Genomic DNA, 54,954 nt, shown 5'->3' with positions numbered 1-54,954 from the left:
GTGGCGCGCACATCGTAGACGCTGTCGAGACCATTGATGCGGCGGATGAATTCGGTATTGGACGGCAGCCAGGGCGCGCGCGGCGCGCCCGGGGTTTCGACCCGGGGGGGCCGGCGCGGGTTTACCCAACCGCCCCGTAATCTCGACACTTGTGCCGCACACGTCAGCCGATACCGAGGATCAGCAACCAGGCGACCCGAACTACCTGGTCGGGCTCGATCTGAACGGGCGAAGGGTCGTCGTCGTCGGTGGCGGGACGGTCGCCCAGCGCAGGCTCGGTCTGCTCATCGCCTCGGGCGCCGATGTACACGTCATCAGTCGTGAGGCCACTCCGGCCGTGGAGGGTATGGCCACCTCCGGTCAGCTGACGCTCACGCTGCGCGCCTACGCCGACGGTGATCTCGACGGCGCCTGGTACGCCATCGCCTGCACCGACGAACCCGCCACCAATGCCGCCGTCGTCGCCGAGGCCGAACGGCGGCGCGTCTTCTGTGTGCGCGCCGACAACGCCAGACTCGGCACCGCCGTCACCCCCGCCACCGCCCGCTACGACGGCCTCACCCTCGGTGTGCTCGCCGGTGGCAGGCACAAACGGTCGGCCGCGGTACGCAATGCGCTGCTGGAGGCCCTGCAATCGGGTGTGGTGACCGATGATTCGACCCCGGTGGCTCCTGGCGTCGCGCTGGTCGGCGGTGGGCCGGGCGATCCGGATCTGATCACCGTGCGCGGTCGCCGGCTGCTCGCGCGCGCCGACCTGGTCGTCGCCGACCGGCTCGCACCGCCGGAGCTGCTGGCCGAACTCGGCCCGGAGGTCGAGGTCGTCGACGCCGCGAAGATCCCCTACGGGCGGGCGATGGCGCAGGAGGCCATCAACACCACGCTCGTGGAGGGCGCCAAGGCGGGCAAGTTCGTGGTGCGGCTCAAGGGCGGCGACCCGTATGTGTTCGGGCGCGGGTTCGAAGAAGTCGAAGCATGCGTGGCGGCCGGTGTGCCGGTCACGGTCGTGCCGGGTATCACCAGCCCGATCTCGGTGCCCGCGGCCGCTGGCATCCCGGTCACTCATCGCGGTGTCACCCACGAGTTCGTGGTGGTCAGCGGGCATGTCGCGCCCGATCATCCGGATTCGCTGGTGGACTGGCCCGCGCTGGCGCGGTTGCGCGGCACCCTGGTGCTGATGATGGCGGTCGAGCGCATCGAACAGTTCGCCGAGGCGCTGCTGGCCGGTGGGCGGCCCGCCGATTCCCCGGCCACGGTGATCCAGGAGGGCACGCTGCGCACCCAGCGGGTGGTGCGCGCCGACCTCGCGACAGTGGCCGAGCGGGTGCGCGCCGAAGGCATCCGTCCGCCCGCCATCGTGGTGATCGGACCGACCGCCGCGTTCTCCGCGGAGGCGGACGCGGGTCCGCGCGACTGAACGGGACGACGATGCTCTCCGAGCCGAGGTCCGGCCGCGGCCGGGCGCCCGAACGGATCGGCATCGCGGGCTCGTCCGGCATGAGCCCCTACGTACCGGCCGGTGTGCTTGTGACGGTCGATTACAGTGACTCCCTGTGCTCGACAAAGCCGCTGCGACGATGCAGTACCCCGTGACGCGGCGGGCCTTCGGGCTCGCGATCCTCGTCCTGAGCGGACTCCAGCTCATGGTGGTGCTCGATGGCACCGTGGTGATCCTGGCGCTGCCCCGGCTGCAAGAAGAGATGGGTCTGTCCAGTTCCGGCAGCGCCTGGATGGTCACCGCCTATGGTCTGCCGTTCGCCGGTCTGATGCTGCTCGGCGGCCGGATCGGCGATTCCTACGGTCGCCGCCGCATGTTCCTGCTCGGTGTCTCGCTGTTCACGCTGGCCTCGCTGTTGTGTGGGCTCGCGCAGAACGAAGGCATGCTCATCGCGGCCCGCGCCTTCCAGGGCACCGGCGCCGCCCTCGCGGCGCCGACCGCGTTCGCGCTGGTCGCCAGCACCTTCGCTCCCGGACCGGTCCGTAATCAGGCATTCGCCATCTTCGGTTCGATGGCGGCGCTCGGTTCGGTGGGCGGACTGGTGATCGGTGGTGCGCTCACCGAGGTCAGCTGGCGGTGGATCTTCCTGATCAACGTGCCCATCGGCGCGCTCATCATCGTGGGTGCGGTCATCGCATTGCGCGACACCACCCATCACCGACTCACCCTCGATGTGCGCGGGGCGATCCTCGGCACGCTGGCCTGTGCGCTGATCGTGTTCGGCGCCACCGAAGGACCGGAGTTCGGCTGGGACAGTCCGGCCGTCATCGGCGCGCTGGTGGGCGGTGTGGTGCTGCTGGTGGTCTTCGTGCTGGCCGAACGTTCGGTGACCAACCCGCTGCTGCCGTGGTCGCTGTTCGATCACCGCGACCGCAACGCCACCTTCGTCATCATCCTGCTCGCCAGCGGTGTGCTCGGTGCGACGACCTACTTCGCCGGGCTGTTCGTGCAGAACGTGGTCGGCTACAGCCCGCTGATCGCGGGCGTGTCGTTCATCCCGTTCACCGTCGGTATCGGTATCGGCGGTGCGCTGTCGTCGAAACTGGCCATGATGGTCGCGCCGCGCTGGCTGCTCAGCGGCGCCGCGGTGGTGCTCGTGGCGGGACTGGTGTTCGGTTCGACCCTCGACGGCGATGTGCGGTACGTGCCGACGCTGCTCGGGCTGTTCCTGGTGATCGGTTTCGGCATGGGTCTGGCGATCGTGCTGATCCCACTGTGCGTACTGGTCGGCGTCCCGCAGGACGAGATCGGTCCGCTCTCGGCCATCGGCCAGATGTTCCTGAGCCTCGGCACCCCCATCGCGATCGGACTGCTCACCCCGCTGGCGGCCTCGCGCACCCTGTCGGAGGGCGGTCGCACCGGCAAACCCGCGGATATGACACCGGCCGAGCTGGTGGCGCTCGGCAGTGGATACACCCTGGTGTTGTTCGTCGCCGCGATCGGTGCGCTGCTGGTCGGCATCCTCGCGCTCACCCTGCGCTACACGCCGCAGGAGGTCGCGCAGGCCCAGCACGCACAGGAAGAAGCCCAGCAGGCCTGAACGCGGTGCGGAACTGGCCGTCGCGGACAACCTGGCTGTCGTGGTGGTCTCGCCGACCAGCACCCTCCGAGCGATACCGGTGCCCGACCTTTACGGCGGCCGCAGGCGCTGACGGAGCCGAACGATGCCGGGTGCCTGCGAATCCGGCAGCAGCAGCGGTTCGGGCCACGCGGTCCCCGGAGGCCGCTCGCCCGAGGTGGACTCCAGGAAATCGGCCGTGGTGTCGGTCAGGCGGTAGGGATTGGCGGTGAGCCGGTAGCCGAGCAGGGAGCGCAGCCGGGTGAGTTCGGCGCGGATGGTGCCTGGCTTTCCGGCGCCGCCGTAGACCGCGCCGGCCAGTTCGTTGGCGCTGAGCCCATGCGGATGGGCCAGCAGCAGTATCACGATCTCGCTGTGCCGCAGCCCGAGTCGCCTGCTCACCCCATCGACACTGATCCGGGCGAATCGCCGACCCAGCACAGTGACCCGTGCCAGCGGATCGCCACCGCGTACCGCATACACCGCGAACGGTCCCGCCGGGGCCAATCGTTCGAGGACGACATGGCGTCGGTCCGGCAGGGTCATCGGGCCTTCCGCGGGTATTTCCGGCCAGATCCGCGGCAGCCAACCCGGTGGCTCGGCGTGCACGACGCGCCCATCGGGAGTCAGCAGGCCGACCTGCGCGCCCGATCGACGCACCACCTGCTCCAGGTAGCGGGTACGGATCCGGGCGTCACGTCGCGCGCCGAGTTCGGCCAGCCGGGCCTCGGCGAGCCGCGCCGCGGCGGTGACCAGCGGTAGCGCCAGTGCGCGTGCGTCACGGCTGCGGCAGGTCACATCCACCACGCCGACGACGGCGCCGGTGGTCGGGTCACGGATCGGCGCGGCCGAACACGTGTAGTCGGCGGCGATCGACAGGTAGTGCTCGGCGCCGCGCACCTGGAACGGTTTGCCCAGTGCCAGCGCGGTGCCGACGCCATTGGTGCCCGCGGCGTCTTCGTGCCAGTCCGCGCCAGCGACCAGATGTGCGCGCTCGGCGACACGCCGTGCGGCGGCGTCGCCGAGCACCCACAGCAGGTGGCCCTCGGCGTCACCGGCGAACAGCAGATGGCCGGGCTCCTCGGCCGCGCTGCCGAGCGTCGACAGCAGAACCGGCCATACCGCGGCCAGTCCGCCCTGATCGCGGCGCTGCGCGAGTTCGGCGTCGCCCACGACGATCTGTGGCAGATGCCGGTCCGGACGGAGTCCGCGCCGTTGCGCGCGATCCCATGACGCGCGCACGTCGCCGCGCAACTGTGGTCCCCGCCCGCCGGATCGCCGGTCGGCGCGGGGCGTATCCCGTACGCCATCCGCATCGTTCATCGCGGCAACCGAACCTACGAGGCCGGGTCGCATCGTGCAACACGAAGGATGCAGCACCTGTGCAACCCCGCCCGACGCCATTGCCCGTGCCCGCTCTACCGGTGGACAGTTCCGGAGAATGTCCACCTTGAACTGGAGGTCGTATGCCCTATTTCGAACTGCCCGACGGTGTTCCGATGTTCTACGAGGACCAGGGCACGGGCCGAGCGGTGGTGCTGCTGCACGGATGGACGATGAACAGCACCTTCTGGCAGGCAAATGTTGCGGCGCTCGCCGCAGGGAACCGGGTCATCGCGCCGGACTTCCGTGGACACGGTTCTTCGGGCAAGACTGATGCCGGACATACGCTCGATCAGTACGCGCGCGATGTGCGCAGCCTGCTCGATCACCTCGGCCTCGACGAGGTCTGTCTGGTCGGGTGGTCGATGGGGACCGCGGTGATCCTGTCCTACGTCAGTCAATTCGGTTGTGCCGGACTGCGTTCGGTGGCTTTCGTGGATCAGTCCCCGCGCTTCCTCGACGGCGAGGACTGGGACTTCCCGTTGATGGGCGGCTACTCCCAGGCCGATCTGTCGGTGTTCGTCCAGGCACTCGAGCATGCCAGGCCCTCGGTGATCAAACCGTTCATCGCCGCCTGCTTCGCCGATACGCCACCGGCCGAGGTGGTCGACGCCGCCTATGCCGAGACCACCAAAACGCCGACCTCGATCGCACGGGCCATCTGGTACGACCTGGCCTTCGCCGATTTCCGGTCGATCCTGCCGCGGGTCGAGGTGCCGGCCCTGCTGATCTACGGTGCGCGCAGCCAGATCTTCCCCGGCCCGATCGACGACTGGCTGGCCGCACGGCTGCCCGAGGCGAAGACGGTGCGTTTCGACAACAGCGGGCATGTGCCGTTCGCCGATGAGGCCGAGAAATTCAACGAGGTCCTCGGCCAGTTCCTCTGAGGTGTTGTCGGCGGCCCCGTGCGCGACGGGGCCGCCGGAGCATCACCGGGTGATCAGGAGAAGTTCGGTGGGGGAGGCGATTTCGGTGTGCAGGCCCGCTTTGGTCGCGATCCGCGCGACGGCGCGGACATCGGTGGGTTCGGCGCGGGTGAGGACCAGCGCGCGGGCGAGCAGGCCCTTGTGGTGCTTGTTGAAATGGGAGACGACGGTGCGCGAACCGTCCGGGTGTTCGGTGAGCACCGTGGCGGTGACGGCGCCGGGGACGCGGCCGAGCTGCTGGTAGGTGCCCGAACGCAGGTCGATCACCAACTCATCGCCCGCCTCGGCGCGCAACGCCGCGGGCAGCTGATCGCGCCACAGCGCCGACAGTGTGGGCAGGCCGGGCAGCTTGGAACCGCCGGAGAGTCGATAGGCCGGGATCGGATCGCCCGCCCGCACCGCACCGAACAGCGCCGACCCGATGCCGAGCCGGGCGTAGGCCTTGGCGCGCTGGACCTTGGTGAAGGATCGGGCGTCGAGCGCGTCGTAGAGGACACCGGTGTAGCGCTCGAGCGCGGGCCGGGTGGGGGAGGTGCGCACGGTGGCGTTGCGGGCGATCTCGGTGTCCGCGCCCTTGCCGAGTCCGAGCGCCGCACGGGAGGCGTCCACGTCACCGGCCAACCGAACCACTTCATCGAGCAGGGTGTCGCGCACCCCGGTCAGCTGTGGCATGGCCAGCTCACCGAGATCGAGCGGCGCCCCGGTCCCGCCGTCGGATTTGGTTTCGGAAGGAGGCAGCAGCACCAGCACGAGCGACTACGGTAATCGGCCCGCCGCCCGTGCGCGGCGACCACCCCGGGACCGGAGCGTCGATGTGTCGTGCCGGAGACCGCGGTCTGCTCGGTTGCCGTACCTCAGCGCACCGCCCGCAGGAACGCCTTGGTCCGCTCGCTGTGCGGGTCCTCGAACAGTTGCCGCGGCGGCCCCTGCTCCACGACCCGACCGCCGTCGAACATCATCACGCGATCCGAGACGTCGCGGGCGAAACGCATCTCATGGGTGACTATCAGCATGGTGATATCGGTGGTCTCGGCGATATCGCGCAGCACATCGAGCACATCGCCGACCAGTTCCGGATCCAGCGCGGAGGTCACCTCGTCGAGCAGCATGACCTTCGGGTCCATGGCCAGACACCGGGCGATCGCGACGCGCTGCTGCTGACCGCCGGAGAGCCGGGACGGATGCGCATGCGCCTTATCGGCCAACCCGATCATCTCCAGCAGACCGATCGCCCGCTCACGCGCCTCGTCCTCGGACTGCCCGAGCACGTGCACGGGCGCCTCGGTGATGTTGTCCAGCACGTTCATGTTCGGGAACAGGTTGAACTGCTGGAACACCATGCCGATCTTCTTGCGCACCGCCCGCAGATGTTTCTCCTTGGCGGGCACCAGCTTCGTGCCGCGCCGCTGATGGGTCAACGGTTCGCCGTCGACCCAGATCACCCCGCCGCTGACCCGCTCGAGCGTCATCAGCAGCCGCAGGATCGTGGTCTTACCCGAACCCGATGGGCCGATGAGTGTGACCTTCTCGCCGCGCCCCACCGTGAAATCGAGATCGTCGAGCACCACGAGCTTGCCGAACCGTTTGACGACCTTGTCGAAGCGGATCATCGGGTCCTTGTCCAGGCGGACCGCGTCGTCAGTAGTAGGCAAGGCGCTTCTCCAGTCTTCTGATCAGCACAGACGTCGGATAGCTCGCGAGGAGGAAGAAGACGCCCGCCAGGGTCAGCGGTTCCAGATATTGGAAGTTGCGCGCCCCGAACTGCTGGGCGGCGGTGACGAGTTCGACCACCGAGATGGCGAACAGGAACGGGGTGTCCTTGAACATCGACACCGCGTTGGTGCCGAGCGCGGGCAGACTGGCGCGGACGGCTTGTGGCAGGACCACCGCCAGCCAGGTGCGGTACTGCGGTAGCGACAGTGCCCGCGCGGCCTCCCACTGTCCCGTCGGCACGGCCTCGATCCCGGCCCGATAGACCTCGGCCAGATAGCTCGAATAATGGATACCGAGGACGGTGATGCCGATCTGTAGCGCCGAGAACTGCGGTAGCAGGTTGTAGGCGAACAGCAACTGCACCACCAGCGGCGTCAGCCGGACGAATTCGGCCACCGCGTGCACCGGCGCCGCCACCCAGCGCGGGAACGAGCGGCGCACCACCGCGATGGCCAGTCCGAGCACCGCCGCGATCGCGAAACCGAGGACCGTGGCCAGCAGCGTGATCTCGAACCCGTCCCACAGCACGGGCAGCGATTCCCTGGCGCGCTCCCAACTCCATTCGACGGTCATCGCGCCACCGCCTCGACCGGTTCGTCCGGTGCGAGCCGCAGCATTTCCTTCAGGGTCGGGCCGCGGCCGAGCCTGCTCTTGGCGCGGGTCTCGACCAGATTCATCACCACCGTCAGGACATAGGCGAGGACGAAGTAGATCACCAGGCCGACACCGAAGGCGAACAGGGTGTCACCGGTCGACTGCCGCAGCTTGTTGATCTCGAATGTCAGGTCCTGCAAGGTGATGTAGGAGGCCACCGCCGTGCCCTTGAGCAGATGGATCAGCAGATTGGTCAGCGGCGGCACCATCAGCGCCCAGGCCTGCGGGAACAGCACTCGATGCAGGCGCTGCCACGGGCCGAAGTTCACTGCGACCGCCGCCTCCCACTGGGTGCGCGGCACCGCGTTCAGCGCGCCGCGCACCACCTCCGCCCCGTAGGCGCCGTAATTGAGGCCGAGCGCAAGGATCCCGCAGAACACCGGCTCGAGCTGATAACCGAACAGCGGCAGCACATAGAACAGCCAGAAGATCTGCACCAGCAGGGAAGTGCCGCGGAAGAATTCGATCAGAACCCGCGAGGTGCCGCGCACCGCGAGATTGCGCACCCGCACCACGGTCCCGAGCACCAGCGCGATCAGAAATGCCAGCAGCGCACCGCCGAGTGTGAGCTGCAAGGTGACGACGATGCCGTCCCAGATGCCGGGGAGGGCCTCGCGCAACGAATCCCAGTTGCTCATATCGCCTCCCCTCGGCACGAGCGGGCGCCCTCCGTGGGCGTGTGCGCCACCGTGTCCGGGCGCTGACCGCTCATCCCGGCACCGCTCGATCAGACCTCGCCCCGACACAGTTGTGCGGTGGTCATATTCGGGTCGGGCAGCTCGCGTTCGGTGAATCCGAACGGGCCCACGAGCGCCAGGTACTTCTCCTTGTCCGAGGTGATCTTCTTCAACTCGGCGTTATAGGCGGCGAGCAGGTCCTGGTCGGTGGTGCGGAAGACGGTGCCGCCCGCGCCGATCTGGGGTTTGCCATCGATGACCGCCACGAACGACGGCGTCACCTCCACATCGGCGCCGGGGGAGTGGTTCTTCAGCCAGTTCAGTGAGATCGCGGTCAGCGCGAACACATCGGCGCGGCCGGAGGTGACCGCGTCCAGTCCGTCCTGCGGGGTGCCGACCAGGGTGGCGTCGATCCCGAGCGAAGCCGCGTAATCGGATTCGATGGCGCCGGTCATCGCCGTCATACGGGCGCCGCTGTCCTTGATCGACTGCATATCCGACAGGTTCATCGGATTACCGGATTTCACCATCAAGGCGGTGGTGTACATGAATTCGGGTTCACTGAACGCGGCCTGTTCGCAGCGTTTGGGCAGGATCGACATTCCGGCGCTGACGGCATCGAAACGCTGGGCCTGGAGGCCGGGAATGAGGGCGCCGAACTCGGTCTGCACACCGTCGACGGTGTCGATACCCAGGTTCTCGAAGATCTCCCGGTGCAGGGCGACGGTCGCGCCGGTCAGTTGGCCGTCCTGTTCGAAGGAGTACGGCGCCTCCCCGGCGAAGCCGACGGTGACGGTGCCGCTGTCCTGCAACGATTGCAGGAGGTTGCCCTCGGTGGAGGTGTCGGTCCTGGTGCATCCGACCAGCGTCGCCGCGAACATCGCCGCTCCGGCGAGCGCCGCGGCGTAGCGCACCGATCTCCCGTGTGTGTCGACCACTGCCTCACCTTTCGACAGGGGTGGCTGGCCATGGTGTCGCGGAGGCGATCCGGTGGCCCGATTCATCGACACCCCGCAGGTCAGCGGCCCGTTATGGGATTGTTCGCGCCGGTAATTCGACTCTCCAACAATATTCAGTCCACATTCAGGAATCAGGCGAAGTTATATTCTTGTGATCCAATGCTTCAGGTTTGTGCATAGTGGGTAATTCATTTTCCTGTTGTTCTGTCGAGATCGTTCGGTGGCCCGCCGACGGATGCCGTCCCGGTGCGAATCCCTTATCCGGTGTCATCGGCCCCGGACCAGCGACTACCCTGTGCATCCGTGATCACCCGCCTCTCCCGCCTGTTCCTGCGCACCCTGCGAGACGATCCCGCCGACGCCGAGGTGCCGAGCCACAAGCTACTGGTGCGCGCCGGATACGTGCGCCGCGTCGCCCCCGGCGTCTACTCGTGGCTGCCGCTGGGCCTGCGGGTGCTGCGCAAGGTCGAGCAGGTGGTGCGCGAAGAGATGGACGCCATCGGCGCCCAGGAGATCTCACTGCCCGCGCTGCTGCCGCGCGAGGCCTATGAGACCACCAACCGGTGGACCGAATACGGCGACGCGCTGTTCCGCCTGAAGGACCGCAAGGGCGCCGATTACCTGCTCGGCCCCACCCATGAGGAGCTGTTCGCGCTCACCGTCAAGGGTGAATACAACTCCTACAAGGACCTGCCGGTCACGCTGTACCAGATCCAGGACAAATACCGCGACGAGGAACGGCCGCGGGCGGGCATCCTGCGCGGGCGCGAGTTCGTCATGAAGGACTCCTATTCCTTCGACCTCGACGAAGACGGCCTGAAAGCCAGCTACAACGCCCACCGCGAGGCCTACCAGCGGATCTTCGCCCGGCTCGGCGTCAAGTACGTCATCGTCGCCGCCACCTCCGGCGCCATGGGCGGCAGCGCGTCCGAGGAGTTCCTCGCCGAGAGCCCCGTCGGTGAGGACACCTACGTGCGCTGCCCCGAATCCGGGTACGCCGCCAATGTGGAGGCCGTGGTCACCCCCGCCCCCGAACCGCTGCCCATCGAGGGACAGCCGGAGGCCGTCGTCCACGACACCCCCGACACCCCGACCATCGCCACTCTGGTCGACTGGGCCAACGGCGCCGGTCTCGCCGAGCGCTACGGGCGTCCGGTCACCGCGGCCGACACGCTGAAGAACGTCATGGTCAAGCTGCGCCACCCGGACGGCAAGACCGAGATCCTCGGCATCGGCATCCCGGGTGACCGCGAGGTCGACGACAAGCGCCTCGGCGCCTCGGTCGAGCCCGCCGAGGTCGAACTGCTCACCGATGCCGACTTCGCCGCCAACCCCTTCCTGGTCAAGGGCTACATCGGGCCGAAGGCCCTGCAAGCGAACGGTGTCCGCTATCTGGTCGACCCGCGCGTGGTGAGCGGCACCGCGTGGATCACCGGCGCCGACGAGGCGGGCAAGCATGTGGTCGGCCTGGTCGCCGGACGTGACTTCACCCCCGACGGCACCATCGAGGCCGCCGAGGTCCGCGACGGCGACCCCTCGCCCGACGGCCGCGGCACCCTGGTGTCGGCGCGCGGCATCGAGATCGGCCACATCTTCCAGCTCGGCTACAAATACACCGACGCCTTCGAGGTCGATGTGCTCGGCGAGAACGGTAAGCCGGTGCGCCTGGTCATGGGTTCCTACGGGGTGGGCGTCTCCCGCATGGTCGCCGTGATCGCCGAACAGCAGCACGACGAGAAGGGCCTGCGCTGGCCCGATGCCGCCGCACCGTTCGACATCCACGTCGTCATCGCGAACAAGGACGCCGCCGCCCGCGACGGCGCCGAGCACGTCGTGGCCGGTCTGGACGCCCATGGCCTCGACGTCCTCTTCGACGACCGCACCGCATCGCCCGGTGTCAAGTTCAAGGACGCCGAACTCCTCGGCATGCCGTGGGTGCTGGTCATCGGCCGCGGCTGGGCCGACGGCAAGGTCGAACTGCGCAACCGGTTCACCGGGGAAGCCGAGGACCTGCCCGCCGAATCCGCCGTCGACGCGGTGATCGCCAAGATCCGCGCCTGATCCGATGCGATGTGCGCCCCGGTCCGTAGCGGACCGGGGCGCACATCTGTGCGGGTCGAATTGCTTCCAACGGTGGCGATAGGCAATTGTTCGGGCGTGGAAATTTGGACGGACGGCACCCGGCGCTTCGAGGTGAACTCTTATTACTGCCTGCCCGACAACGCATGGACCTGGGAGCTGATCGAACTCTCCGATTCCTACGACGCCACACCCCGCCTGTCGGTCTCCATCCCGGACGCGACACCCGAGGACGGGCAGTTCGTCCCCGAGGACGTCGAGCGGGTCGACGTCCTGTGCAACAACGGCCGAGTGCCCTGGCGGATCGTGCGCCGCTTCATCGGCCTGATCGAAGAATCCGGCGACATCCGCGACACCACCGACGAACACTGAACCGCGCGCACTTGCTCCCGCTGAGAGGGACGTTCGCTTGGGGCGCCGCCGGTGTGCCCGCCACCATGGGCGTGGGCTCCGCGTTGAGACCACCGTCTGCGGGAAGGAACCGGAATGGCTGCCGAACGATTCGACGAGGACTGCGATGTCGTGGTCGTCGGGGTGGGAGCGGCCGGGGCCGCCGCGGCGTTGAGCGCGCAGGCGGCGGGGGCGCGAGTCGTGGTGTTGGAGAAGGCGGATGCGGCGACCGCGGGCGGCAATACCAGGGTGTCCGGGTCGGGATGGTTCATCAACCGTGATCCCGAGCGCGCGGCGCAGTTCCTGCGTTCGCTGTGCGGTCCCTATCCGGTCGCCGATGACGTCGTGCAGACCTGGGCGCGCGAAACAGCGCTCAACTCGGCGTGGTTGCGCGATCTCGGGGCCGAGGTGGGTGCGAGTTCGCAGTACCACACCGAAGCCGAATACCTGACGCTCGACGGCAGCGATTGCTACGGGGGCATGGACACCGTCGGCGCGCAGATGGGCAACTTCCTGCTCTACGAGTTCCTACTCGGCGCCCTCACCGACCGCGGCATCGAGATCCGCTTCTCGACCCCGGCCGCGGAGTTGATCACCGAGGACGGGGCCGTGGTCGGCGTGGAAACCGCCGCCGGGCAACGGATCGGCGCACGTGGCGGGGTGGTCCTGGCGACCGGCGGATTCGCCGCGAATCCGCGGATGGTGCGCGACTATCTGCGGCTGACCGACGCACCGATCTGGGGATCACCGCATTCCACCGGCGACGGACACCGGATGGCGCAGCGCATCGGCGCCGACCTGTGGCATATGGACAACATGATGACCATTACCGGTGTCCGCGTCGACGACGGGCCGGGCGCGTTCCTTGCCCTGTGGGCGGCCGACCACTACCTGTTCGTCGGCCCGGACGGCCGGCGATTCGTCGACGAGACCGCGGAGAACCGGCACGGCCACATCTATCGCAACGGCGATCTCGAACTGTTCCCACTGCGCCCGTTCCACCTGATCTTCGATGAGCGGATGCGCACCGCCGGCCCGCTCAGCCCCACCAGACAGGTGCTGCCCGTCGGCTGGAAGCTGCTGATGGAGAACTTCGTCTGGAGCGCCGACAACAGCACCGAGATCGCTCGCGGAACGATCCGGCGTGCGGACACCATCGCCGAACTCGCCGAGTACATCGACGTGGACCCGGCGACACTGGAACGCACCGTCGCTGGCTACAACAAAGCCTGCGAATACGGCCGCGATGACAGCTTCGGGCGGGCGCCGCATACGCTCGCTCCGGTATCGCAACCACCGTTCTACGTCCTCGAGGTCGCGCCGCTGCTCGGGTGGAGCAACGGCGGCCCGCGCCGTGACGGCCGGGCGCGGGTGATCGACGTCGATTCCGCGGTCATCGCCGGCCTGTATGCCGCCGGTGAGGTGAGTTCCACCTACAGCTGGGCCAAGGACGGCGGTTTCCATATCGCCGACGCGCTGGCCTTCGGCCGGGTGGCCGGTCGTGAGGCCGCCGAGCGCGCATCCGGCCACGGAGCGGGCGAGCGCGCCCGCCACATGGAACCTACGGTTACGTAGGGGGAATCGCAGGTCAGGCCGGTGAATCGGCGCTACCCACTGGTAGGTTGGCGCGCATGACGAGCTCCGATGCGTTGCTGTTCAATCCGGCCTCCTACGATCCGCAGCATTTCGATGCCGAGACGCGGCGGCTGCTGCGGGCGACGATCGAATGGTTCGAGACGCGGGGTAAGCAACAACTCCTCGCCGATGACGACGACGCGGTGTTCACGGCGGACTTCCTGGAGTTCGTGAAACGGGAGAAGCTGTTCGCCACCTTCCTCACCCCATCCGCCTACGCCGACGGTGACGCCGACCGGCGCTGGGATGCCGCACGCAATGCCGCGCTGTCGGAGATCTTCGGTTTCTACGGACTCGCCTACTGGTACGCCGAACAGGTCACCATCCTCGGTCTCGGCCCCATCTGGCAGAGCGATAACGAGGCCGCCAAGCAGCGGGCGGCCCGTGATCTGGCCGCCGGTGAGGTGATGGCGTTCGGGCTGTCCGAACGGGAGCACGGCGCCGATATCTACAACACCGATCTGGTGCTCACCCCGACCGAACCGGGCAGCGCCGACGCCGAGGCCGGAATCCTGTTCCGCGCCAACGGCGAGAAGTACTACATCGGCAACGGCAATGTCGCGAGCATGGTGTCGGTGTTCTCCCGCCGCGCCGATGTGGACGGCGCCGAGGGCTATGTCTGGTTCGCCGCCGACAGCAGGCATGAGAACTACCACCTGCTCGGCAATGTGGTGCGTCAGCAGATGTATGTGAGCACCTTCCGGCTGGAGAACTATCCGGTCCGTGCCGAGGACATCCTGCACACCGGTCCCGAGGCGTTCAGCGCGGCGCTCAACACCGTCAACGTCGGCAAGTTCAACCTGTGCCACGGCGGCATCGGCATGGTCGAGCATTCGTTCTACGAGGCCATCACCCACGCGAACAACCGGATCCTCTACGGCAACCCGGTCACCGACTTCCCGCATGTGCGCACCAATTTCGTCGACGCCTACGCCCGCATCGTCGCGATGAAACTGTTCAGCGACCGCGCCGTCGACTACTTCCGCAGCGCGAGCCTGGAAGACCGCCGCTATCTGCTGTTCAACCCGATGACCAAGTCGAAGGTGACCTCCGAGGGCGAGGTCGTGATGACCCTGCTGCTGGATGTGCTGGCCGCCAAGGGTTTCGAGAAGAACACCTACTTCGCGCAGGTCGCCCGGCTGATCAACACACTGCCCCGGCTCGAGGGCACCGTGCACGTCAATGTCGGCCAGATCCTGAAGTTCATGCCGAACTACCTGTTCAACCCGAAGGACTACCCCGAGATCGGCACCCGTCTCGATGCCGCCGACGACGAGTTCTTCTGGCGGCAGGGCCCCGCACGCGGCGCGGGCAAGGTGCAGTTCGCGGACTGGACCCAGGTCTACGACAAGCACACCGACATCCCGAACGTCGCCCGCTTCTACGAGCAGGCCCAGGCCCTGCGCACCCTGCTCGCCACCGCGGCGCCCGATGCCGACCAGCAGCGCGACCTGGACTTCATGCTGACCATCGGCCACCTGTTCTCCCTGGTCGTCTACGGTCAGCTGATCCTGGAACAGGCCGCGATCACCGGCCTGGACCCCGATCTGCTCGCCCAGATCTTCGACTTCCAGATCCGCGACTTCAACACCTACGCCACCACCCTCTACGGCAAGCCCTCCGCCAGCGAGGCCCAGCAGCAGTGGGCTCTCGGCGCCCTGCGCACCCCCGCCGCCGACCGTGAGCGCTTCGACCGGGTGTGGGGCGAGGTCGCCTCCTACGACGGGGCTTACGAAATGCGCCCCTGATTCCGCATCCGGCTTCGTGCCGGTCCGAGAGTCGGGAGCCGATCCGGACCGGCCACGTGACGGAGACGAGCGCGGCCGTAGGCAACCGCAGTAGCCGTCGGCACCCCCGTCGAGTCGTACTCGACGGGGGTGCCTCGTCTCGCCTCGAAAAATTGGCATATGCGCGCGCCGGTGAACCCTGGCAAGAATGGCGGAGCAGGCTCATTCGATCAGGGAGGACATACGGTGACGATCTTGGTGACCGGCGCGACCGGCAACATCGGCCGGAAGGTAGTGGATCATCTCTTGGCGCGTGGTGCGACGGGAGTGCGCGCCCTGACCAACGATCCGGTCAAGGCGGCCCTGCCCGCGGAAGTCGAAGTGGCCGAAGGATATCTGCGGCGTGTGGACACACTCCCCGCCGCTCTGGACGGTGTGGATCGCCTGTATCTCGCGCCGACACCGGACACCGTGGGCGAGGTCCTGGAGCTGGCGCGTGCGGCCGGTGTACGGCATGTGGTGGACCTTTCCGGCGAACCGGAGAGTTGGTGGGGGAGTGTGACCCGCGCGGTCGAGGACAGCGGTCTGGCATGGACGCATCTGTGGCCCGGCGACTTCATGGAGAACACCCAGACCTGGGCTCAGCAGATCCGCGATACCGGCGCCGTCCGGGAGCCGTACCCCGAGATCGCCAGCGCGCCGATCGCCATGGACGATATCGCCGCTGTCGCCGCGGTCGCGCTGCTCGACGGTGATGCGCACACCGGAAAGGCCCATTGGCTCGCGGGGCCGGAAATCCTGACCCGTCGGGAGCTGGTGCGCCAGCTCGGTGCGTCGCTGGGCCGCGATATCGAGTTCCTCCGTGTCTCCCGCGAGGAGGCGGTGACGGCATTGACGCCGAGCATGGGCGAGAACGCCGAATGGTATGTCGACAATGTGCTCGGCGGCGGCGAGGAGAACCCGACCGCCCCGACCGGAAGCGTCGAACAGCTCACCGGCCGCCCCGCCCGCACCTTCGCCCAGTGGGCGCGCGAACACACCGCCCTGTTCGACGCATAGCCGCCGACGATTCGCGCGGCGGTTACCGGACGCCGGTCGTGGGGCAGGGGCCGCCGATACGGTGGAGCAACCGTGCACATCGATGCCGCGGTCTCCTTCGTCCGTCCGCCGCGCGTCCGGGGCCGCAGGTCCGGCTGTAGCGCGCCAGGTTGTGTGAGCTCGCCGCCGGTCGGCGCTGCGTGACGCTACCGCCGGGCGAGCGGCGGGGTTACGGCTGGCCGGGGAACGGTGTCGTCGGTGGCGCCACGCCGAGCACCGACTGCCAGACCGCAAGGCGGACGGCGCATTCGGTGAGCGCATCGACACTGGTGCGGCGCGTGGTCTCCGACCGGCCCTGTTCGACCACCGAACGCCAGGCCACCGCGGTATCGGATTCGACGGCCGCGGCCAGCTGGGCGGCGGCCACGGGATCGGCTACCGGGAACGGCATCGTGTAAGCGGCATCGGGCGGCGGCACGGTGACGCCTTCGGCCTCGATGAGGCCGATGGTGGTGTCGCGGCGGGCCCGGTGAGCGGCGGTGTTCTCGGCCACCAGCTGATCGCGCTCGGGGGAGGCATGGGCCGCGATCACGCCGTAGGCGTACACGGCCGCGTGCTCGGCGGCGAGTGCGTCGAGCAGGGCGCGGCGTTCGGACTCGGTCATACGGTGTCCTCCGTCGCGTGGGATCTCGGCTCGGTCATGGCAGCAACACCCCCGCGTGCACCGCGCAGGCGGCGCTGATCGAAGCGAGCAGGCCCGCGCGGTAACCGGACAGCGTGGGCGCGAGGTCGGCGGCCGCGCGCTGGGAACCGCCGAGCTGATCACGCAGGGTGGCGATATCGACCGGTGCTGCGGGAGCGACGGTCACCTGCGGCTGCCGTCGGCTCGGTAGGGTGCCGTCGCCGTACACCCCGACCAGACGGTCGATCTCGGTGCGCAATGCCTCGGCGTGCGCGGTGCGTTCGGCGGCGATCAGCGTCAGCGCGCCGTGGCGCTGCGGATCGAGCGCGATGGCCGCGGTGGCCGCCGCCGCATCGGTCCGCGCCAGAAGCTCTTGTGCGGTCAGCGGATCGGGTTCGAGCGCCGATTCCTCCGCACAACCGGCGAGGGCGGCGAGCGCGGCGACACCGACCGCGCCACCACCGGCCAGCCGCAATGCGGTGCGGCGGTTCACCGGACGGAAGCGGAGATCGTGCCGATCGATCGGTATGCCGGAAGTACACCCGGCCTCGGACCGGATGGGATGGCGGTTGGGCACCGCACTATCGTGCCAGACGCGCGCCCCACGCCTGCCCGAGGTCCGCGCCGCGCCCGCCGCCCGGATCGGTCCCGCCACGACACCGTCCGTCCGTGGCGCCACGCGCTGGGGAAACTTGCTTGTAGCCGATCGTCCTTTACACTCTCCGGGCGCGTTACGCTAGACCTTCGGTACAGATAATTTCCGCTCGCGCCACAACTGAACCAGGAGCCGCCCCACATGCCGATGCCGACCGAGGAAAGGGTGAGCCAGCTCGTTGCTGGACTCGTCGAACGCCGGGGATTCGATCTCGAGGGCGTCGAGATCTCGACGGCCGGACGGCATGCCGATGCCCAGGCTCGGGTTCGGGTGATCGTGGACAGCGACGACCCCGCCGACCTCGACTCCATCGCCGACCTCAGCAACGAGGTCTCGACCCGGCTCGACGACGCCGGTGATTTCGGTGAATCGCCCTATCTGCTCGAGGTGTCCACCCCTGGCGTCGACCGCCCGCTGAGCACCGAACGGCAGTGGCGGCGAGCGCAGGGCCGCAAGGTGCGCATAACGCTGCGTCCCGGCGCGGAGCCCCCCGACCCCGGCGGATCGGCGACCTTCGACGCCAGGGTGGGCAAGCTCGCCGACGACACCATCGCACTGGTGCTCGGCGGTAAGGCCAAGCCGCACCGGGTGAATGTGGCGCTGGCCGATATCGCCACCGCCGTCGTCCAGGTGGAGTTCTCCCCGCCGAGCCCCCGCGAACTCGAACTCGCGGGCGGCGTCGCACCGGGTAGGCCCGCCCCCGGCAGCGAACCGACCACAGCCGTTCCCGCGGACCAGGACGCCGCGGACACCGGAGGAACCACCGGGGCGCCGCCCCAGCCTGTTGCAGCGTCCGATTCGACCGAAGGGACCGTGGAATGAACATCGAAATCGAAGCCTTGCGCGCGATCGTCGCCGACAAGGGGATCTCGATCGAGACCGTGATCTCCGCGATCGAGTCCGCGCTGCTGACCGCCTACCGGCATACCGAGGGCCACCAACCCAACGCGCGCATCGACATCAACCAGAAGACCGGTGTGGTGCGGGTGATGGCGCGTGAACTCGACGCCGACGGCAACGTCATCTCCGAATGGGACGACACCCCTGAGGGTTTCGGCCGCATCGCCGCCACCACCGCCCGCCAGGTCGTACTGCAACGGCTGCGCGACGCCGAGAACGAGAAGTCCTTCGGCGAATTCTCCACCCATGAGGGCGATATCGTCGGCGGCGTCGTCCAGCGCGACGCCCGCGCCAATGCCCGCGGGACCATCGTGGTGCGCATCGGCAGTGAACTGCACGGCGCCGAGGGCCTGATCCCGCCCGCCGAGCAGGTGCCCGGTGAAAGTTACGAGCACGGCGACCGCATCAAGTGTTATGTCGTCGGTGTCTCGCGCGGTCCACGCGGTCCGCAGATCACGCTGTCGCGTACCCATCCGAATCTGGTGCGTCGGCTGTTCGCGCTCGAGGTCCCCGAGATCGCCGACGGTTCGGTGGAGATCGTCGCCGTCGCCCGTGAGGCCGGGCACCGCTCCAAGATCGCGGTGCGCTCCACGGTGTCGGGCGTCAACGCCAAGGGCGCGTGTATCGGCCCGATGGGCCAGCGCGTGCGCAATGTGATGAGCGAACTGGCGGGCGAGAAGATCGACATCATCGATTACGCCGAGGATCCGGCCGCCTTCGTCGGCAATGCACTGTCCCCCTCGAAGGTGGTCTCGGTCACAATCGTCGATCCCGAGGCGCGGGCCGCGCGGGTCGTCGTCCCCGATTTCCAGCTCTCGCTGGCCATCGGCAAGGAGGGGCAGAACGCGCGCCTGGCCGCCCGGCTGACCGGCTGGCGCATCGATATCCGCAGCGACGCCGCACCTGACGCCGGTGACGGGGTGCGCACGGAGGCCCGGCACAGTTGACCCATGCTCGACGAGTGCGGCCCGGCGCCGTGGCCAGCGGAACAACCGGCCGGGATGACATGTTGGTAACTTCGGCGGGGGCGGGGTTCGGTGATCGGACCGTGGCAGCGGTAGAGTGGTCCAAGGTTCAGCACGAGCCGTCGGTTTTCCCGCCCGAACGCACCACCGAGCATCCATCGGCGCCCCAGCGCCCGGCCGCTCCGGTGCGAACGTGTATCGGATGCCGAGAGCGCGCGCTGGCCGCCGACCTGTTGCGGATCGTGGCACGAGAAGCAGGCGACGGTGACGTCGTCGTGATCGTTCCCGATCCGCGGCGCAGACTTCCCGGAAGGGGTGCCTGGTTGCACCCCCTTTCCGCCTGTCTGAGCACTGCGGTTCGGCGCCGAGCGATCGGCAGAGCACTACGAGTGTCCGGACATCTGGATATCTCAGCCCTGGAGCATTACCTCGAGAACAGGCACGAGCACTCATGAGCACACCGTGAAGTACCAACGATGAACGTCCATCGGAGATAACCCGAGGTCGTGCGGGCCCCGTCCCTGAACAACGGTGGCGCTGCTCGACCTCTCAGTGAGGAGAGCAGTGGCAGGCAAGGCCCGCGTGCACGAGTTGGCCAAGGAACTCGGTGTCACAAGTAAGGAACTACTCGCAAAGCTCAAGGAGCAGGGCGAGTTCGTGAAATCGGCGTCGTCGACGGTGGAAGCACCCGTCGCGCGCCGTCTGCGTGAATCGGTCGCATCCAAATCCGCACCCGCTGACGGTGCCACGGCAGGCGCGAAGCCCGGTCCGTCGACCGCGGCCCGTCCGGCCGCCAAACCCGCCGCGGGTGGTCCGCGTCCGGGCCCGCGTACCCCGGCGCCCGCTCAGGCCGCCGCCCCCGCGGCGCCCGCGACCCCGGCTCCGCGTCCCGGCCCCGCGGTGAAGCCCGGCCCGGCCCCCGCGCCCGCTCAGGAAGCGGCGCAGGCGCCGAGCCCCGCTCCGGCGGCCAAGGCCGCGCAGGCCCAGCCCGGTACCCGGCCCACACCGGGTGCCCCGCGTCCCGGTCAGCAGCGTCCCGGCGCGCCCGCGCAGGCCGCTCCGCGTCCGGCCGGTCCCAAGCCCGGCCCGAAGACCCCGCGTGTCGGCAACAACCCGTTCTCGTCCGCGCCCGAACGTGAGCGCGAGCGTCCGGCCCCGCGTCCGAGTCCCGGCCAGGCCGGTGGTCGTCCGGCGCCCGGTCAGGGTGGTCCGCGTCCCGGCCCGGCTCAGGGCGGTCCCCGTCCCGGTCCGGCCCAGGGTGGCCCCCGTCCGGCCGCCGCGCAGGGTAGTGGCCCGCGTCCCGGCGGTCCGCGTCCGAGCCCCGGCTCCATGCCCCCGCGCCCCAGCCCCGGTGCCATGCCCGCGCGTTCGGCGCGTCCAGGCCCCGGTGGCGGCGCCGGACGTCCCGGCGGCGGCGGTCGTCCGGGCGGTCCCGGCGGTCGTCCCGGTGGTGGCGGCGGCGGTGGCGGCTACCGCGGTGGCGGTGGCGGTGCCCCCGGCGCCGGTGCCGGTGCACCCGCAGCCGGTGGTTTCCGTGGTCGTCCCGGTGGCGGCGGCGGTCGTCCGGGTGGACCCGGCGGTCGCGGTGGTGCGGCCGGTGCGTTCGGTCGTCCCGGTGGCGCGCCGCGTCGCGGTCGCAAGTCGAAGCGGGCCAAACGCGCCGAATACGAGAACATGCAGGCGCCCGCCGTCGGCGGCGTGCGGCTGCCCCGCGGCAACGGCGAGATCATCCGGCTCGCCCGCGGCGCCTCGCTGTCGGACTTCGCCGAGAAGATCGACGCGAACCCGGCCTCGCTGGTGCAGGCCCTGTTCAACCTCGGTGAGATGGTCACCGCGACCCAGTCGGTGAACGACGAGACCCTCGAGCTGCTCGGCAGCGAGATGAACTACGTCGTGCATGTGGTCAGCCCCGAGGACGAGGACCGCGAGCTGCTGGAATCGTTCGACCTCACCTACGGCGAGGACGAAGGCGGCGAAGACGATCTCGAGCAGCGTCCGCCGGTGGTGACCGTCATGGGTCACGTCGACCACGGTAAGACCCGACTGCTGGACACCATCCGTAAAGCCAACGTCCGCGAGGGCGAGGCCGGTGGCATCACCCAGCACATCGGCGCCTACCAGGTCCTCACCCACCTCGGTGCCGACGATCGCCTGATCACCTTCATCGACACCCCCGGTCACGAGGCGTTCACCGCCATGCGTGCCCGCGGTGCGAAGGCCACCGATATCGCGATCCTTGTGGTCGCCGCCGACGACGGCGTCATGCCGCAGACGGTGGAGGCCATCAACCACGCGCAGGCGGCCGATGTGCCGATCGTGGTGGCGGTCAACAAGATCGACAAGGAAGGCGCGAACCCGGAGAAGATCCGGCAGCAGCTGACCGAATACAACCTGGTGGCCGAGGAGTACGGCGGCGACACCATGTTCGTCGACATCTCCGCCAAACAGGGCACCAATATCGACGCCCTGCTCGAAGCGGTGCTGCTCACCGCGGACGCCTCGCTGGACCTGCGGGCCAACCCGGATATGGACGCCCAGGGTGTCGCCATCGAAGCGCATCTGGACCGCGGTCGCGGCCCGGTCGCCACGGTGCTGATCCAGCGCGGCACGCTGCGCGTCGGCGATTCGATCGTGGCCGGTGACGCCTACGGTCGCGTGCGCCGCATGGTGGACGAACACGGCGAGGACGTCGAGGCGGCGCTGCCGTCGCGGCCGGTCCAGGTCGTCGGCTTCACCTCGGTGCCCGGCGCCGGTGACAACCTGCTGGTCGTCGACGAGGACCGCATCGCCCGTCAGATCGCCGACCGGCGCAACGCACGCAAGCGCAACGCGCTGGCCGCACGCAGCCGCAAGCGGATCAGCCTGGAAGATCTGGATGCCGCGCTGAAGGAGACTTCGGAGCTGAACCTGATCCTCAAGGGCGACAACTCCGGTACCGTCGAGGCCCTCGAAGAGGCCCTGCTCGGTATCGAGGTCGACGACGAGGTGCGTCTGCGGGTCATCGACCGCGGTGTCGGTGGTGTCACCGAGACCAACGTCAACCTGGCCTCGGCGTCGAACGCGATCATCATCGGGTTCAACGTCCGGGCCGAGGGCAAGGCCACCGAACTGGCCAACCGCGAGGGTGTCGACATCCGGTACTACTCGGTGATCTACCAGGCCATCGACGAGATCGAGAAGGCCCTCAAGGGCATGCTCAAGCCGATCTACGAAGAGGTCGAGCTGGGTCGGGCCGAGATCCGGGCGATCTTCCGTTCGTCGAAGGTCGGCAATATCGCCGGTTGCATGGTCACCTCGGGTTCGGTCAAGCGCAACGCCAAGGCGCGCCTGCTGCGCGACAACGTGGTGGTCGCCGAGACCGTCACCATCTCCTCGCTCAAGCGGGAGAAGGACGATGCCACCGAGGTCCGCGAGGGCTTCGAATGCGGTATGACGCTCACCTACTCCGATATCAAGGAAGGCGACGTCATCGAGGCATACGAGTTGCGCGAGAAGCCGCGCGACTGATCGTGACCGATATCGGGTGACCGGCGGGTTTCCTCTCCGCCGGTCACCCGGTCGCGTCGCTCGGAACTGGAGGTTGTGTGTACCTCGGTGCACTCGAGTTCGACATCCTGCTCGGAGATGTGCATTCGCTGAAAGAGAAGCGTTCGGTGATCCGGCCGATCCTGGCCGAACTGCAACGCTTCGGGGTGAGTGCCGCCGAGGGCGGGGACCATGACCGCTACCGCCGCACACTGCTGGGAGTGGCCATGGTCAGTGCCGGAATGGACCACCTCAGCGAGGTCCTCGACAAATGTGAACGGCATGTCGCGGCACGTCCGGAGTTACAGTTGCTGGCGGTACGCCGCCGGGTCTTCGGACCTGAAGATTAGCGGTGGCAGCGACGGGCCCGAAGGAGGCGGCTTGCGTGACCACGTAGGGCCCCACTGCCACCGCAATTGGATACAGATCTCATAACGTGAGGAAGGAGCGGCCATGGCGGATCAAGCCAGGGCACGCCGACTCGCCAAGCGGATCTCGGCGATCGTGGCTACCGCGATCGAATACGAGGTGAAGGATCCGCGGCTGCGGTTCGTGACCATTACCGACGCGAAGGTCACCGGCGACCTACGTGATGCCACCGTGTACTACACGGTGATGGGTGAAACCATCGACGCCGAACCGGATTACACCGCTGCGGCGGCGGGTCTGGAGAAGGCCAAGGGCGTGCTGCGCTCGAAGGTCGGCGAGGGGACCGGCGTCAAGTTCACCCCGACGCTGTCGTTCGTCCTCGACACCGTGCCGGATGCGGCGCGGCAGATGGAGGATCTCCTGGCCAAGGCCAGGGCCCTCGACGACGAGGTGGCGAAGGTGGCGGCCAATGCCACCCACGCCGGAGAAACCGACCCGTACAAGGTCGAGCGTGACGAGGACTAGGCATCGCCGATGGTCATGACTCGACCATCGGCAGTGCTCCCCGTGTACGCGGGGACGATCCGAGTTCGCGGTGGGCGATGACGACAACTGGACAGACCGCGGACGGCGCGGAGACGGCACGGCCGGGCGCCGAGGAATTCGCCGCGGCGGTACAGGCGTTGACGGCCGCCGCATCGGTCACCGTGCTGTGCCACGTCCAGCCCGACGCCGACACCATCGGCAGCGGGCTGGCATTGGCTCAGGTCCTGCATCGACGCGGAATCGCGGTGCGGGTGTCCTTCGCCGAACCCGCGCAGCTACCGGTTTCGATGAGTTCACTACCCGGCGCGCACCATCTGGTGTCGCCCGCCGAGGTACCGGACGAGGTGGATCTGCTGGTGGCCGTGGACTGCGGCAGCGCCGCGCGGCTCGGCGCACTGGCCGATCGGCTCACCGGCGCGGCCGAGACCCTGGTCATCGACCATCACCGGTCCAACACCCGTTTCGGGACGATCAATCTCATCGACCCGTGGGCGGAATCGACCACGAGCGTGCTCACCCGGCTGTTCGACGCCTGGGGTGAGCCGATCGACCGGTCCGTCGCGCACTGTCTCTACGCCGGTCTGGTGACCGATACCGGATCGTTCCGCTGGGTGCGCCCCGGCACCCATGAGCTGGCCGAACGGCTGCTCGCCACCGGTATCGACGGTGCCGAGATCGCGCAGACCCTGCTCGACACCCATCCCTTCGGCTGGCTGCCGATGCTGTCGCGGGTGCTCGGCACCGCGCGCCTGGAGCCGGACGCACATGGTGGCGTCGGGCTCGTGTACGTCCTGGTGCGCCGCGCCGACCTGGACGGTGTCACCCAGGAGGAAGCCGAAAGCGTCGTCGATATCGTGCGCACCACGGCCGAAGCCGGGGTCGCCGCGGTGTTCAAGGAATCGCCCGATCCCGGCCGCTGGACGGTGTCGTTGCGCTCCAAGGACAGCGGACCCGACCGTCACGACGGACTCGACGTCTCCGCCGTCGCCACCGCCCTCGGCGGGGGCGGGCACCGATACGCCGCGGGCTACACCGCGCATGGCACCCCGGAGGAGATCGTCGCCGAACTGCTGGCCGGACTCGGATGAGCGCGCAGGCCGAACCGCCACCAGCCTCGCGTTCGTCTGCCCGCCCTGCGGTCCCCAGCACCGAACCCGGCATGCAGACCGCCCCCCGACCGGCGCCTGATCCGCCCGGACCGGAGACGACCCGAAGCGTGTCCGCTGACGATCTCGGCGCGGGCGCGCGTGGGGACGACTCCGTCGAGGCAGGTCCGCGGCGGATTCTCGGACTGGCGTTGCCGACGCTCGGGGTCTTGGTCGCCGAACCCGTCTACCTGCTGTTCGATCTCGCCGTCGTCGGACGTCTCGGTGCGCTGGCACTGGCCGGACTCGCCGTCGGTGGATTGATTCTGGCGCAGGTGAGTTCGCAGCTGACCTTCCTCGCCTACGGCACCACGGCGCGGGCCGCGCGCCGACACGGCGCCGGTGACGAGCGCGGTGCCGTGGCCGAAGGGGTGCAGGCGAGTTGGCTGGCGGCTGGGATCGGGCTGGTGATCGTCGCGGTCGTGCAGATCTTCGCGAGGCCGATCGTCGGGGCCATCTCGGGTGGTGGCGATATCGCGGCCGAGGCGCTGGACTGGGTGCGGATCGCGCTGTTCGGGGTGCCGCTGATCCTGTTGTCCATGGCGGGCAACGGCTGGATGCGCGGTGTGCAACAGACCCGGCGGCCGTTGACGTATGTCGTTGCCGGACTGGCCTTGTCGGCGGTGCTGTGCCCGATCCTGGTGCACGGTCTGCTGGGTGCGCCGCGATTGGAGCTGCCCGGATCGGCGGTGGCCAATGCCATCGGCCAGGCGGTGACGGCCACACTGTTCGTCGCGGCCCTCATGCGCGAACGCGTCGCGCTGATGCCGCAGCCTTCGGTCATGCGGGCACAACTGGTGCTCGGCCGTGATCTGATCGCGCGCAGCCTCGCCTTCCAAGCGTGTTTCGTCTCGGCGGCCGCGGTGGCCTCGCGGTTCGGTGCGGCGTCGGTGGCGACGCATCAGCTGGTGCTGCAATTGTGGAATTTCCTTGCGTTGACCCTGGATTCGCTGGCCATCGCGGCGCAGACCCTGGTCGGTGCGGCGCTCGGTGCGGGCAATGCGCCCGGCGCCCGCCACCTCGCCCGCCGGATCACCGGATGGTCGGAGGTCTTCGCGCTGGTACTGGCCGCGATCTTCGCCGCGGCAGCGGCGGTGATCCCGCCACTGTTCACCGACGACGCCGCGGTACTGGATCGCACCGGGGTGGTGTGGTGGTTCTTCGTCGCGCTGATCCCGGTGGCCGGCATCGTCTTCGCGCTCGATGGCGTGCTGCTCGGCGCCGGTGACGCCGCCTATCTGCGCACTACCACGCTCGGTGCGGCGCTGATCGGTTTCCTGCCCGCCATCTGGCTGTCGCTGGTGTTCGACTGGGGGATCGCGGGGATCTGGTCCGGTCTGGTCGCGTTCATGGTGTTGCGGATGGCGGCCGTCGTGTGGCGGGCGGCGTCGGGGCGGTGGGCCACCGTGGGCGCCGAGATTCCGCGCAGTCGCGTATGAGCCAGCGGGCGTGCGCGTCGCGGGCGTGGTCACTGCGGTCCGACCTGTGCGGCGCGACGCCTCGTGCTCGGTCGGGACGGGCCTCCGGTCTCGCAGTGGTGGTGTGGTCGATCCTTCGGTGAGTCGGATGCCGTCTGCGCTACCGGTGACGTGCGGCTGTCCGGCCGGGTCCGTGCGGTGTTCGTGACCCGTCGTCGGGTGGTGCCGCAACCGCGCGCTCGCGCTTATGCCAAGGTGGGTGTGGTGATACCCAAGTTGATGGCGGTGAGCGACATTCATGTCGGGCACCAGGGCAATCGTCCCGTCGTCGAGCAGATCCAACCCGATTCGCCGGAGGACTGGCTGATCGTGGCCGGTGATGTCGCGGAGAAGTCCGATGACATCCGGTGGTCGTTGGAGCTGCTGCGCAGCCGCTTCAAGACCGTGATCTGGGTGCCGGGCAACCATGAGCTGTGGACGACGGCCAAGGATCCGGTGCAGATGAACGGTGTGGCCCGGTACGAGTATCTGGTGTCGATCTGCCGGGATCTGGATGTGCTCACCCCCGAGGACCCGTTCCCGGTGTGGCGCGGCGCGGGTGCGGAGGCCTACGGCGGTGCGGTGACGCTGGCGCCGATGTTCTTGCTCTACGACTACTCGTTCCTGCCGGAGGGCACCACGACCAAGGCCGAGGGTCTGGCCGTGGCCAGGGAACGCAATGTCGTGGCCACCGACGAATTCCTGCTCTCACCCGATCCGTACCTCACCCGCGACGCCTGGTGCCATGCGCGGGTCCAGGTGACCCAGCGCAAGCTCGACGCCTTGCCCGAGGGCACGCCGTTGGTGCTGATCAACCATTTCCCGCTGGTCCGCGAACCCACCGATGTGCTGTTCTATCCGGAATTCGCGCTGTGGTGCGGCACCGACCTCACCGCCGACTGGCATATCCGCTACAACGTGGTCTGCTCGGTCTACGGCCATCTGCACATCCCGCGTACCACCTATTACGAGGGTGTCCGCTTCGAAGAGGTGTCGCTCGGCTATCCACGCGAATGGCAGCGTCGCGGTCTGCCAGACAAGCTGCTGCGCCAGATCCTGCCCGTGCCCGAGTATCCGCCCGGCACCCTGAACTCGTGGGGCGGCCATTTCAAGGTCACTCCCGAGATGGAGGCGGCCGCGGCCGAGATGCGGAGCAAGGCGCAGCGTCGCCGCGGACAGTAGCGTTCCCGGTGCGATGTCGGTCGGGTGGGTCTTCGGTCCGCTCGGCACGGGGCTGCGGGCGATCACCTACCGACGCACCCATTAGGCTCGGTCGCGATGATCGAGAACATTCTGCCCGCCGGGGTCGCGTCGGCCGAGTTGCTGGTGTACCCGGAGGGACTGCGGGCGCATCCGGCCGAGGAACATCTGATCGCGAAGTCGGTGGAGAAGCGGCGGCGCGATTTCATCGGCGCGCGCCACTGCGCCCGGCAGGCATTGGCGCAGCTGGGGGAGCCGGAGGTCGCGATCGGCAAGGGCGAGCGTGGCGCGCCGGTATGGCCGCGCGGGATCGTCGGCAGCCTCACCCACTGCGACGGGTATCGGGCGGCGGCGCTGGCCCACAAGCTGCGGTTCCGCTCCGTCGGCATCGACGCCGAACCGCATGAGACCCTGCCCGACGGTGTGCTCGATTCGGTGAGCCTGCCCGCGGAACGCGAATGGCTGCGCGCCACCGGGTCCGATCTGCACCTGGACCGGTTGCTGTTCTGCGCGAAGGAAGCCACCTACAAGGCGTGGTGGCCACTCACCGCGCGCTGGCTCGGTTTCGAGGACGCGCACATCACCTTCACCATCGATGACGCCTCCGACAAGGCCTCGGGCACCTTCCACAGCGACCTGCTGATCCCCGGTCAGGTGACCGACGGCGGCGTACCGCTCACTTCGTTCGACGGCCGCTGGCAGATCGCCGACGGTTTCATCCTCACCGCGATCGTGCACACCTGATGGCCGCCGATAAACCGGTGCTCGGACCGGACGGGCTCGGCGGTCTGCTGATCGTCGACAAAGACGGCGCAATGACCAGCCACGATGTGGTCGCTCGCTGCCGGAAACTGTTGCGCACCAAGAAGGTCGGTCATGCGGGCACGCTCGACCCGATGGCGACGGGCGTACTCGTGCTCGGCATCGAACGCGCCACCAAACTGCTCGGACTGCTCACCCTGACCACCAAGGCCTACACCGCGACCATCCGGCTCGGTCAGGCGCGGACCACCGACGACGCCGAAGGCGAGATCGTCTCCACCACGCCCGCGACCGCCGTCACCGATACCGCCATCACGGCCGGGATCAGCGCATTGACCGGTGAGATCCAGCAGGTCCCCGCCACCGTGAGCGCCATCAAGATCGACGGCGAACGCGCCTACGCCCGCCACCGCGCCGGTGAGGAGGTGCGGTTGGCCGCCCGGCCGGTCACCGTCGACCGCTTCGAGGTGCTCGCACGCCGCGATATCGACGAATTCGTGGACCTGGATGTCGTCGTCGAGTGCTCCTCGGGCACCTATGTGCGTGCACTGGCCCGCGACCTCGGCGTCGCGCTCGGCGTCGGTGGGCATCTGACCGCCCTGCGCCGCACCAGGGTCGGGCCGTTCACCCTCGACCATGCCCGCACCCTCGACCAGCTCGCCGACGGCCCCGATCTGAGTCTCGATATCGACGCCGCCGTCCGTACCGCGTTCGCGCACCGGGTGATCGACCCCGCCCAGTCCGAATCGTTGCGCGACGGTCGCTGGCTCGACCCGGTCGGCATACCGGGGGTGTACGCGGCGCTGACCGAGGACGGGACCGCCATCGCCCTGCTGGAGGAGAAGGGCAAGCGGGCCGCACCGGTCATGGTGATCCGACCGCGCGGCCTGGTCTGACCTACGGTTCGTCGGTCGCGGTCAGCGGGTGGTTCGCCAGATCCAGCAGTGGATCGAGCGCACCGAGCAGTGCGCCGACACTGACCTGATGCAGCTGCTGTCTGGTGAGGCTGCGGTTGGTCAGCCATTCGATCGTCAGTACGCGCACGAAGGTCAGCCATGACATCAGCACCGCCGACGTGGCCTCGCGCAGCTGCCCGCGCACACCGAGGATGTCGAGCAGCCGCATCCGCAATTCGCCCAGTTCACCGGAGATGATCGCCTGGATCGTCGGATCGGTCGCGAGCACCTGGTTGGCGGCGATCACCGAATGCGCGTTGGCTTCGAAATAGTCGAAGTGGGCGTCCAATCCGGCGGCGAGCTGCTCGGCGAGGGGAGTGGTGGTGTCGAACTCGGTGGCGACCAGCAGATCGGCGGCGGCGCGCTCGTACACGGCGGCGAAGAGATCGCGTTTGTTCGGGAAATGTCGGTAGAGCAGGGCGCGGGAGACACCGGCCGCGGTGGCGACGTCCTCCATCAGCACCGCGTCATAGGGCCGTTCGGCGAACAGCCGCGCACCGGCGTCCAGCAGCAGTCGGCGGCGTTCCTCCGGGGCGAGTCGGCGGCGGGTACTCATCCGCACAGCTTAGTTGACGCGTGTCTACCAACGATCGTATGGTCTTTGTAGACGCACGTCTACTAAGGCGCCGGTGGGGAGCACACGGCGCGGCGATCGAATTCGTCCCGACCGAATTCCTGCTGATCGGAGGGTCATCATGACTCGCGCACTCACCTGGCTGACCTGGACGATGGGCGTGTCCTGCGTCGCGATCGGCTGCTATCACCTTGCCCTCGGCATCGATTCCGTTCCCGATATGGAATGGAGCGGGGTGACCGCCGACAGTCAGAGCCGATTCTTCGGTGCGATCTTCGTCGGCTACGGCCTGGCCTGGATCTGGGCGGTGCGGCAGAACCCGATCAGTCTGTGGGCGGTGCGCTGGCTCGCCGCGATCTTCGCCCTCGGTGCGATCGGGCGGGTGATCTCGCTGGCGGTGCACGGTTGGCCGCATTGGTTCCAGATCGTGCTGACCGTCATCGAGATCGTGCTTCCGCCAGTGTTCTTCGCGCTGGCGGCGGCGGTCGAGTCCAGGAACCGCCCGGTGGCCGTACCCGCGTGACCGGCGGAGTCGGCGCGGCTCGCCCGCTCGATTCCGGGCGCGCCCGTTGTGCGTCTCGGCATGGCCGGAACCCGGACGCGACGGGCAGGGGTCCGAGTGCGCGATCTGCTGTTGTGCGGCGGTTCACCCGAGCAGGATGATGGAGCCATCGCGCGCGCCCCATTCCGCCGGGCATCGATGACACCCGGTGCACGGCGGTAACTCTGGGCGATATGCGCGCGATACGCGGATAACATCCGGTCAACCCGAGGGGTGACGGCCATGCGCAGGAGTGTGCACACGGTATTCGGCCTCGTCGCGGCGGCAACGCTGCTGACGTCCTGCGGCGATGACGGCGGTTCCACCACGTCCGACCCGGGGACGGCCTCGGTGCTCGGCGCCGGGACCACGTACCCGACCGTATCGAGCGATATGCGCGACGCCACCGGCCGCGGCCCGTCCATCGCCACACCCCCGGCCCAGGGCCAGCACCCGGCCGCCCCTGCGCCCGCGTCGGCGCAACAACCACCCGGTGCTCCACCGGTGGCCGAGCCGCCGCCGGTGTACGGCACCGCGGTCATCCGCACCCAGACGCTGTCGGGTAACGGTGTCCCCGACGTCCCGGTCAACGTGCGCCTGATCCAGCCCTGCGATCCGGCCACCCGCGACATTCCGCTCGGTCAAACCACCGAGGTGCTGCGCCGCGACGGCATCACCGACGCGACCGGTGTGACGAGCTTCCAGGTGCCCGTCGGCTGCTACTACTTCGGCATGGACCCACCACCCGGCACCACACCCGTACCGGAGGGCATGCACAGCCTGTTCATCACCCACGCCGGTGAAACCGTCGCCGGGACCTTACGTTTCGAGGAATCCGGCGCACCGTCACCGTGCGCCGCCGACACCATCGAGCACGATCTCCAGGTGGGCCCCGAACTGGCGGACGCCTCGGCCACGGTCACCGAATGCGACGGCCGATGGGCCATCATCGCCTGGGACGTCCCCGGCGACAGCCAACGCCTGGTCCGCCGCGACGGCGGCGCATGGTCCACGTATGTGGCATTCCCCCATGAGACCTGCTGGTCTCGGGCCGGTGCGGACGGTGTACCGGCACGTTTCGAACGTCATTTCCCGGACTGCTGACCAAGGCTCGAGTGCCACTCGTCATCGATACGGTCTCGAACCTGTATGTGGACGGGCAGACTTCACGCGTCGGCTCCATCGACTCCGGTTCGACTCCGCGCGGCGGTGGCGAGTTCGCGGAGGGCGAGGATGCGGGCGGCCGCGACCACCGCACCGACAGCCGCGGTGGCACCGACTGCGGCAAGGAACGTCGGCCAGACGTGGGACAGGAGGAGGAACGTCACCGTGCGCCCTCCGGTGACCAGCTCGAGGATGTGCGGTAGGAACACGAAGACCGGCAGTGGTACGAGGCAGGTGGCGAGACCGAGGACCACCCGAGGTCGCGATGCCGCGGCCTTACGCCGCGCCGCCCAATCGCGGGCCCTTCTGGCCTTTCGACCCCCGCCGACAACGATCGATACGGCCGCGGCCAGGACGCTCAGTTCGGCGATGAATGCCAGCGGGAGGCGGTAACCCTCGGGGGAAACGCCTCGTGTCAACGCGATGAGGTCCTCCATGATCGCCTCTGCGTCGGCTTCGAGCGGCATCCGGCTGTTGGACAGCAACCCGATCCCGTACCCGCTGCCCGGAAGCAGAACCATGTTCGCCGTGGAGGTGAACGATGATCCGCTGTGCGATACCTGGCGTTGGCCGGTGGAGGTGTCGGGGTTGTCCCATCCGAGCGCGTAGTGCCCGTCGGGTGCGCTGGGGCGGTGGAGTTCGTCGATCCCGCTCGCGGACAATACGGTGCTCGTCGTTCGTGCCGTGTGCAGCATGAGCCAACGAGCGAGGTCATCGGCGGTGGTGACGATCCCGGCCGATCCGGCGACGAATCGCTCGGGCTCTCGGCGCGGCCAGGTGATTCCCAGGAAACGGTTGTGCCCGTCGCTCAGGCGGGGCACCGGGTCGTGCGAATTATCTACTGTCACCGTCGAATCCATATGTAGTGGAGTGAAGACATGGCGGTCGAGATATTCGGCGAATTGCTGCCCGCTGACCGCCTCAACCAATCGCGCAGCGACCCAATAGTTGGGGTTGTGGTAAGCGTGTCGCTCTCCGGGTGCGGCATCGAGTCGGGCGTGACGCAGATCGGCGACCGCCTCGCGCAGCGAGTCCGGCTGGGGCAGTGCCGATTCGGGGTAGGAGCTGTCCGACATACCCGAACTGTGATCGAGGAGGTGGCGAATGGTGATCCGGTCGGCTCTGGGATCTGCCATCGAGAATTCCGGCAGATACCGCATGACGGGGTCGTCCAGTCCGATCGTGCCCGCCTCGGCCAATTGCATCACCGCCAGCGCGGTGAACGACTTCGACAGGGACGCGATGCGCATCGGAGTCGCGCTGGTGATCGGCTCGCCGTGGGAGTCCCGGCCGTACCCGCCGGTATGGACCAGTTCCCCGTTCTCGACGACCACCACGGCAACGCCTGGCAGTCTGATCGGGCCGAGGTTGGCTTCCACGACGGCGGCGATCGCGGCGCTACTGGGCCGCTCGGGTACCGCCGAGGCGGGTACGGCGAATGCGGTGAGGCCGAGCAGCGCTGTGGCTGCACCGGCAACCAGGCGCATGGTGGTCTCGTTCATATCGAATCCTTCGCAATGTCGGGATACAGAAGAAAAGGCGGAGCGACCGCGCGACAGCCTGGCCGCGCGGCAGGATCGGACGGTGAGGGGTTACTCGCTGAGGTAGCGCACGATGGCCAGGACTCGGCGGTTGTAGCCGTCGGCATGCGCGACGCCCAGCTTGTCGAAGATCGCGTTGGCGTGTTTCTCCACCGAGCTGCGGGACAGATACAGCCGCCCGGCGATCGACTCGTTGGTATACCCCTGCGCCATGAGACCGAGCACTTCGTGCTCGCGTACGCTGAGCCGTCCCAGCGACTCGGTGTGGCCGGTGCGATTGAGCAACCGCCGGACGACTTCGGGATCGAACGCGGTACCTCCGGTGCCGACGCGATGCACCGCCTCGAGAAAATCGTCGACGTCGACCACTCGATCCTTCAGCAGATAGCCGATCCCTGTCGCGTCACCATCGATGAGCTGTTCGGCATAGCGCTTCTCGATGTACTGGGACAGCACGAGGAGCCCGGTCCGCGGATGCTGCTGCCGCACGGTCAGTCCGGCGCGCAGTCCTTCGCTGGTGAATGTGGGCGGCATCCGCACATCCGCGATGACAACGTCCGGCCGATGTTCATCGCAGGCCGCCACCAACTCGACCCCGTCGCCGACCGCGGCGACTACGTGATGGCGGGCCTCTTCGAGCAGTCGAGTGAGGCCCTCCCGCAACAGGGTGCTGTCTTCGGCCACGACTACGCGCATGGGATCTCCACACTGAGCATCGTCGGGCCGCCCGGCGGGCTGTGGATCTCGAAGCGGCCGTCCACCGCGGCCACCCGGCGAGCAAGACCGGACAGACCGCGTCCGTCGGCCCGCGCGCCGCCGACCCCGCTGTCGGTGACTCGGACCGTCAATGTGGTGCCGACCTGGTGCACCGCGACCTCGATGCGCTGGGATCCACTGTGTTTGAGTGCGTTCGTCACCGCCTCGCATACCGTGAAATAGGCAACTGTCTCCTGCACCTGGCTCGGCCGCGTGTCCAGGCCATAGTCGAGAACCACCGGCGTGGCGGAGCGTTCGACAAGCGACTCCAGCGCGGCGCCCAGGCCGCCGTCATCCAGAATGACCGGGTAGATGCGCCAGGCCACCTCGCGCAACTCTGTCAATGCGTGACGAGCTTCCTCGTGCGCCTGCACGAACAATTCCGTCGCCACGCCCGGATCCCGTGTGCGGTGGGCTCGCCCGAGCAGCATGCCCAGCGCCACCAAGCGCTGCTGCACACCGTCGTGCAGGTCCCGCTCGATGCGGCGGCGCTCATCGTAAACCGCCTCCAGTACCTGCACTCGTGTCCTCGACAACTGGTCGACCCGGTGCCGCAGCACGTCCTTGTCGCTGGGTGCCAGCCCCCACATGGCCAGTCGCCGCTCCAGTGCGGCCAGGCCCAGCAGTAGCTGTGCACCCAAGAAGACGATCAGCATCACGAACACCGTCCAGGTGATCGGGTCGTACCAGCTCATCTCGGCACTGCTTCCGGCGTCGCCGGACAGGGCTCGTGAACTCAGCGCAGCCCAGACAACGACCAGTACGAACACGCAGCCCCCGAGTCCACTCACCACGGCGCGCGCCGCCAGGTATGCCACCGTGCGGCTACTCACCGGGGAGGGGGCGACAGCACATCCGAGGTACCGACCGACGCGTGCCCGCTCCCATTGCGCGAGCCTGCGGGTTCCGCTGACCGATAGTCGCCGGGTCGGCCCCGCGGCCGCCATCGGCATCGCGACGACGACCCACACCGCCTCCACGACTGCCAGCACTGCGCCGAGTAGTAGCCCGGCGATGCCACGTAGATGAGCCCTCGTCACGACCACGGCTACGAATCTAAGGCCGGTTCCATGGTCGCGCATCGAAGGTTTCCGTAATGATCGCCCGGCTGCCCCACATCCGGTCCCGGCCGCCGTCGACCTCGTGTTCAGCGTGCCGGGCCGACCGTTCGCGCCGCCCTGTCACTCGGCGTAGCGGTCCCGCAGTCTGCGCACGGCGTCGTCCATGTGTTCGGCGAGCAATGTGTGTGCCGTGGCGGCGGGTCCCGCACCGATGGCCTCGCGCAACGCGATGTGTTCGCTGGCCTGTTCGCGCAGGTCGGGGTAGGTGGTCTGGAGGGCGCCGAGGCACATGCGGGTCTCGATGAGCAGGGTGCGGGCCGCGCGGACGAGTCGTGGGCTGCCCGCGCTCTCGACGAGCGCTTCGTGGAAGGCCTGATCGGCGTCGGAGACGGCGGTGGCCTCGCCCTGTTCGGCGTGCGCGAGCATGGCGGTGACGCTCGGTTCCAGTGCCTTGTAGGCGATTTCGCGGCGTCGGTCGAGGATCAGGGTGAGCGCGCCGCCCTCGAGCGCGGATCTGGCGCGGTAGATATCGATGAGATCGTCGAGGGTGAGATCGATGACGAAGATCCCGCGATTGCGGATGCTGGTGAGCAAGCCCTCCGAGACGAGCCGCTGCATGGCCTCGCGCACCGGACCGCGCGATACCCCGAAGCGGGTGGCGAGTTCGGTTTCGCCCAGCTGATCGCCGGGTGCCAGACCGCCACGCATGATGGCCTCGCGCAGCCGGTCGGCGATCATCTCGGCGGTCGACTGCCGGTTCACCGGTTCGAAATCAACGAGGGACATGGTGTGACGACCTTTCGGTATCGGATCCGGTGCGACCCGAGGTCCGGTGGTTACGCATGCCGACTCCTCCTGGAGCCGCCGCCGAAGAGTGCGCCGAACTCGATGCTCTCGCGCTGGACGGCGCCCAGCCGGAGTCCTTCCCAGACGCTGACCTGGTTCGCGGTGAGTACCGGCTTCCCCAGCGCCGCCTCCAGTCGGGGCAGCACCGCGAGGGTGTGCATGGCGGTGTCGGGGATCAGCAGCGCCTGCGCATCGGGATGATCATTGCCGATGGCCAGGTCGAGCACCTGATCGGGGGTGAGGGTGCCGACCTCGGCGGCGGTGTCGATACCAGCGCTCGACAGGGCGGTCACCGTGATGTCGGCGTCGGCCAGGAATTCCACGAACAAGCGCGCCACCTCGTCGGGATAGCTGGCCGCGACGGCGACCCGGCGCACCGACAGTGCCCGCGCCGCCTCGACGAACGCGATGCTGGTGCTCGACGCGGGGACACCGGCGTCGGCGGACAACTGCCGCACCTGCTCGCGCGCGCCTTCGGGACCGTAGACGAAACTGCCCGAGGTGCAGGCCCACACCACCGCCGCCGGGCGGTGCGGGGCGAGCAGCCGCGCGCCGTGGCGCAGTTTGTCGGGGCTGCCCAGATCCAGCAGTTCCGGTACGGCGTGCAGGTCGGTGCCGTAGATGTGCGCGACCTCGAGCCGGGCGCCGAGTTCGGCCGCGGCCAGGGGGTAGTCGTCCTCGGCCGCGTGGTCGGGGTAGATGAAACCGACGGTCGGCGTCCGCAGACCGTCACGTCCTGGAGATGCGGTGTCAGAACACATCCAGCAGCCACTTTCCCGGACCCATCATCGGCAGTTTCATTCGGCCGAGGCAGGCCCACATGGTGAGTTGATTCGCGGTCAGCACCGGTTTCCCGAGCGCCATCTCCAGCGGTTCGATGATGTCGTAGGTGGGCAGATTGGTACAGCTGACGAAGATGGCCTCGGCATCGGGATGGTCGGCACCGACGATGCGCTCGGCGATGGTGCGGTAGTTGACCTTCCAGATCCCGCCGCCGAGCCCGAGATGATCCGAGCGCACCACCGCGCAGCCCGCTTCACCGAGGAATTCGTGCAGCCGATCGGTCAGGATCTCGTCATAGGGGGTGATCACCGAGATCCGGGAGACGCCGAGATGGCCGATCGCCTCGACCAGTGCGCCCGAGGTGGTGACCGCGTCCTGCGCTCCGGCCCGGCAGATGGTCTCCCGCAGTGATCGCTCATGGGCGAGGCCCTTGATGAAACTGCCCGAAGTACACAGGTAGGCAACGACTTCGGGTTCCACATGCAGGACGTCGCGGGTGGCGGTGGTCAGATGCGCCGGGTTGGACACCAATTCGGCCATGGCCAGTGAGACCGGAACCGGTTCATAGGGGGTGCGGGCCAGATGCAAGCTGACCTCGAGGGGCGCCCAGCGCCAGAGTTCCCGTTCGAGCGCGAGGTCGAACGGCGCGATGATCCCGATCCCACGCTGCGCGACGGGGCCCTCGATCTCGGGGAAACTGAATTCCACTTCGGCCCCTCTCGCGCTCAGCCGGAAGACCTCCGAACACGATCGGATTGTTGACAATCATACGATGTGATCTTACTGTGTCAATGTGAAAGAGGGCCCAGTTGTCGCCGTCCTGCACAGTGACAGTGTGCCCGACTCGGAACTGATGGCCCGGGTGAGCGCCCGGGCCACCGTGCGTTATACGGAGGAATCCGGGCTGGCCGAGGCATTGCGTGGGGCAGATGCGCTGTTCGTCTACGACTTCCTGACCCGCGCGCTACCCGGCGCATGGCATGCGGCCGACCGGCTGCGCTGGCTGCATATGGGCGCGACCGGCGTGGACCCGGTGATGTTCCCCGAGCTGAGAGCGAGCGAGGTGGTGGTCACCAATACCCGTGGCGTCTTCGACGCGGCCATCGCGGAATACGTCCTCGGTCAGATCCTTGCCTTCGCGAAGGATCTGCCGGAATCGGTCCGGTTGCAACAGCGCCACCACTGGCATCATCGGGAATCCGAGCGCCTCGCGGGAACCGCCGTGCTGATCGTCGGCACCGGCGCCATCGGCCGCACCATCGCGCGCATGCTGCGGGCGGTGGGTATGCGGGTCCGCGGGGTCGGTCGGCGCGCCCGCGACGACGATGCGGATTTCGGTACCGTCGGATCGGATCTGCACGCCGAACTGCCATGGGCCGATTACGTCGTCGCAATCGCGCCGCTGACCGAGCAGACCCGGAAGATGTTCGACGCCAGAGCTTTCGCCGCGATGAAACCGCACGCCAGGTTTGTCAACGTCGGACGCGGGGAACTCGTGGTCACCGACGATCTGGTGGCCGCGCTCGGTGACGGAACCATCGCCGGTGCCGCGCTGGACGTGGTGGATCCGGAGCCGCTGCCGCCGGGGCATCCGCTGTGGGATATGCCGAATGTACAGATCACCCCGCACAATTCGGGCGACGTCGCCGGTTGGCGCACCGAGGTCGTCCGGGTGTTCACCGACAACTTCGATCGGTGGATGGATGGTCGTCCGTTGGACAACGTGGTCGACAAGACGCTGGGGTACGTGCCCGGCTGAAGGAGGGCCCAAGCCATGAGCTACCCCGACATCAACAGTCCCACCGACCCCGCCGCGATGACGGCGGTCGAACTGGCCTCCGCCTATACGGCGGGCGCATTGTCGCCGGTGGAAGCGACCGAGGCGATTCTGGCCGCCATCGCCGAGCGCGACGGCGCCCTCAACGCCTACTGCCTGGTCGATCCGGACCGAGCGCTGGTGCAGGCCAAGGAATCGGAGGGCCGCTGGCAGGCGGGCCATGCCCGCGGACTGCTCGACGGCGTGCCCATCTCCATCAAGGACGTCTTCCTCACCGAGGGCTGGCCGACCCGGCGCGGCTCCACCTGCATCGACGCGGCCGGTCCATGGCCGGTGGACAGTCCGGTGGCCGCCCGGGTACGTGAGGACGGGATGGTGCTGCTCGGTAAGACCACCACACCCGAAATCGCCTGGAAGGCGGTGACCGACAGCCCGCTCACCGGTATCACCCGCAATCCGATCGATCCTGCGCTCACCGCGGGCGGTTCGTCCGGTGGTAGTGCCGCGGCGGTGGCGGCAGGGATGGGCCCGGTCTCGGTGGGCACCGACGGCGGCGGCAGTATCCGCATCCCGGCGGCGTTCTGCGGCATCGTCGGATTCAAACCGACCCACGGGCGTATCCCGCTGTACCCGGCCAGCCCGTTCGGGCCGCTCGCCCACGCCGGTCCGATGGCGCGCACGGTGGAGGACATCGCGCTGCTGATGGACATCCTGTCACTGCCCGACCCCCGCGATCCCACCGCGCTCGCGCCGACACCGACCACCTTCCGCAGCCAGATCCAGCGTGACGTGCGCGGCATCACCGTGGCCTGGTCGCCGACGCTCGGATTCGCCGAGGTCGACCCGGAGGTGGCGGCGATCGTCGAGCGGGCGGTGCTGCGCCTCGGCGAGGCCCACTTGCGGGTGACGCCCGCCGATCCCGGCTTCGGTGATCCGCGCGCGGCCTTCGAGCTGCTGTGGGCGGTCGGGGCGGCGGCCATGCTCGCGGCGTTCCCGCCGGGCGCCCGCGAGCGGGTCGACCCCGGATTGCGGCAGGTGTGGGAGCGCGGTGAATCCGTCAGCGGTGTCGACTATCTCGCCGCACGTGAGGTCGCCGCGAGCATCGGCATCGCCATGGGACTGTTCCACACCGCCTACGACGTGTTGATCACCCCGACGATGCCGATAACCGCTTTCCCCGCGGGCCACGACGTGCCGCCCGGCAGCGGCCTGACCAGCTGGCCGCAGTGGACGCCGTTCACCTATCCGTTCAACCTCAGCCAGCAGCCCGCCATCAGCATCCCCGTGGGTACCACCTCCGCCGGTCTGCCGGTCGGCTTGCAGATCGTGGGGCCACGGCATTCCGATGATCTGGTGCTGGCCGTTGCCCGGTACGCCGAGCACGTACTCGGTTCCTGACTCGGGCGGTCACTTGTTCGGGGTGCCGATGTGGAAGGCGTGGCCCCGCCCCGCCGGCGGTGTCCGGCGGGGCGCATGCCTGGTCCTGATCGGTCGGCGCGGGCGGTGAGCTACCCGCTGTCCCGGTCGAACGCGAGGGTCTCGCCCTCGACCCCGTAGCGCCACAGATCGTTGCAGGCCGCGGCCATGTCGGTGAGACCGTCCTCGATGGTGGCGAAGACGCTGCCCGGTACCCAGCCGAGGTCGCCGTTGATCAGCAGATTGTTGCGCCCGTAGAAGATCGCCAGATCGGTGGCGCCCTGGCCGTGGTGGGCGGCGGAGCCGGGCTCGTAGCCGTAGGCGGGGTTGCCGATCTCCCACGGCTCGAAATCGAACAGACACACATCGCCCGGGATCGGGGTGACGGTCGGGTTCTCCCGATGCGGCGCCGCCGTGATGCGCGGTACCAGGGTGTAGACCTCGTTGCGGGCGTATTTGGCGTGGTAGGCATCGCCGGATTGCGGCAGTGCGTCCCAGACCGCCGCACAGGTGTGTGGGGCCTCGGCATCGAGGAGTCGAGCCCGGCAGGACACGCCTGCCTTGGTGAGGGTGATACGGAGGTAGCGGGCCATGGTCCTGCTTTCTGGTCGCGGCCGATACGTCAGGGCAGGCTCGGGTCGGGCAGGTCGGCGAGGACCTGCGACCAGATCGCCAGGGCCTGCTCGATCTGTGCTTCGCTGACCACCAGCGGCGGGATCATCCGTACGACGTTCATCTGCGCACCGCAGGTGAGCAGCAGCAGTCCCTTCTCGACCGCGAGCCGCTGGGCTTGCGTGGCGGTCTCCCGATCGGGTTCGCCTGCTGCCGTGGTGAATTCCGCGCCGACGAGCAGACCGAGGCCGCGCACGTCACCGATCGCCTTGCTCTCGCGGTCGCGCAGTCCGGCCAGCAGTTGGTCGCCGCGGACGGCGGCATTGTGCACCAGCCCCTCCGATTCGATGACCTCCAGCGTGGCGATGGCGGCCGCGCAGGCCACCGCATTGCCGCCGTAGGTGCCGCCCTGCGATCCCGGCCAGGCCTTGGCCATCAGCTCATGCGATGCCGCGATGCCCGAGAGCGGGAATCCGCTCGCCAGGCCCTTGGCGATGGTGATGACATCGGGCCGGACGTCGAAATGCTGGTGGCCGAAGAACTTTCCGGTCCGCCCGAACCCGGTCTGGATCTCGTCGAACACCAGCAGGATGCCGTGCTGGTCGGCGCGTTCGCGCAGCCCGCGGAAGAAGGTGCGGTTACCGGGGACGTAACCGCCCTCGCCGAGGACCGGCTCGACGATGAACGCCGCGGTCTCGGCCGGGGCGGTGAGCGTGGCCAGGATGTAGTCCAGTTCGCGCAATGCGAAGGCTGTGGCTTCTTCTTCGGTCCAGCCGTACCGGTAGGCCGTGGGGAACGGCGCCACGTGCACACCCGCCATCAGCGGGCTGAAACCGGCGGAGAAGCGGGTGCCCGAGGTCGTCATGGAGGCGGCGGCGACGGTGCGGCCGTGGAATCCGCCGTGGAAGACGATCACATTGGGTCGTCCGGTGGCCTGCCTGGCCAGCCGCAATGCCGCCTCCACCGCCTCACTGCCGGAGTTGGCGTAGAACAGCGAATCCAGTCCTTCCGGCAGTACCGTTGCGAGCCGCTCGGTGAGTTCGAGCAGGGGGCGGTGCATGACGGTCGTGTACTGGCCGTGGATGAGCCGGGCGATCTGCGCCTGCGCGGCCGCCACCACCCGCGGATGGCAGTGTCCGGTGCTGGTGACGCCGATACCGGCGGTGAAATCCAGATAGCGGCGGCCATCGCTGTCGTAGAGGTAGCAGCCCGTGCCGTGATCGACGATCACCGGTGTGGCTTGTTTGAGGATGGGCGATAACTCGGTCATGGTGCTCCGCCTCCCGGGCGTGCGGTGGTCCCGCTACCGATGATCGTCGGGTTGTAGGATTGTCGACAATATGCATAACATGGTGCCGGGGGTCGCAGCAATGGATTCGGCGGCCTCATCCGCGATGATTCACACCGCCCGAACAAGGGAGTTCGCGTCGATGCTCACCGAGATCAGCCCCGACCAGGCAGACCGATCGGCCCAGGCGCGGCGATCGGCCATCGCGTCCGTGCCGACCGGCCTGTTCATCGACGGCACGTGGCGTGATACGGCCGCGACCCTGCCCGTCGCGGACCCCGCCACCGACGAGATCCTCTGCACTGTCGCCGACGCCGCGGCCGCCGACGGTCTCGACGCGCTCTCCGCCGCCGCGGCCGCCCAGCCGGACTGGGCACGCACCCCGGCCCGCGAACGCGCCGACCTGCTCATGCGCGCCCACCACGCCCTGCTCGACGACACCGAGCGTCTCGCCCTCATCATGACCCTGGAAATGGGCAAACCCCTGGCCGAGGCGCGGGGCGAAATCGCTTATGCGGCAGAGTTCTTCCGCTGGTTTGCCGAGGAAGCCGTCCGCATCGAAGGCGGCTACCGGGCCGCGCCGCGCGGTGGCTCCCGGTTCCTGGTCACCCGCCAGCCGGTCGGCCCGAGCCTGCTCATCACACCGTGGAATTTCCCGATGGCCATGGGCACCCGCAAGATCGGACCCGCGCTGGCCGCCGGCTGCACCTGCGTGATCAAACCCGCCGCGCAGACTCCCTTGTCGACGCTGGCCCTCGCGGAGATATTGCGCCGGGCCGGGCTGCCCGACGGTGTGGTCAATGTCGTCACCACCTCCGACCCCGGTGCGGTGATGGAGCCGATGATCCGCGACGGCCGTTCGCGCAAACTGTCGTTCACCGGGTCGACGGCCGTCGGCAAGACACTGCTGGAGCAGTGCGCGCATACCGTCATGCGGACCTCGATGGAACTCGGCGGCAATGCCGCGTTCGTGGTGTTCGACGACGCCGATCTGGACGCGGCGGTCGAGGGTGCCATGGCCGCGAAGATGCGCAATATCGGCCAGGCCTGCACGGCCGCGAATCGTTTTCTGGTGCATCGCGATATCGCCACCGAATTCGCCGACCGGTTGGCCGCGCGCATGGCGGCCCTGCCGATGGGCCCCGGTACCGAACCCGGTGTGGTGGTGGGACCGCTGGTCGACGCCGCCGCGGTCGCGAAGGTCCAGACCCTGGTGGACGACGCCATCGCGCGCGGTGCGACCGTCCACACCGGCGGCGCGCCGATCGAGGGTCCTGGCAACTTCTACCCGGCGACCGTCCTGACCGGCGTCGGCGATGACGCGCTCCTGACCGGCACCGAGATCTTCGGTCCGGTCGCCGCGATCTCGGCCTTCGACACCGAAGACGAAGCCGTCGCCCGGGCGAACGACACCCCGTACGGGCTGGTCGGCTATGTGTTCACCGAAAGCCTGCGGCGTGGCCTGCGGGTGAGCGAGGCGCTGGACACCGGCATGGTCGGACTCAACCGCGGTGTGGTGTCGGATCCCGCGGCCCCATTCGGTGGCGTCAAGGAATCCGGGCTCGGTCGCGAGGGCGGTACCTGCGGAATCGACGAGTTCCTGGAAACCAAATACATCGGAGTCGACCTGTGACCTATCGGATCGCGACCATCCCCGGCGACGGCATCGGCGTCGACGTGACAGCCGAAGCGGTGAAGGTGGTCGATGCCGTCCTGCCCGGCGTCGGCTGGACCGAATTCGACTGGTCCTGTGAGCAATACCTGCGTACCGGCGCGATGATGCCCGCCGATGGAGTCGATCAGCTGGCCGACTTCGACGCCATTCTGCTCGGCGCGGTCGGATTCCCCGGTGTGCCCGACCATATTTCGCTGTGGGGGTTGCTGATTCCGCTGCGCCGTGCGTTCGGCCAGTACGTCAACCTGCGGCCGGTGCGACTGCTGCCGGGCACCACCTCCGCGCTGCGCGACCGGACCGCCGCCGACCTCGATCTGCTCATCGTGCGGGAGAACTCGGAGGGCGAGTACTCCGAGATCGGCGGTATGCACAATCGGGGCCGCCCGGAGGAGTTCGTACTCCAGGAATCGGTATTCACCCGGGTCGGCTGCGAACGCATCATCCGCTACGCCTTCGACCAGGCGCGAGCGCGGCGCGGCACGCTCTGCTCGGCCACCAAATCCAACGGGCTCATCCATTCGATGCCGTACTGGGACAGCATCGTCGAACAGATCGCGGCGGAGTATCCCGACGTATCGCTACGCCATATGCACGTCGACGCCCTGGCCGCGGAGATCGTGCTGCATCCGGACCGCCTCGACGTGATCGTCGGCTCGAATCTGTTCGGCGACATCCTCTCCGACCTCGCCGCCGCCGTCACCGGCGGCCTCGGCCTCGCACCCTCGGGGAACATCAATCCCGAACGCAGTGCGCCCTCGATGTTCGAAGCGGTACACGGCAGCGCGCCCGATATCGCCGGTCAGGGCATCGCCGACCCGGTCGCGCAGATCCTGGCAGCCGCCATGCTCGTCGACCACCTCGGCGAACACGCCGCCGCCACCGTGATCGAGGACGCGGTGGGCGACGTCCTCGGCGACGGCCGGATCCGCACCCCCGATCTCGACGGCACCGCCACCACGGCCGAACTCGGCACCGCGATCGCCCTGCGCGCGGCCGAACGGATGCGGGCCCCGGCCCCGACTGCCGGATCACGCTGACACCTGCGTGCCCTTCGATCCGGGGGCGCCCGGATCGGGCGGCGTGACCCGGAGCCGAGTCCGTGTTCGCCCCGAGCGCCATCCATGTGGCCGCGTCAGTGAGTTGGCTCGCGCAGCCGAGAAACCGATATCGCACGATCGGATTGCCGATTCCGGCGCTCCGCGCGGCGACGGCAGTAGGTCCGCCGCCGGCACGGCACTGCGCATCGGTGTGGCTCCCGAGTGCGCGGTTTCAGCCGCGCGTCAGATATCCGGCCAGCCGGGCGGCCTCGGCAGCCAGCCCCGGCGGGTTGGTGGCGATGAACATCGACTCGGCGGCGAGGTTGCCGAGCACCGACCACACCGGGCTCGGCCGCCCGGCCACGGTCAGCGCTGCGGTGCGGTGGTCGGTGCGGATACCACCGTGTGCGTCGAGTTCGGCGGCGCCGTCGGCGAACAGTGCGCCCACCAGGGATTCGGCATCCTGTGCCGTGGTGTACGCGGACGGGTTGACTGCGTTGACGACCAGATCGGCAGACCATTCGGTGCTGTCGTGCACGGTGAACCCGCCGCCGGGCCGCGCCGTCACCTTCGTCACGCCGGAACGTAGCATCACCTGGCCGGAGTCCAGCAGCCCCAGCATGATTCGCGCGTTCATCGGGACCATCGGCGAATTGAGTCCGGCAATGGTTCGGAAGTATTTGGTACGCAACATTATCCGTCCCGGTTCCGCGAGCCGGGGCCACACGATCGGGCCGATGGTGCGGATCGCCATGGTCAGCAACCGACGACCCCGATATGGGTGAGTCGACCTGCGTCAGCTGTCGGCGCAGCCGCGCGAGCGGGTCTTCGTGTCCGGCGTCGAGGATCTCGGCGGCGAATGAGTCGAAATCCTGTCCCAGATCGGCGAGTTCGGCCCGCATGAGCGCAACGAGCGTCTCGAAGGTGATCGTGCCGTCCGGACTCGATACCCGCGCCGGGGTGAGATGTGCGGGGGTGAGCGGCATCGGACGCTGCTGGACGTCGGGCAGTGCTCCGCTGCGCGAGACCAGGCTGATCGGGCCGGTGTGCCCGCGCGCAGCCAGAGTGACGGCGATATCGATGGCGGTGAGTCCGCTGCCGAGCACCGCGATATGCGCATCGGTGGCAACCTCGGCCAGGGTCGCCGTCAACGGGTACGGCTCGCCGGTATAGCCGGGAGCGTCGGTCAGTCCGTAATGATCACGTGGACGCCCACTCCCGACACACAGCACGGCTTTGTCGACCGGATGGCGGCTTCCGTCCGCGGTATGCAGGACGGTCCCGGACTCGTCGCTGAATCCGATGACGTGCTCGTTCACCACACTCACCCGGCTACCGTGGGCGCGCAATCTAGCGAGCGCGGCCTGCGCTGTCTGCTCGGGGTATTCGCCGTACACGCCACGCGGAACCACCGTGACGCCGAGCGCATCGTCGCGGAACCGCGCGTTCTCGGGGTCGCGGTCGTGCAGCCAGCGTTCGTAGTGCGCTCGATTGCGCGCCACCACCGGTCACCGGCCTACCCTCAGCCCGCTGTACCGGAACTTCATGCGCCCCCGCGGATTCACCGACGAACTCCGCGCGGTCCTGCGCGTCGACGGTCAGCCGTGGGGTCGGCTGAGCCTGTTCCGGGAGCGCGGACGGGCATCGTTCGATGGTGGCGACATCGCGTTCCTGCATTCGCTGTCCACCCCGATGGCGCGCCGCTTGCGCGGCTGTGCCCAACCGGTCGAACTACCCGGCACCGACCTTGCCGACTCCCCGGGGATGCTGATCTTCGACGCCGATGGGGCCCTGTTGTCGATCAACGATGAGACACGGTATCTACTGGCCGAGATGCCGCCCGGTCCGGTGATGACCACCTCGGGCATCGACCTGCCACTGCCCACTCATCGCCCGCGATACCGTGCGCGATCTGGACCAGGCCGCGAGCTGACCACGCCGAGCGCTCAGATCCCGGTCATCCAGATGGCCTCCGCGGCCGGTGTCCCCAGGTCGACCGGCTGATCGTCGGCGCCGACCCTGATCGCGACGGTGCCCGCGAAATCGCGGCGTTCCACCACGGTGATCGGGGTGTCGAGGGCGATGCCCACCTCGTCGAAATAGCGCAGCATGGCCGGATCGGAATCGGAGATCCGCGCCACCCGGCCGGACTCACCGTCGCCGAAATCGCTGAGCTGCCGCGCCGGGGGAGTGGGGACGGCGCCGTCGGCCGAAGGGATCGGATCACCGTGGGGATCGCGGTCGGGATAACCGAGCTTCGCGTCGATTCGCGCCATCAGCAGATCCGAGACCGCATGCTCGAGCACCTCGGCCTCGTCGTGCACCTCGTCCCAGCCGTACCCGAGTTCGTTCACCAGGAACGTCTCGATCAACCGGTGCCTGCGCACCATCGCGACAGCGGCCGACCGGCCGTGCTCGGTGAGCGTGATCGCCCCGTAGCGGGCATGTTCGACCAGGCCCTGATCGGCCAGTTTTCGCACCGCCTCGGACACCGTCGACGCCGACACCCCGATCCGCTCGGCGAGCAGCTTCGTCGACACCTTCTCCTGCGACCACTCCTGCGCGGTCCAGATGACCTTCAGATAGTCCTGTGCCACCGACGAGAGCACCGGTGCGATCGTGGTCGCAGCGACGCCGCTCGCATCGGGGTTGCCGGTGACGGCGTCGGCCAGTTCCCGTCGGGTGGCGATATCTCGTTTACCGGGCACATCTGCGAGCTTAGGCATAGGACGACCGATACACACATCACGCCATGCGGGCGAAACCCGCCATTCGCCGGGGCCTCACCGGGGCGCCACCGGGCCGGTGCGATGCGCATGCCGGAATACTGTTCGGCACCTGATTTGCGTAGGCTGCGGACTGTGCAGAGATGGCGAAGTCTCGACGAAGTACCCGCGGACTGGGGCCGGTGCGTGCTCACGATCGGCGTGTTCGACGGTGTCCACCGTGGGCACGCGCAGCTGATCAGTCGTGCCGTCAAGTCCGCTGCCGCACGCGGGGTTCCGGCGGTGCTGATGACCTTCGATCCGCATCCGATGGAAGTGGTCCGGCCCGGCTCGCATCCCGCGCAGCTGACCACGCTCACCCGCCGCGCCGAACTCGCCGAGGAACTCGGCGTCGACGTCTTCTGCGTCATGCCGTTCACCCACGAATTCATGAAGCTCACTCCTGGCCGGTACGTGCACGATCTGCTGGTCGAACGCCTGCACGTGGCCGAGGTCGTGGTCGGCGACAATTTCACCTTCGGTAAGAAGGCCGCCGGCACCGTGGCGACCATGCGCGAACTCGGCCACCGCTTCGGGTTCGAGGTCGACGGGGTGACGCTGCTCGGCGAGCACGCCGTCACCTTCTCCTCCACCTACATCCGGGCCTGCGTCGACGCGGGCGATATGGCCGCCGCCGCCGAAGCGCTCGGCCGCCCGCACCGGGTCGAAGGCGTGGTGGTGCACGGCGACGGCCGCGGTCGTGAACTCGGGTTCCCCACCGCCAATGTCGCACCGCCCATGCACGCCGCCATCCCCGCCGACGGTGTGTACGCGGGTTGGTTCACCGTGCTCGGCCCCGGCCCCACCATCGGCACCGTCACCCCCGGTGAACGCGCCATGGCGGCCATCTCCGTCGGCACCAACCCCACCTTCTCCGGGCGCGCCCGCACGGTCGAGGCTTATGTGCTCGACGGTGAGGCCGACCTCTACGGCCAGCATGTGGCGGTCGATTTCGTCGAGCATCTGCGCGGTATGCAGAAGTTCGACTCGCTCGACGAGCTGATCGCCGCCATGGGCCGCGACGTCGCCGGGGCCCGCACAGTCCTCGGCGCCGCGGGCTCCTGAGCACCCCGAACCCCGCGATTCGGTCCGGCACGTCCGGTCCGGTAGGGTGGATCCTCGGGTTTGCTGCGGTCCGCGGCGGCGGCCCAGCCGGTTCGCCGGATCCTCGAGCGCGGAACTGAGAAACAGGAGTGGATGCCCCATGGCGTTGACCACCGAGCAGAAGAAGACGATTCTCGCCGAGTACGGCCTGCACGAGACCGACACCGGATCGCCGGAGGCGCAGATCGCGCTGCTGTCCAAGCGCATCGCCGACATCACCGAGCACCTCAAGAAGCACAAGCACGACCACCACACCCGCCACGGCCTGATGGCGCTGATCGGTCGTCGCAAGCGTCTGTCGAAGTACCTGGCCGACAAGGACATCGCGCGCTACCGCACCCTGATCGAGCGTCTGGGTTTGCGTCGCTGATCTTCACGTCCTCGGCCCTGCCACCGCTGCGACACGCGGTTTCGGCAAGGCAGTAGACGGCCCGGCCAACGGGGAGCTTACAATCTCCCCGTTGGCTTTTTCGTGTCCGGGGGAGAGAAATCACCCCTGCACGACAACACAGCCGTATGCACCCGTCCCCGTGGCGTCGGTCTTCGGTAGTGGCCTTTCGGCCGGTGAACGAACCGCCGGAGGGCTTCGATCGATGACCGCCTCCGCGTCGCCGTATCCAAGGGGATACCGGCCGGGTGTGCGCGCCGCAGCCAGGAGGGCTGCCGCGTGCCCTGCCAGGTACGGCTGACACAGCCGGATCGCGCCGATGGGCGCCGGGTCCGGCGAGACGAGAGGTTGAGAGAAGAGAAATGTCCGAAACCACCGAACGCGCGAACACCTCGGCCATCGAGGTCGAGCCCGGAGTCTTCGAATCCGTCGCGCTGATCGACAACGGGAGCTACGGCACCCGCACCATCCGCTTCGAGACCGGCCGCCTTGCCCGTCAGGCCGCCGGTTCGGTCGTCGCCTACCTCGACGACGAGACCATGCTGCTGTCGGCCACCACCGCCGGTAAGCACCCCAAGGATCAGTTCGACTTCTTCCCGCTGACGGTCGACGTCGAGGAGCGGATGTACGCCGCGGGCCGCATCCCCGGCTCGTTCTTCCGCCGTGAGGGCCGCCCCTCCACCGATGCGATCCTCACCTGCCGCCTGATCGACCGGCCGCTGCGCCCGTCGTTCGTCGACGGTCTGCGCAACGAGATCCAGGTCGTGGTCACGGTGATGAGCCTGGACCCGAAGGATCTCTACGACGTCGTCGCGATCAACGCGGCTTCGGCGTCCACCCAGATCGCCGGCCTGCCGTTCTCCGGCCCGGTCGGTGGCGTGCGGGTGGCCCTGATCGACGGCCAGTGGGTCGCGTTCCCGACCGTCGAGCAGCTCGAGGGCGCCGTGTTCGACATGGTCGTCGCGGGCCGCGTGGTCGACTCCGGTGACGTCGCCATCATGATGGTCGAGGCCGAGGCCACCGACAAGGTCATCGAGCTGGTCGAGGGCGGCGCGCAGGCGCCGACCGAGGCCATCGTCGCCGAGGGCCTCGAGGCCGCCAAGCCGTTCATCGCCCGCCTGTGCCGTGCGCAGGCCGATCTCGCCGAGCTGGCCGCCAAGCCGACCGGTGAGTTCCCGCTGTTCCCGCCGTATGAGGCCGATGTGTTCGAGGCCGTGGAGGGCACCGCCAAGCGTGAGCTGAACGAGGCCCTGAGCATCGCCGACAAGCAGGAGCGCGAAGCGAAGATCGACGAGATCAAGCTCGAGGTGCTCTCGCGTCTCGGCGAGGATTTCGTCGGCCGCGAGAAGGAGCTGGGCGCGGCGTTCCGCTCGGTCACCAAGAAGCTGGTGCGTCAGCGCATCCTCACCGACGGCTTCCGCATCGACGGTCGCGGCCTCGCCGATATCCGTGCGCTGTCCGCCGAGGTCGCCGTGGTGCCGCGGGCGCACGGTTCGGCGCTGTTCGAGCGTGGCGAGACCCAGATCCTCGGTGTCACCACCCTCGATATGGTCAAGATGGCGCAGCAGGTCGACTCGCTGGGCCCCGAGACCAGCAAGCGCTACATGCACCACTACAACTTCCCGCCGTTCTCCACCGGTGAGACCGGCCGCGTCGGCTCGCCCAAGCGGCGTGAGATCGGCCACGGCGCCCTCGCCGAGCGTGCCCTGATGCCGGTGCTGCCCACGCAGGAAGAGTTCCCCTACGCCATCCGTCAGGTGTCGGAGGCGCTCAGCTCCAACGGCTCCACCTCGATGGGCTCGGTGTGTGCCTCCACCCTGTCGCTGCTGAACGCCGGTGTGCCGCTCAAGGCGCCGGTCGCCGGTATCGCCATGGGCCTGGTGTCGGACACCGTCACCAACGACAAGGGTGAGGACGAGGTCCGCTACGTCGCGCTGACCGACATCCTCGGTGCCGAAGACGCCTTCGGTGATATGGACTTCAAGGTCGCCGGAACCCGCGATTTCGTCACCGCGTTGCAGCTGGACACCAAGCTCGACGGCATCCCCTCCAAGGTGCTCGCCGGTGCGCTGAGCCAGGCGCACGACGCCCGCAACACCATCCTGGATGTGATGGCCGAGGCCATCGCCACCCCGGACGAGATGAGCCCGTACGCCCCGCGGGTCACCGCGATCAAGATCCCGGTCGACAAGATCGGCGAGGTGATCGGACCCAAGGGCAAGGTGATCAACCAGATCACCGAGGAGACCGGCGCCAATATCTCCATCGAGGACGACGGCACCGTGTTCGTCGGCGCGACCGACGGCCCGTCGGCGCAGGCCGCGATCGACCAGATCAACGCCATCGCCAACCCGCAGCTGCCCAAGGTGGGCGAGCGCTTCCTCGGCACGGTCGTCAAGACCACCGCCTTCGGCGCGTTCGTCTCGCTGCTCCCGGGCCGCGACGGGCTGGTGCACATCTCCAAGCTGGGCAACGGCAAGCGCGTGGCCAAGGTCGAAGACGTGGTCAACGTCGGTGACAAGCTGCGCGTCGAGATCGCCGATATCGACAACCGCGGCAAGATCTCGCTGATCCCGGTCGACGAGAACGCCGACGAGCCCGCCGCCGATGCGGACGCGCCCGCGGGCGAGTAGTACTTGACGGTGTGACGAAGCAGAACTCGGCAACCCCCTTGCCCCGCAACGGGCAGGGGGGTTTGTCGCTCGATTGGCGGGTGAGCAAAACGGAGACGGCGACCGAGACCGGGGTGCGGCGCACGGTACTACCCGGTGGTTTGCGGGTGGTGACCGAGCATCTGCCCGGTGTGCGTTCGGCATCGATCGGGGTGTGGGTCGGGGTCGGTTCCCGCGATGAAGGGCCGACCGTCGCGGGAGCCGCGCACTTCCTCGAACATCTGCTGTTCAAGGCCACCCCCACCCGTTCGGCGCTCGATATCGCCGAGGCGATGGACGCGGTCGGCGGTGAGCTGAACGCGTTCACCGCCAAGGAACAGACCTGCTATTACGCCCACGTCCTGGACGAAGATCTGCCGTTGGCGGTGGAACTGGTCTCGGATGTGGTGCTCAACGGGCTGTGCCGGTCGGTCGATGTTGATGTCGAACGTCAGGTGGTGCTCGAAGAGATCGCCATGCGCGATGACGACCCGGAGGATCTGGTCGGCGACGCGTTCCTCACCGCGTTGTTCGGCGACCACCCGATCGGGCGGCCGGTGATCGGCTCGGTCGAGTCGATCGAAGGCATGCGCGCCGCCCAGCTGCGCTCCTTCCATCAGCGGCGCTACCGCCCGGACCGGATGGTCGTTGCGGTGGCGGGCAATGTGGAGCACGAGCACACCGTGGATCTGGTGCATCGCGCGTTCGCCGACCGCCTCGATCCGTCGGCGGCGCCCGTGCCGCGCCGCGAGGGACAGTTCCGGCTGCGGAGCGCGCCACAACTGCACTGGAGCCATCGCGACAGCGAACAAGCGCATCTGGTGTTCGGCGTGCGCGCCTTCGGCAGGCATGAGGGTGAGCGTCGCTGGCCGCTGTCGGTACTCAACACCGTCGTCGGCGGTGGGCTGAGTTCCCGGCTGTTCCAACGCATCCGGGAAGAACGCGGCCTGGCGTACTCGGTGTATTCGAGCGTCGACACCTTCGCCGACACCGGAGCGTTCTCGGTGTACCTCGGCTGCCAACCGGAGAACCTCGCCGAGGTCGCCACACTGGCGCGCGGCGTCCTGGAAGAGGTCGCCGCGAATGGGATCACCGATGCCGAATGCGCCCGCGCCAAGGGTTCACTGCGCGGCGGACTGGTCCTCGGGCTCGAGGATTCCGCCTCGCGGATGAACCGCATCGGTCGCAGCGAACTCAGCTACGGCAACCACCGCAGCGTGTCGGAGACCCTGGCGCGGATCGACGCCGTCACCACCGAGGAGGTCAGCGATATCGCGCGCACCCTGCTGGCCAGGCCGTTCGCGGCCTCGGTGGCGGGACCGTACCGGCGCACGCGTGATCTGCCCGCCGCAGTGCGCAGGCTCGTCGACGAATGACGTGGTCGATCGGCGAGAGCTGATTTCGGCAGGCGAGGCCCGGACCCGGCGTCAGTCGGACTTGGCGCGATTTGCCGCGTCGACGACCGATGCGAGCAAACCGGGCAGGGCTTGGTCGAGGGCATCGGTGCGTAGCCGCTGGCAGGTCTGGCCGTCGATGACGAGGCGCTCGATGACCCCGGCCTCGCGCAGGATCTTGAAATGGTGGGTGGCGGTCGACTTGTTGATCACGTCGTAGAGCGCACCGCAGCGCACCGCGGTGCCCGCATTGCTGAGCCTGCGCACCATCTCCAGACGCACGGGGTCCTGGAGTGCGCCGAGCACCACGGGCAGCGCGGCCACGGGATGCACCTCGGTGCCGGTGACCGCTGTGGCGTCCGTCATGATCTACCTCACTCGGGGGTTTGATGATCGTCGTACCGTGCATTAGGGTCGATCCGGTTCGATCATTATCAAACTTACCTGATCGGGGTTTCGATGGCAGCGACAACGGCAGTGCCCGTGCAGGAGCGGGCCTCGCAGTCGTGGGCGTATGCGCTGGTGCTGGCCGCCAGCGGTGTCGCGCTCGGGGTGTCGGGAGTGCCCGCACCGCTGTATGGCATCTACGAGCGGGAATGGCATCTGTCGCCGCTCACCACCACCATCGTGTTCGCCGTGTACGCGATCGCGGCGCTGGGCGCGGTACTGGTCTCGGGCCGGATCTCCGATGTGGTGGGACGCAAGCCGGTGCTGCTCGGCGCGTTCGCCACCATGATCGCCGGACTGATCGTGTTCGTGCTGGCCGATACGGTGCCGATGCTGTTGCTGGCGCGTGCGCTGCACGGACTGGCGGTGGGCGCGACGGTGGTCGCGGGCGCGGCGGCGCTGCTGGATCTGCGTCCGCATCGTGGCGCCCGGTCCGGTCAGCTCACCGGTGTCGCCTTCAATGTCGGTATGGCGGTGGCGATTCTGGGTTCGGCGCTGCTGGCGCAGTACGCACCGAATCCGTTGCGCACACCGTATGTGGTGATCAGCGTGATCTGCTTGATCATCGGCATCGGCGTGCTCGCCCTGCGGGAACCGCATGCCGCACGCGTCGCCGGACGCATCCGGATCGCCAAGCCCGCGGTGCCGCAGGAGATTCGCGGCGACTTCTGGTTCTCCGCGATCGGTGTCATGGCGGCCTGGTCGGTGCTGGGTGTGCTGCTGTCGCTGTATCCGTCGCTGGCCGCGGAGAAGACCGGTATCCACAACCTGGTGTTCGGTGGTGTGGTGGTTGCCTCGACCGCGCTGTCGGCGGCGTTGGCACAGTTGTTCGCCACCGGGGTGCCCGCGCGTTCGGCCGCGATCATCGGCGATATCGGGATGGCGATCGCGTTACTGCTGACCGTGCCCGCGCTCGGCACGCACAACTGGGTCGCCGTCATCGGTATCGGTCTTGCGCTCGGCGCCACCTTCGGTCTCGGATTCGGTGGCTCACTGCGGCATCTGTCTAATGTCGTGCCGCAGCACAAGCGCGGCGAGACGATGTCGGCGTACTACCTGCTGGCCTACTCCGCCATGGCGCTGCCCACCGTGGTGGCGGGCTGGGCCGCGACGACCTGGGGGCTGACCACGGTGTTCCCGTGGTTCGTCGGCGCGGTGGCAGTGGCCTGCCTGGTCGCGGCCGGGCTCGGTATCCGGCGTGGGCGCGCCGAGCAGGCGGCGACCGCCTGAGCGGATCAGTCCGCGACGCCGGTTTCGTGGACCGTGAGCCATTGCCAGTGCGGCTCGGTCTCGGCGGTCACCAGAACGGCCGTCACCCGACGATGCGTGGTAGCTCCGGCGTGGGGGGGGGGTTACACGATAAACCACACCCCCCCAAACCGGTTGAACGTGACGTTATAGAAGTATGGTTGTTTGTGACCCACCAACCAATTGGCCGATGGGGGCACTCGAGATCCGGAATGTCAGGTCCGAGGTCGGATGCCCGGAATGTGGGATCCCATGAGTCGAATCCGTCTGCCGAGTGACCCAGGCCACAGCATTCTGTGCGGGCGGTAGCGGCCGTAACTTCGATACACACCGTAAGCCACGTCACAGGTAGGACCGGGTGATGGCCGCCGACGCCGGCGACGCAGCCATCGCCGACCTGCCCGGCCGGGTCGGACCCTCCCGCACCGACCGGGTGCCGCTGGTCGGCGCGCACGGGTATGCCGAGTGGTCGTTGTCGCGTTCCCGGCTG

At 68.3% G+C, this 54,954-nt stretch carries 52 protein-coding genes and 1 pseudogene; 32 read left to right on the top strand and 21 right to left on the bottom strand.

Going from position 1 to position 54,954, the window contains the following annotated elements; all coding sequences use genetic code 11:
* Positions 1-151: 151 nt before the first annotated feature.
* Entirely contained in the window at positions 152-1,414 is a 1,263-nt protein-coding gene (cobA, locus tag QH168_RS01145) for a uroporphyrinogen-III C-methyltransferase (protein ID WP_280232467.1), read from the top strand.
* 160 nt (positions 1,415-1,574) lie between these two features.
* Entirely contained in the window at positions 1,575-3,035 is a 1,461-nt protein-coding gene (locus QH168_RS01140; protein WP_280232473.1) for an MFS transporter, read from the top strand.
* Positions 3,036-3,125: 90 nt separating this feature from the next.
* On the opposite strand, the gene QH168_RS01135 is transcribed toward QH168_RS01140, so the two are convergent.
* Positions 3,126-4,376: a GAF domain-containing protein gene (locus QH168_RS01135; RefSeq protein ID WP_280232466.1), complete on the bottom strand. Its 1,251-nt coding sequence runs from the start codon at positions 4,374-4,376 to the stop codon at positions 3,126-3,128.
* Between the two features lie 143 nt (positions 4,377-4,519).
* Between QH168_RS01135 and QH168_RS01130 the strand changes: the two genes are divergently transcribed.
* Positions 4,520-5,323 (top strand): alpha/beta fold hydrolase, encoded by an 804-nt coding sequence (locus tag QH168_RS01130; protein ID WP_280232465.1) that lies wholly within the window; start codon positions 4,520-4,522, stop codon positions 5,321-5,323.
* Positions 5,324-5,365: 42 nt separating this feature from the next.
* Here the strand turns inward: QH168_RS01130 and yaaA are convergent, their stop codons facing one another.
* The 5 genes from yaaA to ehuB all read right to left on the bottom strand — a co-directional run bounded on the left by yaaA (position 5,366) and on the right by ehuB (position 9,344).
* Positions 5,366-6,112, bottom strand: coding sequence for a peroxide stress protein YaaA (yaaA, locus tag QH168_RS01125; RefSeq protein WP_280232464.1), 747 nt, complete (start codon positions 6,110-6,112; stop codon positions 5,366-5,368).
* 104 nt (positions 6,113-6,216) lie between these two features.
* Complete coding sequence (gene ehuA / locus QH168_RS01120; RefSeq protein ID WP_280232472.1) at positions 6,217-6,972, bottom strand: ectoine/hydroxyectoine ABC transporter ATP-binding protein EhuA; 756 nt, start codon at positions 6,970-6,972, stop codon at positions 6,217-6,219.
* Between the two features lie 28 nt (positions 6,973-7,000).
* The gene (gene ehuD / locus QH168_RS01115; protein ID WP_280232463.1) at positions 7,001-7,648 is read right to left on the bottom strand and encodes an ectoine/hydroxyectoine ABC transporter permease subunit EhuD; all 648 of its coding nucleotides are present in this window, start codon (positions 7,646-7,648) and stop codon (positions 7,001-7,003) included.
* Positions 7,645-8,367: an ectoine/hydroxyectoine ABC transporter permease subunit EhuC gene (ehuC, locus tag QH168_RS01110; protein ID WP_280232462.1), complete on the bottom strand. Its 723-nt coding sequence runs from the start codon at positions 8,365-8,367 to the stop codon at positions 7,645-7,647. The genes ehuD and ehuC overlap by 4 nt, the downstream gene beginning before the upstream one ends.
* An 89-nt stretch (positions 8,368-8,456) precedes the next feature.
* Positions 8,457-9,344 carry an ectoine/hydroxyectoine ABC transporter substrate-binding protein EhuB gene (gene ehuB, locus QH168_RS01105; RefSeq protein WP_280232461.1) on the bottom strand — a complete coding sequence of 296 codons (888 nt, stop codon included), beginning with the start codon at positions 9,342-9,344 and terminating at the stop codon, positions 8,457-8,459.
* A gap of 324 nt (positions 9,345-9,668) precedes the next feature.
* Here ehuB and QH168_RS01100 point away from each other — a divergent pair, with 324 nt between their 5' ends.
* The 5 genes from QH168_RS01100 (at position 9,669) to QH168_RS01080 (ending at position 16,255) form a co-directional block, all read left to right on the top strand.
* On the top strand, positions 9,669-11,426 hold the full coding sequence (locus QH168_RS01100) for a proline--tRNA ligase (RefSeq protein WP_280232460.1): 1,758 nt from the start codon (positions 9,669-9,671) through the stop codon (positions 11,424-11,426).
* 96 nt (positions 11,427-11,522) lie between these two features.
* Complete coding sequence (locus QH168_RS01095; RefSeq protein ID WP_280232459.1) at positions 11,523-11,816, top strand: hypothetical protein; 294 nt, start codon at positions 11,523-11,525, stop codon at positions 11,814-11,816.
* A gap of 114 nt (positions 11,817-11,930) precedes the next feature.
* Positions 11,931-13,409 carry an FAD-dependent oxidoreductase gene (locus tag QH168_RS01090; RefSeq protein WP_280232458.1) on the top strand — a complete coding sequence of 493 codons (1,479 nt, stop codon included), beginning with the start codon at positions 11,931-11,933 and terminating at the stop codon, positions 13,407-13,409.
* A gap of 56 nt (positions 13,410-13,465) precedes the next feature.
* A complete protein-coding gene (locus tag QH168_RS01085; protein ID WP_280232457.1) occupies positions 13,466-15,217 on the top strand; it encodes an acyl-CoA dehydrogenase family protein in 1,752 nt (583 codons plus the stop codon).
* Positions 15,218-15,442: 225 nt separating this feature from the next.
* Positions 15,443-16,255 (top strand): SDR family oxidoreductase, encoded by an 813-nt coding sequence (locus QH168_RS01080; protein WP_280232456.1) that lies wholly within the window; start codon positions 15,443-15,445, stop codon positions 16,253-16,255.
* A gap of 208 nt (positions 16,256-16,463) precedes the next feature.
* On the opposite strand, the gene QH168_RS01075 is transcribed toward QH168_RS01080, so the two are convergent.
* Positions 16,464-16,898: a ferritin-like domain-containing protein gene (locus QH168_RS01075; RefSeq protein WP_280232455.1), complete on the bottom strand. Its 435-nt coding sequence runs from the start codon at positions 16,896-16,898 to the stop codon at positions 16,464-16,466.
* Between the two features lie 34 nt (positions 16,899-16,932).
* Positions 16,933-17,571, bottom strand: coding sequence for a hypothetical protein (locus QH168_RS01070; RefSeq protein WP_348537563.1), 639 nt, complete (start codon positions 17,569-17,571; stop codon positions 16,933-16,935).
* A 141-nt stretch (positions 17,572-17,712) separates the two neighbouring features.
* Here QH168_RS01070 and rimP point away from each other — a divergent pair, with 141 nt between their 5' ends.
* From rimP to truB, 11 genes are all read left to right on the top strand, one after another.
* Complete coding sequence (rimP, locus tag QH168_RS01065; protein WP_280232454.1) at positions 17,713-18,393, top strand: ribosome maturation factor RimP; 681 nt, start codon at positions 17,713-17,715, stop codon at positions 18,391-18,393.
* Positions 18,390-19,418 carry a transcription termination factor NusA gene (gene nusA / locus QH168_RS01060; protein ID WP_280232453.1) on the top strand — a complete coding sequence of 343 codons (1,029 nt, stop codon included), beginning with the start codon at positions 18,390-18,392 and terminating at the stop codon, positions 19,416-19,418. The genes rimP and nusA overlap by 4 nt, the downstream gene beginning before the upstream one ends.
* Before the next feature lie 203 nt (positions 19,419-19,621).
* Entirely contained in the window at positions 19,622-19,891 is a 270-nt protein-coding gene (locus QH168_RS01055; protein WP_280232470.1) for a YlxR family protein, read from the top strand.
* A gap of 109 nt (positions 19,892-20,000) precedes the next feature.
* Positions 20,001-22,943: a translation initiation factor IF-2 gene (gene infB / locus QH168_RS01050; protein WP_280232452.1), complete on the top strand. Its 2,943-nt coding sequence runs from the start codon at positions 20,001-20,003 to the stop codon at positions 22,941-22,943.
* 77 nt (positions 22,944-23,020) lie between these two features.
* Complete coding sequence (locus QH168_RS01045) at positions 23,021-23,311, top strand: DUF503 domain-containing protein (protein WP_280232451.1); 291 nt, start codon at positions 23,021-23,023, stop codon at positions 23,309-23,311.
* A gap of 103 nt (positions 23,312-23,414) precedes the next feature.
* The gene (gene rbfA / locus QH168_RS01040) at positions 23,415-23,855 is read left to right on the top strand and encodes a 30S ribosome-binding factor RbfA (protein ID WP_280232450.1); all 441 of its coding nucleotides are present in this window, start codon (positions 23,415-23,417) and stop codon (positions 23,853-23,855) included.
* Between the two features lie 77 nt (positions 23,856-23,932).
* Positions 23,933-24,964, top strand: coding sequence for a DHH family phosphoesterase (locus tag QH168_RS01035; RefSeq protein WP_280232449.1), 1,032 nt, complete (start codon positions 23,933-23,935; stop codon positions 24,962-24,964).
* Between the two features lie 71 nt (positions 24,965-25,035).
* Positions 25,036-26,460, top strand: coding sequence for an MATE family efflux transporter (locus QH168_RS01030; RefSeq protein ID WP_432421007.1), 1,425 nt, complete (start codon positions 25,036-25,038; stop codon positions 26,458-26,460).
* Between the two features lie 243 nt (positions 26,461-26,703).
* Positions 26,704-27,660 carry a metallophosphoesterase family protein gene (locus QH168_RS01025; RefSeq protein ID WP_280232448.1) on the top strand — a complete coding sequence of 319 codons (957 nt, stop codon included), beginning with the start codon at positions 26,704-26,706 and terminating at the stop codon, positions 27,658-27,660.
* Between the two features lie 96 nt (positions 27,661-27,756).
* Positions 27,757-28,422 carry a 4'-phosphopantetheinyl transferase Npt gene (npt, locus tag QH168_RS01020; protein ID WP_280232447.1) on the top strand — a complete coding sequence of 222 codons (666 nt, stop codon included), beginning with the start codon at positions 27,757-27,759 and terminating at the stop codon, positions 28,420-28,422.
* Positions 28,422-29,336, top strand: coding sequence for a tRNA pseudouridine(55) synthase TruB (gene truB / locus QH168_RS01015; RefSeq protein WP_280232446.1), 915 nt, complete (start codon positions 28,422-28,424; stop codon positions 29,334-29,336). Before npt ends, truB begins: the two co-directional genes overlap by 1 nt.
* Before the next feature lies 1 nt (position 29,337).
* On the opposite strand, the gene QH168_RS01010 is transcribed toward truB, so the two are convergent.
* On the bottom strand, positions 29,338-29,952 hold the full coding sequence (locus tag QH168_RS01010; RefSeq protein WP_280232445.1) for a TetR/AcrR family transcriptional regulator: 615 nt from the start codon (positions 29,950-29,952) through the stop codon (positions 29,338-29,340).
* A gap of 139 nt (positions 29,953-30,091) precedes the next feature.
* Between QH168_RS01010 and QH168_RS01005 the strand changes: the two genes are divergently transcribed.
* A complete protein-coding gene (locus QH168_RS01005) occupies positions 30,092-30,493 on the top strand; it encodes a DUF4345 domain-containing protein (protein ID WP_280232444.1) in 402 nt (133 codons plus the stop codon).
* A gap of 261 nt (positions 30,494-30,754) precedes the next feature.
* Positions 30,755-31,615 (top strand): hypothetical protein, encoded by an 861-nt coding sequence (locus QH168_RS01000; RefSeq protein WP_280232443.1) that lies wholly within the window; start codon positions 30,755-30,757, stop codon positions 31,613-31,615.
* 62 nt (positions 31,616-31,677) lie between these two features.
* On the opposite strand, the gene QH168_RS00995 is transcribed toward QH168_RS01000, so the two are convergent.
* From QH168_RS00995 to QH168_RS00970, 6 genes are all read right to left on the bottom strand, one after another.
* Complete coding sequence (locus tag QH168_RS00995; protein ID WP_280232442.1) at positions 31,678-33,177, bottom strand: serine hydrolase domain-containing protein; 1,500 nt, start codon at positions 33,175-33,177, stop codon at positions 31,678-31,680.
* A 90-nt stretch (positions 33,178-33,267) separates the two neighbouring features.
* Positions 33,268-33,912, bottom strand: coding sequence for a response regulator transcription factor (locus QH168_RS00990; RefSeq protein ID WP_280232441.1), 645 nt, complete (start codon positions 33,910-33,912; stop codon positions 33,268-33,270).
* The gene (locus QH168_RS00985) at positions 33,903-35,018 is read right to left on the bottom strand and encodes a sensor histidine kinase (protein WP_280232440.1); all 1,116 of its coding nucleotides are present in this window, start codon (positions 35,016-35,018) and stop codon (positions 33,903-33,905) included. The genes QH168_RS00990 and QH168_RS00985 overlap by 10 nt, the downstream gene beginning before the upstream one ends.
* Before the next feature lie 135 nt (positions 35,019-35,153).
* A complete protein-coding gene (locus QH168_RS00980) occupies positions 35,154-35,819 on the bottom strand; it encodes a GntR family transcriptional regulator (protein ID WP_280232439.1) in 666 nt (221 codons plus the stop codon).
* A 50-nt stretch (positions 35,820-35,869) separates the two neighbouring features.
* Positions 35,870-36,640 (bottom strand): maleate cis-trans isomerase family protein, encoded by a 771-nt coding sequence (locus QH168_RS00975; protein WP_280232438.1) that lies wholly within the window; start codon positions 36,638-36,640, stop codon positions 35,870-35,872.
* Entirely contained in the window at positions 36,630-37,370 is a 741-nt protein-coding gene (locus QH168_RS00970; protein WP_280232437.1) for a maleate cis-trans isomerase family protein, read from the bottom strand. The genes QH168_RS00975 and QH168_RS00970 overlap by 11 nt, the downstream gene beginning before the upstream one ends.
* Before the next feature lie 145 nt (positions 37,371-37,515).
* Between QH168_RS00970 and QH168_RS00965 the strand changes: the two genes are divergently transcribed.
* Positions 37,516-38,421 carry a D-2-hydroxyacid dehydrogenase gene (locus QH168_RS00965; RefSeq protein ID WP_432421008.1) on the top strand — a complete coding sequence of 302 codons (906 nt, stop codon included), beginning with the start codon at positions 37,516-37,518 and terminating at the stop codon, positions 38,419-38,421.
* 30 nt (positions 38,422-38,451) lie between these two features.
* Complete coding sequence (locus QH168_RS00960) at positions 38,452-39,837, top strand: amidase (RefSeq protein ID WP_280232468.1); 1,386 nt, start codon at positions 38,452-38,454, stop codon at positions 39,835-39,837.
* A 110-nt stretch (positions 39,838-39,947) separates the two neighbouring features.
* Here the strand turns inward: QH168_RS00960 and QH168_RS00955 are convergent, their stop codons facing one another.
* Together QH168_RS00955 and QH168_RS00950 are read right to left on the bottom strand one after the other, a co-directional pair.
* A complete protein-coding gene (locus QH168_RS00955) occupies positions 39,948-40,448 on the bottom strand; it encodes a DUF3830 family protein (protein ID WP_280232435.1) in 501 nt (166 codons plus the stop codon).
* 29 nt (positions 40,449-40,477) lie between these two features.
* Entirely contained in the window at positions 40,478-41,737 is a 1,260-nt protein-coding gene (locus QH168_RS00950) for an aspartate aminotransferase family protein (RefSeq protein WP_280232434.1), read from the bottom strand.
* A gap of 160 nt (positions 41,738-41,897) precedes the next feature.
* On the opposite strand from QH168_RS00950, the gene QH168_RS00945 reads away from it, so the two are divergent.
* Together QH168_RS00945 and QH168_RS00940 are read left to right on the top strand one after the other, a co-directional pair.
* Positions 41,898-43,388 carry an NAD-dependent succinate-semialdehyde dehydrogenase gene (locus QH168_RS00945; RefSeq protein WP_280232433.1) on the top strand — a complete coding sequence of 497 codons (1,491 nt, stop codon included), beginning with the start codon at positions 41,898-41,900 and terminating at the stop codon, positions 43,386-43,388.
* Complete coding sequence (locus QH168_RS00940) at positions 43,385-44,467, top strand: tartrate dehydrogenase (RefSeq protein WP_280232432.1); 1,083 nt, start codon at positions 43,385-43,387, stop codon at positions 44,465-44,467. Before QH168_RS00945 ends, QH168_RS00940 begins: the two co-directional genes overlap by 4 nt.
* Positions 44,468-44,699: 232 nt before the next feature.
* On the opposite strand, the gene QH168_RS00935 is transcribed toward QH168_RS00940, so the two are convergent.
* Positions 44,700-45,221 (bottom strand): hypothetical protein, encoded by a 522-nt coding sequence (locus QH168_RS00935; protein ID WP_280232431.1) that lies wholly within the window; start codon positions 45,219-45,221, stop codon positions 44,700-44,702.
* Between the two features lie 146 nt (positions 45,222-45,367).
* Here QH168_RS00935 and QH168_RS00930 point away from each other — a divergent pair, with 146 nt between their 5' ends.
* On the top strand, positions 45,368-45,640 hold the full coding sequence (locus QH168_RS00930) for a hypothetical protein (RefSeq protein ID WP_280232430.1): 273 nt from the start codon (positions 45,368-45,370) through the stop codon (positions 45,638-45,640).
* A gap of 101 nt (positions 45,641-45,741) precedes the next feature.
* Here QH168_RS00930 and QH168_RS27645 read toward each other — a convergent pair.
* Positions 45,742-45,969, bottom strand: a pseudogene (locus QH168_RS27645) (FAD/NAD(P)-binding protein); the annotation flags it as partial.
* A 43-nt stretch (positions 45,970-46,012) separates the two neighbouring features.
* On the opposite strand from QH168_RS27645, the gene QH168_RS00925 reads away from it, so the two are divergent.
* Positions 46,013-46,471, top strand: coding sequence for a hypothetical protein (locus tag QH168_RS00925; RefSeq protein ID WP_280232429.1), 459 nt, complete (start codon positions 46,013-46,015; stop codon positions 46,469-46,471).
* On the opposite strand, the gene QH168_RS00920 is transcribed toward QH168_RS00925, so the two are convergent.
* Positions 46,414-47,193 carry a metal-dependent transcriptional regulator gene (locus QH168_RS00920; RefSeq protein ID WP_280232428.1) on the bottom strand — a complete coding sequence of 260 codons (780 nt, stop codon included), beginning with the start codon at positions 47,191-47,193 and terminating at the stop codon, positions 46,414-46,416. The two genes, QH168_RS00925 and QH168_RS00920, sit on opposite strands and share 58 nt — an antisense overlap.
* 135 nt (positions 47,194-47,328) lie before the next feature.
* Between QH168_RS00920 and QH168_RS00915 the strand changes: the two genes are divergently transcribed.
* The 4 genes from QH168_RS00915 (at position 47,329) to QH168_RS00900 (ending at position 52,751) form a co-directional block, all read left to right on the top strand.
* Complete coding sequence (locus QH168_RS00915) at positions 47,329-48,297, top strand: bifunctional riboflavin kinase/FAD synthetase (RefSeq protein ID WP_280232427.1); 969 nt, start codon at positions 47,329-47,331, stop codon at positions 48,295-48,297.
* A gap of 139 nt (positions 48,298-48,436) precedes the next feature.
* On the top strand, positions 48,437-48,706 hold the full coding sequence (rpsO, locus tag QH168_RS00910) for a 30S ribosomal protein S15 (protein WP_280232426.1): 270 nt from the start codon (positions 48,437-48,439) through the stop codon (positions 48,704-48,706).
* Between the two features lie 380 nt (positions 48,707-49,086).
* Complete coding sequence (locus QH168_RS00905) at positions 49,087-51,357, top strand: polyribonucleotide nucleotidyltransferase (RefSeq protein WP_280232425.1); 2,271 nt, start codon at positions 49,087-49,089, stop codon at positions 51,355-51,357.
* Between the two features lie 80 nt (positions 51,358-51,437).
* Positions 51,438-52,751, top strand: coding sequence for a M16 family metallopeptidase (locus QH168_RS00900; RefSeq protein WP_280232424.1), 1,314 nt, complete (start codon positions 51,438-51,440; stop codon positions 52,749-52,751).
* A gap of 51 nt (positions 52,752-52,802) precedes the next feature.
* Here the strand turns inward: QH168_RS00900 and QH168_RS00895 are convergent, their stop codons facing one another.
* Positions 52,803-53,135 carry an ArsR/SmtB family transcription factor gene (locus tag QH168_RS00895; RefSeq protein ID WP_280232423.1) on the bottom strand — a complete coding sequence of 111 codons (333 nt, stop codon included), beginning with the start codon at positions 53,133-53,135 and terminating at the stop codon, positions 52,803-52,805.
* A 93-nt stretch (positions 53,136-53,228) separates the two neighbouring features.
* On the opposite strand from QH168_RS00895, the gene QH168_RS00890 reads away from it, so the two are divergent.
* Positions 53,229-54,446: an MFS transporter gene (locus QH168_RS00890; RefSeq protein ID WP_280232422.1), complete on the top strand. Its 1,218-nt coding sequence runs from the start codon at positions 53,229-53,231 to the stop codon at positions 54,444-54,446.
* Positions 54,447-54,954 lie beyond the last annotated feature (508 nt).

The sequence above is a fragment of the Nocardia cyriacigeorgica genome (assembly GCF_029868385.1).
In the GTDB taxonomy this organism is placed as follows: domain Bacteria; phylum Actinomycetota; class Actinomycetes; order Mycobacteriales; family Mycobacteriaceae; genus Nocardia; species Nocardia cyriacigeorgica_F.
The sequence above is the reverse complement of the archived record's forward strand: the minus strand, read 5'-3'. Positions and strand labels throughout refer to the sequence as shown.

Bases quoted from the DNA above. Each gene is read 5' to 3' on its own strand.
- QH168_RS01140 (WP_280232473.1), top strand. From the start codon at position 1,575: ATGCAGTACCCCGTGACGCGGCGGGCCTTCGGGCTCGCGATCCTCGTC.
- QH168_RS01135 (WP_280232466.1), bottom strand. From the start codon at position 4,376: ATGAACGATGCGGATGGCGTACGGGATACGCCCCGCGCCGACCGGCGA.
- QH168_RS01130 (WP_280232465.1), top strand. From the start codon at position 4,520: ATGCCCTATTTCGAACTGCCCGACGGTGTTCCGATGTTCTACGAGGAC.
- ehuA (WP_280232472.1), bottom strand. From the start codon at position 6,972: ATGATCCGCTTCGACAAGGTCGTCAAACGGTTCGGCAAGCTCGTGGTG.
- ehuD (WP_280232463.1), bottom strand. From the start codon at position 7,648: ATGACCGTCGAATGGAGTTGGGAGCGCGCCAGGGAATCGCTGCCCGTG.
- ehuC (WP_280232462.1), bottom strand. From the start codon at position 8,367: ATGAGCAACTGGGATTCGTTGCGCGAGGCCCTCCCCGGCATCTGGGAC.
- QH168_RS01090 (WP_280232458.1), top strand. From the start codon at position 11,931: ATGGCTGCCGAACGATTCGACGAGGACTGCGATGTCGTGGTCGTCGGG.
- QH168_RS01085 (WP_280232457.1), top strand. From the start codon at position 13,466: ATGACGAGCTCCGATGCGTTGCTGTTCAATCCGGCCTCCTACGATCCG.
- QH168_RS01075 (WP_280232455.1), bottom strand. From the start codon at position 16,898: ATGACCGAGTCCGAACGCCGCGCCCTGCTCGACGCACTCGCCGCCGAG.
- rimP (WP_280232454.1), top strand. From the start codon at position 17,713: ATGCCGATGCCGACCGAGGAAAGGGTGAGCCAGCTCGTTGCTGGACTC.
- nusA (WP_280232453.1), top strand. From the start codon at position 18,390: ATGAACATCGAAATCGAAGCCTTGCGCGCGATCGTCGCCGACAAGGGG.
- rbfA (WP_280232450.1), top strand. From the start codon at position 23,415: ATGGCGGATCAAGCCAGGGCACGCCGACTCGCCAAGCGGATCTCGGCG.
- QH168_RS01035 (WP_280232449.1), top strand. From the start codon at position 23,933: ATGACGACAACTGGACAGACCGCGGACGGCGCGGAGACGGCACGGCCG.
- QH168_RS01030 (WP_432421007.1), top strand. From the start codon at position 25,036: ATGCAGACCGCCCCCCGACCGGCGCCTGATCCGCCCGGACCGGAGACG.
- npt (WP_280232447.1), top strand. From the start codon at position 27,757: ATGATCGAGAACATTCTGCCCGCCGGGGTCGCGTCGGCCGAGTTGCTG.
- truB (WP_280232446.1), top strand. From the start codon at position 28,422: ATGGCCGCCGATAAACCGGTGCTCGGACCGGACGGGCTCGGCGGTCTG.
- QH168_RS01010 (WP_280232445.1), bottom strand. From the start codon at position 29,952: ATGAGTACCCGCCGCCGACTCGCCCCGGAGGAACGCCGCCGACTGCTG.
- QH168_RS01005 (WP_280232444.1), top strand. From the start codon at position 30,092: ATGACTCGCGCACTCACCTGGCTGACCTGGACGATGGGCGTGTCCTGC.
- QH168_RS01000 (WP_280232443.1), top strand. From the start codon at position 30,755: ATGCGCAGGAGTGTGCACACGGTATTCGGCCTCGTCGCGGCGGCAACG.
- QH168_RS00995 (WP_280232442.1), bottom strand. From the start codon at position 33,177: ATGAACGAGACCACCATGCGCCTGGTTGCCGGTGCAGCCACAGCGCTG.
- QH168_RS00990 (WP_280232441.1), bottom strand. From the start codon at position 33,912: ATGCGCGTAGTCGTGGCCGAAGACAGCACCCTGTTGCGGGAGGGCCTC.
- QH168_RS00980 (WP_280232439.1), bottom strand. From the start codon at position 35,819: ATGTCCCTCGTTGATTTCGAACCGGTGAACCGGCAGTCGACCGCCGAG.
- QH168_RS00975 (WP_280232438.1), bottom strand. From the start codon at position 36,640: ATGTGTTCTGACACCGCATCTCCAGGACGTGACGGTCTGCGGACGCCG.
- QH168_RS00965 (WP_432421008.1), top strand. From the start codon at position 37,516: ATGGCCCGGGTGAGCGCCCGGGCCACCGTGCGTTATACGGAGGAATCC.
- QH168_RS00955 (WP_280232435.1), bottom strand. From the start codon at position 40,448: ATGGCCCGCTACCTCCGTATCACCCTCACCAAGGCAGGCGTGTCCTGC.
- QH168_RS00950 (WP_280232434.1), bottom strand. From the start codon at position 41,737: ATGACCGAGTTATCGCCCATCCTCAAACAAGCCACACCGGTGATCGTC.
- QH168_RS00945 (WP_280232433.1), top strand. From the start codon at position 41,898: ATGCTCACCGAGATCAGCCCCGACCAGGCAGACCGATCGGCCCAGGCG.
- QH168_RS00935 (WP_280232431.1), bottom strand. From the start codon at position 45,221: ATGGCGATCCGCACCATCGGCCCGATCGTGTGGCCCCGGCTCGCGGAA.
- QH168_RS00930 (WP_280232430.1), top strand. From the start codon at position 45,368: ATGAGCGCAACGAGCGTCTCGAAGGTGATCGTGCCGTCCGGACTCGAT.
- QH168_RS00925 (WP_280232429.1), top strand. From the start codon at position 46,013: ATGCGCCCCCGCGGATTCACCGACGAACTCCGCGCGGTCCTGCGCGTC.
- QH168_RS00920 (WP_280232428.1), bottom strand. From the start codon at position 47,193: ATGCCTAAGCTCGCAGATGTGCCCGGTAAACGAGATATCGCCACCCGA.
- rpsO (WP_280232426.1), top strand. From the start codon at position 48,437: ATGGCGTTGACCACCGAGCAGAAGAAGACGATTCTCGCCGAGTACGGC.
- QH168_RS00905 (WP_280232425.1), top strand. From the start codon at position 49,087: ATGTCCGAAACCACCGAACGCGCGAACACCTCGGCCATCGAGGTCGAG.
- QH168_RS00895 (WP_280232423.1), bottom strand. From the start codon at position 53,135: ATGACGGACGCCACAGCGGTCACCGGCACCGAGGTGCATCCCGTGGCC.
- QH168_RS00890 (WP_280232422.1), top strand. From the start codon at position 53,229: ATGGCAGCGACAACGGCAGTGCCCGTGCAGGAGCGGGCCTCGCAGTCG.